General features: G+C 55.0%; 57 protein-coding genes and 1 pseudogene (2 of these 58 cut by a window edge). 26 read left to right on the top strand and 32 right to left on the bottom strand.

Annotated elements, in window-relative coordinates; all coding sequences use genetic code 11:
- From KW829_RS13465 to rppH, 5 genes are all read right to left on the bottom strand, one after another.
- On the bottom strand, positions 1-444 hold the 5' portion of the coding sequence (locus KW829_RS13465; protein ID WP_218308398.1) for a prepilin peptidase-dependent protein. Its footprint begins 21 nt before the window's first position; only the first 444 of its 465 coding nucleotides appear in the window; its start codon is at positions 442-444; its stop codon lies off the left edge, out of view.
- A gap of 183 nt (positions 445-627) precedes the next feature.
- Positions 628-1,422, bottom strand: a complete 795-nt coding sequence (gene thyA, locus KW829_RS13460; RefSeq protein WP_042715869.1) for a thymidylate synthase — start codon at positions 1,420-1,422, stop codon at positions 628-630.
- A gap of 6 nt (positions 1,423-1,428) precedes the next feature.
- Positions 1,429-2,304 (bottom strand): prolipoprotein diacylglyceryl transferase, encoded by an 876-nt coding sequence (lgt, locus tag KW829_RS13455; RefSeq protein WP_010435139.1) that lies wholly within the window; start codon positions 2,302-2,304, stop codon positions 1,429-1,431.
- 206 nt (positions 2,305-2,510) lie between these two features.
- Complete coding sequence (gene ptsP / locus KW829_RS13450; protein ID WP_089601148.1) at positions 2,511-4,757, bottom strand: phosphoenolpyruvate--protein phosphotransferase; 2,247 nt, start codon at positions 4,755-4,757, stop codon at positions 2,511-2,513.
- 12 nt (positions 4,758-4,769) lie between these two features.
- On the bottom strand, positions 4,770-5,300 hold the full coding sequence (gene rppH / locus KW829_RS13445) for an RNA pyrophosphohydrolase (protein WP_218308397.1): 531 nt from the start codon (positions 5,298-5,300) through the stop codon (positions 4,770-4,772).
- Between the two features lie 454 nt (positions 5,301-5,754).
- On the opposite strand from rppH, the pseudogene KW829_RS22945 reads away from it, so the two are divergent.
- From KW829_RS22945 to KW829_RS13430, 4 genes and pseudogenes are all read left to right on the top strand, one after another.
- Positions 5,755-5,829 (top strand): annotated as a pseudogene (locus KW829_RS22945) (hypothetical protein); the annotation flags it as partial.
- Positions 5,830-5,983: 154 nt separating this feature from the next.
- The gene (mutH, locus tag KW829_RS13440; RefSeq protein WP_010435143.1) at positions 5,984-6,676 is read left to right on the top strand and encodes a DNA mismatch repair endonuclease MutH; all 693 of its coding nucleotides are present in this window, start codon (positions 5,984-5,986) and stop codon (positions 6,674-6,676) included.
- Positions 6,677-6,805: 129 nt separating this feature from the next.
- Positions 6,806-7,024, top strand: a complete 219-nt coding sequence (locus tag KW829_RS13435) for a YgdI/YgdR family lipoprotein (protein ID WP_010435144.1) — start codon at positions 6,806-6,808, stop codon at positions 7,022-7,024.
- Between the two features lie 132 nt (positions 7,025-7,156).
- Positions 7,157-8,197 (top strand): NADP(H)-dependent aldo-keto reductase, encoded by a 1,041-nt coding sequence (locus KW829_RS13430; protein WP_010435145.1) that lies wholly within the window; start codon positions 7,157-7,159, stop codon positions 8,195-8,197.
- Positions 8,198-8,290: 93 nt separating this feature from the next.
- On the opposite strand, the gene lplT is transcribed toward KW829_RS13430, so the two are convergent.
- Positions 8,291-9,484: a lysophospholipid transporter LplT gene (lplT, locus tag KW829_RS13425; protein WP_089601145.1), complete on the bottom strand. Its 1,194-nt coding sequence runs from the start codon at positions 9,482-9,484 to the stop codon at positions 8,291-8,293.
- Complete coding sequence (gene aas / locus KW829_RS13420) at positions 9,477-11,636, bottom strand: bifunctional acyl-ACP--phospholipid O-acyltransferase/long-chain-fatty-acid--ACP ligase (protein WP_089601142.1); 2,160 nt, start codon at positions 11,634-11,636, stop codon at positions 9,477-9,479. The genes lplT and aas overlap by 8 nt, the downstream gene beginning before the upstream one ends.
- Positions 11,637-12,259: 623 nt before the next feature.
- Here aas and galR point away from each other — a divergent pair.
- Positions 12,260-13,276: an HTH-type transcriptional regulator GalR gene (galR, locus tag KW829_RS13415; RefSeq protein WP_010435148.1), complete on the top strand. Its 1,017-nt coding sequence runs from the start codon at positions 12,260-12,262 to the stop codon at positions 13,274-13,276.
- On the opposite strand, the gene KW829_RS13410 is transcribed toward galR, so the two are convergent.
- From KW829_RS13410 to KW829_RS13395, 4 genes are all read right to left on the bottom strand, one after another.
- Positions 13,237-13,713, bottom strand: coding sequence for a GNAT family N-acetyltransferase (locus tag KW829_RS13410; protein ID WP_218308396.1), 477 nt, complete (start codon positions 13,711-13,713; stop codon positions 13,237-13,239). The two genes, galR and KW829_RS13410, sit on opposite strands and share 40 nt — an antisense overlap.
- Positions 13,710-14,483 (bottom strand): GntR family transcriptional regulator, encoded by a 774-nt coding sequence (locus KW829_RS13405; RefSeq protein ID WP_010435154.1) that lies wholly within the window; start codon positions 14,481-14,483, stop codon positions 13,710-13,712. The genes KW829_RS13410 and KW829_RS13405 overlap by 4 nt, the downstream gene beginning before the upstream one ends.
- A gap of 68 nt (positions 14,484-14,551) precedes the next feature.
- Positions 14,552-15,988, bottom strand: coding sequence for a glycoside hydrolase family 1 protein (locus KW829_RS13400; RefSeq protein WP_218308395.1), 1,437 nt, complete (start codon positions 15,986-15,988; stop codon positions 14,552-14,554).
- Between the two features lie 7 nt (positions 15,989-15,995).
- Positions 15,996-17,321: a PTS sugar transporter subunit IIC gene (locus tag KW829_RS13395; protein ID WP_010435159.1), complete on the bottom strand. Its 1,326-nt coding sequence runs from the start codon at positions 17,319-17,321 to the stop codon at positions 15,996-15,998.
- Between the two features lie 300 nt (positions 17,322-17,621).
- Between KW829_RS13395 and KW829_RS13390 the strand changes: the two genes are divergently transcribed.
- A complete protein-coding gene (locus tag KW829_RS13390) occupies positions 17,622-18,659 on the top strand; it encodes a LacI family DNA-binding transcriptional regulator (protein ID WP_218308394.1) in 1,038 nt (345 codons plus the stop codon).
- On the opposite strand, the gene lysA is transcribed toward KW829_RS13390, so the two are convergent.
- Positions 18,629-19,891: a diaminopimelate decarboxylase gene (gene lysA, locus KW829_RS13385; RefSeq protein WP_218308393.1), complete on the bottom strand. Its 1,263-nt coding sequence runs from the start codon at positions 19,889-19,891 to the stop codon at positions 18,629-18,631. The two genes, KW829_RS13390 and lysA, sit on opposite strands and share 31 nt — an antisense overlap.
- A gap of 125 nt (positions 19,892-20,016) precedes the next feature.
- Here lysA and KW829_RS13380 point away from each other — a divergent pair, with 125 nt between their 5' ends.
- Positions 20,017-20,943: a LysR family transcriptional regulator gene (locus KW829_RS13380; RefSeq protein ID WP_010435167.1), complete on the top strand. Its 927-nt coding sequence runs from the start codon at positions 20,017-20,019 to the stop codon at positions 20,941-20,943.
- Here KW829_RS13380 and KW829_RS13375 read toward each other — a convergent pair.
- On the bottom strand, positions 20,938-21,630 hold the full coding sequence (locus KW829_RS13375) for an aspartate/glutamate racemase (RefSeq protein ID WP_010435169.1): 693 nt from the start codon (positions 21,628-21,630) through the stop codon (positions 20,938-20,940). The genes KW829_RS13380 and KW829_RS13375 overlap by 6 nt on opposite strands.
- Before the next feature lie 137 nt (positions 21,631-21,767).
- On the opposite strand from KW829_RS13375, the gene KW829_RS13370 reads away from it, so the two are divergent.
- Positions 21,768-22,091: a cupin domain-containing protein gene (locus tag KW829_RS13370; protein ID WP_042715918.1), complete on the top strand. Its 324-nt coding sequence runs from the start codon at positions 21,768-21,770 to the stop codon at positions 22,089-22,091.
- 37 nt (positions 22,092-22,128) lie between these two features.
- Here KW829_RS13370 and wzz(fepE) read toward each other — a convergent pair whose 3' ends face one another.
- Positions 22,129-23,271: an LPS O-antigen length regulator Wzz(fepE) gene (gene wzz(fepE) / locus KW829_RS13365; protein WP_100166335.1), complete on the bottom strand. Its 1,143-nt coding sequence runs from the start codon at positions 23,269-23,271 to the stop codon at positions 22,129-22,131.
- Between the two features lie 539 nt (positions 23,272-23,810).
- Between wzz(fepE) and KW829_RS13360 the strand changes: the two genes are divergently transcribed.
- The 4 genes from KW829_RS13360 to KW829_RS13345 are packed head-to-tail and all read left to right on the top strand — an operon-like array spanning position 23,811 to position 28,036.
- Complete coding sequence (locus KW829_RS13360) at positions 23,811-24,701, top strand: carbohydrate ABC transporter permease (RefSeq protein ID WP_010435175.1); 891 nt, start codon at positions 23,811-23,813, stop codon at positions 24,699-24,701.
- Positions 24,694-25,596: a carbohydrate ABC transporter permease gene (locus KW829_RS13355; RefSeq protein WP_089601124.1), complete on the top strand. Its 903-nt coding sequence runs from the start codon at positions 24,694-24,696 to the stop codon at positions 25,594-25,596. The genes KW829_RS13360 and KW829_RS13355 overlap by 8 nt, the downstream gene beginning before the upstream one ends.
- Before the next feature lie 12 nt (positions 25,597-25,608).
- Positions 25,609-26,736: an ABC transporter ATP-binding protein gene (locus KW829_RS13350; RefSeq protein WP_108416336.1), complete on the top strand. Its 1,128-nt coding sequence runs from the start codon at positions 25,609-25,611 to the stop codon at positions 26,734-26,736.
- A gap of 13 nt (positions 26,737-26,749) precedes the next feature.
- A complete protein-coding gene (locus KW829_RS13345) occupies positions 26,750-28,036 on the top strand; it encodes an ABC transporter substrate-binding protein (protein ID WP_010435180.1) in 1,287 nt (428 codons plus the stop codon).
- A gap of 85 nt (positions 28,037-28,121) precedes the next feature.
- Here KW829_RS13345 and KW829_RS13340 read toward each other — a convergent pair whose 3' ends face one another.
- Both KW829_RS13340 and KW829_RS13335 read right to left on the bottom strand, forming a co-directional pair.
- Entirely contained in the window at positions 28,122-29,555 is a 1,434-nt protein-coding gene (locus KW829_RS13340) for a glycoside hydrolase family 32 protein (RefSeq protein WP_218308392.1), read from the bottom strand.
- Positions 29,556-29,574: 19 nt separating this feature from the next.
- A complete protein-coding gene (locus KW829_RS13335; protein WP_010435183.1) occupies positions 29,575-30,816 on the bottom strand; it encodes an MFS transporter in 1,242 nt (413 codons plus the stop codon).
- Positions 30,817-31,037: 221 nt separating this feature from the next.
- Between KW829_RS13335 and KW829_RS13330 the strand changes: the two genes are divergently transcribed.
- Positions 31,038-32,033: a LacI family DNA-binding transcriptional regulator gene (locus KW829_RS13330; protein WP_010435186.1), complete on the top strand. Its 996-nt coding sequence runs from the start codon at positions 31,038-31,040 to the stop codon at positions 32,031-32,033.
- Here the strand turns inward: KW829_RS13330 and KW829_RS13325 are convergent, their stop codons facing one another.
- From KW829_RS13325 to kduI, 3 genes are all read right to left on the bottom strand, one after another.
- On the bottom strand, positions 32,034-33,449 hold the full coding sequence (locus KW829_RS13325) for a sugar porter family MFS transporter (RefSeq protein WP_010435187.1): 1,416 nt from the start codon (positions 33,447-33,449) through the stop codon (positions 32,034-32,036).
- 313 nt (positions 33,450-33,762) lie between these two features.
- Positions 33,763-34,524 carry a 2-dehydro-3-deoxy-D-gluconate 5-dehydrogenase KduD gene (gene kduD / locus KW829_RS13320; RefSeq protein WP_042717044.1) on the bottom strand — a complete coding sequence of 254 codons (762 nt, stop codon included), beginning with the start codon at positions 34,522-34,524 and terminating at the stop codon, positions 33,763-33,765.
- Between the two features lie 63 nt (positions 34,525-34,587).
- Positions 34,588-35,424, bottom strand: a complete 837-nt coding sequence (gene kduI / locus KW829_RS13315) for a 5-dehydro-4-deoxy-D-glucuronate isomerase (protein ID WP_089600936.1) — start codon at positions 35,422-35,424, stop codon at positions 34,588-34,590.
- A gap of 297 nt (positions 35,425-35,721) precedes the next feature.
- Between kduI and KW829_RS13310 the strand changes: the two genes are divergently transcribed.
- Positions 35,722-36,897, top strand: a complete 1,176-nt coding sequence (locus tag KW829_RS13310) for an oligogalacturonate lyase family protein (RefSeq protein ID WP_218308391.1) — start codon at positions 35,722-35,724, stop codon at positions 36,895-36,897.
- A gap of 141 nt (positions 36,898-37,038) precedes the next feature.
- Here the strand turns inward: KW829_RS13310 and KW829_RS13305 are convergent, their stop codons facing one another.
- From KW829_RS13305 to KW829_RS13295, 3 genes are all read right to left on the bottom strand, one after another.
- Positions 37,039-37,722: an oligogalacturonate-specific porin KdgM family protein gene (locus KW829_RS13305; protein WP_218308390.1), complete on the bottom strand. Its 684-nt coding sequence runs from the start codon at positions 37,720-37,722 to the stop codon at positions 37,039-37,041.
- A gap of 318 nt (positions 37,723-38,040) precedes the next feature.
- Positions 38,041-39,219: an acetyl-CoA C-acetyltransferase gene (locus KW829_RS13300; protein ID WP_100166341.1), complete on the bottom strand. Its 1,179-nt coding sequence runs from the start codon at positions 39,217-39,219 to the stop codon at positions 38,041-38,043.
- Between the two features lie 93 nt (positions 39,220-39,312).
- Positions 39,313-40,179 carry a LysR family transcriptional regulator gene (locus KW829_RS13295; protein ID WP_214598186.1) on the bottom strand — a complete coding sequence of 289 codons (867 nt, stop codon included), beginning with the start codon at positions 40,177-40,179 and terminating at the stop codon, positions 39,313-39,315.
- Between the two features lie 101 nt (positions 40,180-40,280).
- Between KW829_RS13295 and KW829_RS13290 the strand changes: the two genes are divergently transcribed.
- Positions 40,281-40,742 (top strand): multidrug/biocide efflux PACE transporter, encoded by a 462-nt coding sequence (locus KW829_RS13290; protein WP_042718447.1) that lies wholly within the window; start codon positions 40,281-40,283, stop codon positions 40,740-40,742.
- 119 nt (positions 40,743-40,861) lie between these two features.
- Positions 40,862-42,091 carry an amino acid permease gene (locus KW829_RS13285; RefSeq protein WP_100166342.1) on the top strand — a complete coding sequence of 410 codons (1,230 nt, stop codon included), beginning with the start codon at positions 40,862-40,864 and terminating at the stop codon, positions 42,089-42,091.
- Between the two features lie 35 nt (positions 42,092-42,126).
- Here KW829_RS13285 and KW829_RS13280 read toward each other — a convergent pair whose 3' ends face one another.
- The 6 genes from KW829_RS13280 to KW829_RS13255 form a co-directional block, all read right to left on the bottom strand.
- Positions 42,127-42,399 (bottom strand): GNAT family N-acetyltransferase, encoded by a 273-nt coding sequence (locus KW829_RS13280; RefSeq protein WP_010435212.1) that lies wholly within the window; start codon positions 42,397-42,399, stop codon positions 42,127-42,129.
- Positions 42,400-42,409: 10 nt separating this feature from the next.
- Positions 42,410-42,640 carry a 4Fe-4S mono-cluster protein YjdI gene (gene yjdI / locus KW829_RS13275; RefSeq protein ID WP_010435213.1) on the bottom strand — a complete coding sequence of 77 codons (231 nt, stop codon included), beginning with the start codon at positions 42,638-42,640 and terminating at the stop codon, positions 42,410-42,412.
- A gap of 62 nt (positions 42,641-42,702) precedes the next feature.
- Positions 42,703-43,371: a methionine ABC transporter permease gene (locus tag KW829_RS13270; RefSeq protein WP_089600363.1), complete on the bottom strand. Its 669-nt coding sequence runs from the start codon at positions 43,369-43,371 to the stop codon at positions 42,703-42,705.
- Positions 43,359-44,147 carry a methionine ABC transporter ATP-binding protein gene (locus KW829_RS13265; protein WP_218308389.1) on the bottom strand — a complete coding sequence of 263 codons (789 nt, stop codon included), beginning with the start codon at positions 44,145-44,147 and terminating at the stop codon, positions 43,359-43,361. The genes KW829_RS13270 and KW829_RS13265 overlap by 13 nt, the downstream gene beginning before the upstream one ends.
- Positions 44,140-44,943, bottom strand: coding sequence for a MetQ/NlpA family ABC transporter substrate-binding protein (locus KW829_RS13260; RefSeq protein ID WP_371317575.1), 804 nt, complete (start codon positions 44,941-44,943; stop codon positions 44,140-44,142). Before KW829_RS13260 ends, KW829_RS13265 begins: the two co-directional genes overlap by 8 nt.
- A 24-nt stretch (positions 44,944-44,967) precedes the next feature.
- Positions 44,968-45,996 carry an isopenicillin N synthase family oxygenase gene (locus tag KW829_RS13255; RefSeq protein ID WP_218308388.1) on the bottom strand — a complete coding sequence of 343 codons (1,029 nt, stop codon included), beginning with the start codon at positions 45,994-45,996 and terminating at the stop codon, positions 44,968-44,970.
- 559 nt (positions 45,997-46,555) lie between these two features.
- Between KW829_RS13255 and KW829_RS13250 the strand changes: the two genes are divergently transcribed.
- The 8 genes from KW829_RS13250 to KW829_RS13215 all read left to right on the top strand — a co-directional run bounded on the left by KW829_RS13250 (position 46,556) and on the right by KW829_RS13215 (position 53,093).
- Entirely contained in the window at positions 46,556-46,741 is a 186-nt protein-coding gene (locus KW829_RS13250; protein ID WP_004136767.1) for a general stress protein, read from the top strand.
- A gap of 91 nt (positions 46,742-46,832) precedes the next feature.
- Positions 46,833-47,327 (top strand): ferritin-like domain-containing protein, encoded by a 495-nt coding sequence (locus tag KW829_RS13245; protein ID WP_042714546.1) that lies wholly within the window; start codon positions 46,833-46,835, stop codon positions 47,325-47,327.
- 23 nt (positions 47,328-47,350) lie between these two features.
- Positions 47,351-47,554, top strand: coding sequence for a hypothetical protein (locus KW829_RS13240; protein ID WP_042714544.1), 204 nt, complete (start codon positions 47,351-47,353; stop codon positions 47,552-47,554).
- A gap of 25 nt (positions 47,555-47,579) precedes the next feature.
- Positions 47,580-48,086, top strand: a complete 507-nt coding sequence (locus KW829_RS13235) for a ferritin-like domain-containing protein (protein WP_010435238.1) — start codon at positions 47,580-47,582, stop codon at positions 48,084-48,086.
- A gap of 17 nt (positions 48,087-48,103) precedes the next feature.
- Complete coding sequence (locus KW829_RS13230) at positions 48,104-48,976, top strand: manganese catalase family protein (RefSeq protein WP_010435239.1); 873 nt, start codon at positions 48,104-48,106, stop codon at positions 48,974-48,976.
- Positions 48,977-49,045: 69 nt separating this feature from the next.
- On the top strand, positions 49,046-50,449 hold the full coding sequence (locus tag KW829_RS13225) for a cytochrome ubiquinol oxidase subunit I (RefSeq protein WP_042714542.1): 1,404 nt from the start codon (positions 49,046-49,048) through the stop codon (positions 50,447-50,449).
- Positions 50,449-51,459 carry a cytochrome d ubiquinol oxidase subunit II gene (cydB, locus tag KW829_RS13220; RefSeq protein ID WP_218308387.1) on the top strand — a complete coding sequence of 337 codons (1,011 nt, stop codon included), beginning with the start codon at positions 50,449-50,451 and terminating at the stop codon, positions 51,457-51,459. Before KW829_RS13225 ends, cydB begins: the two co-directional genes overlap by 1 nt.
- A gap of 8 nt (positions 51,460-51,467) precedes the next feature.
- Complete coding sequence (locus KW829_RS13215; protein WP_218308386.1) at positions 51,468-53,093, top strand: alpha-amylase family protein; 1,626 nt, start codon at positions 51,468-51,470, stop codon at positions 53,091-53,093.
- Here the strand turns inward: KW829_RS13215 and KW829_RS13210 are convergent, their stop codons facing one another.
- The 4 genes from KW829_RS13210 to KW829_RS13195 are packed head-to-tail and all read right to left on the bottom strand — an operon-like array spanning position 53,094 to position 55,577.
- Positions 53,094-54,080: an SDR family oxidoreductase gene (locus tag KW829_RS13210; RefSeq protein ID WP_218308385.1), complete on the bottom strand. Its 987-nt coding sequence runs from the start codon at positions 54,078-54,080 to the stop codon at positions 53,094-53,096.
- A 13-nt stretch (positions 54,081-54,093) separates the two neighbouring features.
- Positions 54,094-54,606 (bottom strand): 2-oxo-tetronate isomerase, encoded by a 513-nt coding sequence (locus KW829_RS13205; protein ID WP_218308384.1) that lies wholly within the window; start codon positions 54,604-54,606, stop codon positions 54,094-54,096.
- Between the two features lie 11 nt (positions 54,607-54,617).
- Complete coding sequence (locus KW829_RS13200) at positions 54,618-55,064, bottom strand: DUF421 domain-containing protein (RefSeq protein ID WP_010435249.1); 447 nt, start codon at positions 55,062-55,064, stop codon at positions 54,618-54,620.
- Positions 55,065-55,073: 9 nt separating this feature from the next.
- The gene (locus KW829_RS13195; RefSeq protein ID WP_120158704.1) at positions 55,074-55,577 is read right to left on the bottom strand and encodes a hypothetical protein; all 504 of its coding nucleotides are present in this window, start codon (positions 55,575-55,577) and stop codon (positions 55,074-55,076) included.
- Between the two features lie 139 nt (positions 55,578-55,716).
- Between KW829_RS13195 and KW829_RS13190 the strand changes: the two genes are divergently transcribed.
- Positions 55,717-56,106, top strand: a complete 390-nt coding sequence (locus tag KW829_RS13190; protein ID WP_172701766.1) for a YdeI family stress tolerance OB fold protein — start codon at positions 55,717-55,719, stop codon at positions 56,104-56,106.
- 67 nt (positions 56,107-56,173) lie between these two features.
- On the top strand, positions 56,174-56,358 hold the start of the coding sequence (locus tag KW829_RS13185) for an SDR family oxidoreductase (RefSeq protein ID WP_218308383.1). The gene runs 700 nt beyond the window's last position; the window shows 185 of its 885 coding nt (coding positions 1-185); it begins with the start codon at positions 56,174-56,176; its stop codon lies off the right edge, out of view.

The following is a 56,358-nucleotide window of genomic DNA, read 5'->3' as shown; positions in this document are numbered from 1 at the left end:
TGAAGCATTGCACATCCTGATGCGCCCTCCATTTGAGACAATAATCAGCCATTCTCCTGCACGGCTGTTCACACGTATCCGCCCCGCCCACGCTGTATCTCTTAATCCATAGAACCCTAATGAGGGTGTTAACTCACTTATGGTGACGTCAGCCCAAAATGGAATCAGCACAAAGGCACTCTCCTTCACACAGCCTTGTACGACAGAACTCAACAGACAGACGCCAGCCTCATCCCGCTGAAGCGTAATGAGGTGGTCACGATTGTGCCGATTCGCATCGTTGCGAAGAAACACCAGGTAGTCGCGTATCTGTACGGCGGTTTGCCAGAGCCGCTGCTGTCGTTGCCAACTGTCCCAGCCGTATAAACCCGTTGCGCTCAGGATCACGACCAGCGAAATGGCCACCAGGGTTTCGATAAGCGTAAAGCCGTTCTCTTTTTTCATGCCGGGAGTGTGGCGAAATGCGGGAAAAGCAGCGAGGGGCAAATCAGGTTTTTACGAGCCGTCATCCAGTGAATGTCGACTGTTGCAGGACGTTGCAGCGTCTCTGGAAAACGGCTCGTAAGACAAATCGAGAACGAAAAAAACCGGCGCTAAAAAGCACCGGTTGTGTGAGTATCTGCCGTATCAGATAGCGACGGGCGCTTTGATGCCGGGATGCGGGTCGTAACCCTCAATCTCAAAATCATCAAAGCGGTAATCGAAGATCGAGTCTGGTTTACGTTTAATAATCAACTTCGGCAACGCACGCGGTTCGCGAGTCAGCTGGAGATGCGTCTGCTCCATGTGGTTGCTGTAGAGATGGGTATCCCCACCCGTCCAGACGAAATCACCCACGTCGAGATCGCACTGCTGCGCCATCATGTGAACTAACAGCGCATAGCTGGCGATGTTAAACGGCAGACCGAGGAACACGTCGCAAGAACGCTGATAAAGCTGGCAGGAGAGCTTGCCATCCGCCACATAGAACTGGAAGAACGCATGGCAGGGTGCCAGCGCCATTTTGTCCAGTTCACCCACGTTCCAGGCGGAAACGATGATTCGGCGCGAATCCGGGTCATTTTTCAGCTGGTTCATCACGGTGGTGATCTGGTCAATATGGCGACCGTCAGGCGTTGGCCATGCACGCCACTGCTTACCGTAAACCGGGCCCAGGTTGCCGTTTTCATCTGCCCATTCGTCCCAGATAGAGACGTTGTTTTCATGCAGATAGGCAACGTTGGTATCGCCTTGCAGGAACCAGAGCAGTTCATGAATGATCGAGCGCAGATGGCAGCGCTTCGTCGTCACCAGAGGGAAGCCTTCTTGCAGATTAAAGCGCATCTGGTGGCCAAAAATGGAGAGCGTACCGGTACCGGTGCGGTCATTTTTCGGCGTGCCCTCATCGAGCACTTTTTTCATCAATTCAAGATACTGTTTCATGGTTCCTCAGGAAATTTGTTGCTGTGGACGACGACGATACGCCCAAATCATCATAATGGCACCCGCGACAATCATCGGAATGGAGAGGATCTGCCCCATGCTGATGTACTGCACCCACTCGCCGGTGAACTGTGCATCCGGCTGACGGAAGAATTCAACGATGATGCGGAACGCACCGTAGCCGATCAGGAACAGACCGGAGACAGCCCCCATAGGACGCGGCTTGCGGATGAAGAGGTTCAGGATGATAAACAGCACCACACCTTCCAGCGCCAGCTCATAAAGCTGGGACATATGGCGCGGCAGAACACCGTAGGTATCGAAAATGGATTGCCACTCCGGATGCGATGGCAGCAGCGCGATATCCTCTGCACGAGAGCCCGGGAAGAGCATCGTATACGGCACGCTCGGGTCAACACGGCCCCACAGTTCGCCGTTGATAAAGTTACCCAGACGCCCCGCTCCCAGCCCGAATGGGATCAGTGGAGCAATAAAATCAGCCACCTGGAAGAAGTTGCGTTTAGTGCGTTTGGCGAAGATCACCATCACCAGGATCACACCGATCAGGCCACCGTGGAAGGACATTCCCCCATCCCAGACGCGGAACAGATAGAGCGGATCGTTGAGGAATACCGGGAAGTTATAGAACAGGACATAGCCAATACGCCCGCCCAGGAATACCCCGAGGAAGCCAGCATACAGCAGGTTCTCAACTTCGTTCTTCGTCCAGCCACTGCCGGGACGACCTGCGCGACGGCCCGCAAGCCACATCGCAAAAATGAAGCCCACCAGGTACATCAAACCGTACCAGTGCAGCGCGACAGGTCCTACTGAGAAAATAACCGGATCAAATTCCGGAAAATGCAGATAACCACTGTTCATCTGTCACCACAAGATGTTGTTATTCCGCTGAAAGTGGACAGCGGTAGAAATGCGCTTCTGCGTGTCGCAGAGGCTCCAAAGGTGCGAATCATAGCATAAGGCAGGCATGGAGGATGCGCCTGAGATGTAAAAGATGTGTATAGGGTATTGTGCGGCCTGATGCCCTCACCCCGGCCCTCTCCCACGGGGAGAGGGAGAAATGCAAATTAGCGGCCGCCGCGGATTAGGCCACCCATGCCGCGTCGTTCCATAAACGCCGCAACCTGGTGCCGTACTTCGGCTGCCATCTGTGCGTCCAGACTGCGTTCCGCCAACTCGCGGGCATCTTCTATTTCAATATGACGTAACAGATACTTCACGCGCGCGACAGAACGGCCGTTCATGGACAGGTGACGGAAGCCCAGGCCAATCAGGATGGCAACGCACATCGAATCGCCCGCCATTTCACCACACAGACGCAAATCAAGACCGTGCTGCTCCGCTTCACGGGCAATCATGGCGAGAGCCCGGAGCATTGCCGGATGCAGGCTGTCATAGATACTCGCGACGCGCGTGTTATTTCGATCAACGGCCAGTATGTACTGCGTTAAATCGTTGGTCCCGACGGAGATAAAATCAACGCGGTTTGCCAGCTGCGGCAGCATAAAGACCATCGATGGCACTTCGAGCATCACGCCAATACGTGGTTTAGGGATCGCATAGCCGATCATCTCTTCCACTTCACGGCCCGCACGTTCGATCAAGCGTTTTGCTTCGTCGATCTCGTCAATGCTGGTGACCATCGGCAATAAAATGCTGAGGTTGCCCGTTGCGGCATTTGCACGCAGCATGGCACGAACCTGGATCAGGAAGATCTCCGGTTGGTCGAGCGTGATGCGGATCCCGCGCCAACCCAGACATGGGTTTTCTTCACTGATTGGCATGTACGGCAGTTGTTTATCTGCCCCGACGTCCAGCGTGCGCAGCGTGACCGGTTTGTCGTTAAACATCTGCAGCATCCCCTGATACTGCGCCACCTGCTCCTCTTCTGACGGAAAGCCGCTTTGCAGCATGAACGGGATTTCAGTGCGGTATAAGCCGATACCGTCGATGCGGCTGCCGAGCTTCTCTTCGTGCTCGGGGCTTAACCCGGCGTTGAGCATGACTTTGATCCGCTCACCGCTTTTGAGCTGCGCGGGCAGGTTGACGTCATCTTCTGCCAGCTTGCTTAATTCATTCTCTTCACTAATGAGACGCTGGTATTCCTGCAGCAGTACGGGCTCAGGATCGACCAGCAGTTCACCGCGATAGCCATCCACCACCAGCGTGCGGCGGTGGAGCACCGAGGGCTGGATATCGGCCCCCATGACGGTTGGAATACCGAGCGCGCGCACCATGATGGCAGCATGGGAGTTGGCGGCACCATCGCGCACCACTACCCCGGCGAGCCTGTCCTGCGGTAGCTCTGCCAGCGTCGTCGCTGAAAGTTCATCTGCTACCAGCACAAACCGTTTTGGCCAGGCATTCGCGCCCTGAATGGTGTCATCAAGATGGAACAGCAAACGCTGTCCCAGCGCGCGTAAATCCCCGGCACGCTCCTTCAAATAACCATCGGTCAGTGCCGCAAACTGCTCGGCAAATTTTTCAATGACTTTTTTAACGGCCCATTCGGCCACCGAACCTTTATCCACTTCCGCGAAAAGCTCACGGCGCAGACGCGCATCAGAAAGCAGGTGTGAATAGAGGTCAAAGATCGCCGCCGTCTCTTTTTGCGCACCCGCAGCAAAGCGTTTGCTGTAGCGGCGAAATTCGTTGGAAGCCTCTTCCAGTGCAGCGGTAAGACGCTCGCGTTCGAGCGCTTCATCAAGCGTCGAGGCCTCGTAAACCTGCTCCATCAGCGGCAACGTGGCGTCCATCCAGCCTTCGGCGATTGCCACACCCGGTGACGCAGGGAGCGCACGTATGCGCGTGTGACGATACTGGCCAAACAGGGCAGCAAGCTGAGACTGAGAGAGGATGGCGGCCATCTGCGTGGCAAGCGTCACAAGGAATGACTCTTCGCTTTCATCGTACTGGCGCAGTTCCCGCTGCTGAACAACGAGAACGCCAAGCAACTGACGACGCTGGATAATCGGCACGCCCAGGAAGGCGCGGAAGCGTTCTTCTTTTACGGAAGGAATATATTTGAAGCTAGGGTGTTTTTGCGCATCAGCAAGGTTAATGGGTTCGGCCAGACGACCAACCAGCCCAACAATACCTTCATCAAAAGCAAGCGTAACGGTGCGGCCTCGTGGTTTTTTCAAACCACGAGTCGCCATCAGGTAATAGCAACGCCGGTCATGGTCGGCCAGATACACCGAACAAACGTCGGTTTCCATCGCCAGACAGATATCAGTCACCAGAATATTCAGCGCCTCGTTCAGGCGAGGCGCACTGGCGACCTTCTCGACTATTTCGCGCAAGCGGGTGAGCATGATTTGCGTAGCTTAACCTCTTTTACGTCGCCAGGCAGGTGCGCTTTGCGGCTTAGGCGGGATCTCCTGAAGCTGCATGACAACACTTGCGAACTCTTTCATCACCCTACGGTAAACATCGCGCTTAAATGACACGACCTGACGAACAGGATACCAATAGCTCACCCAACGCCAGCCATCAAACTCCGGCGTACTGCTGGTTTGCATATTGATCTCTGAATCGTTGCCCACCAACTGCAGAAGAAACCACTTCTGTTTCTGGCCGATACAAACCGGCTTTGTGTCCCAACGCACCAAACGTTTCGGTAACTTGTAACGCAACCAGTTGCGGGTCGAAGCCAGGATGCGAACATCTTTTCGGCTTAAACCGACCTCTTCAAACAGCTCCCGGTACATCGCTTGTTCTGGGGACTCTCCTGGATTGATCCCGCCTTGCGGGAATTGCCAGGAGTGCTGACCATATCGACGGGCCCACATGACCTGACCCAGACGATTACAAATTACTATTCCTACGTTCGGGCGGTAGCCATCGTCATCAATCACCGGACTACCCCAAACTAAACCTTATATATGAATGATTGTTTCACACTACAGGGAGGCGGTAAACCACTCTCTTACAGGCTTGCAACCTAATAACATTTGAATAACTCACAAATATGTGGGGAGTTATAAACAGATGAAGGACCGCAAGGGCAATTTTATTCACCTTTTCTGTGGATATAGTTGTGAAGAAGTATGGAATTACCGATGAACAACCTGAATCGTCGTTTAAAGCCGCTTACACCGCTCATTATAAAAAATGCTATATTTCATTAGGTTATACCTTTAATTATTGATACCAGAACGGATAACGTGACGATCATCACATCAGCGATCGTTGTACTGATGAAAGATCGAACAGCGTCGGTTTTATCCACAGATTGTGCCAATAAGTTAGGCACAATTTGTCTGAAAATTCGATTTTCGTCGCACGTCAAGGCTGTAAATCGAAACAGTAGTGTGGGTTATTCCCAGTTATCCCACTTTTCTGTGGATAACAGGGTGTAAGATCCTGTTTATTGTCAGTGACCAGATTTGAACAACCTGTTTTTAGCCGCGGACACAATAATTTTGCAGTAGTAAAAAAACCTATAAATCATACACATGGATTATTCGTACAGAAAACGGTAGACTCTATCCACAAGGGATAATTTCTTAGTTTATTTTTTAATCAGAAGGTTACCGTCATGCTTCCGCTTGCTCCCTTGTTTACTCCCCCCTCCAGCGAAACCGAGTTGCTGACTCAGGCGCAGCGCCTGGCAGGCTATTCGCTTGGCGATCTGGCGGCAATGGCGGGTCTACCGATCCCTGACGATCTGAAAAGAGACAAGGGCTGGATCGGCATGCTGCTGGAACTGTGGTTAGGTGCCAGCGCGGGCAGTAAGCCAGAACAAGATTTCGCCGCACTGGGCGTGGAGTTAAAAACGATCCCCATCGACAGGCAGGGAAGACCGCTGGAAACCACGTTTGTCTGCGTGGCGCCGTTAACCGGCAATACCGGCGTAACCTGGGAAACCAGCCACGTACGTCATAAACTGAAACGCGTACTGTGGGTTCCGGTGGAAGGTGAACGGCAGATCCCGCTAGCCGAACGGCGGGTGGGCGCGCCGCTGCTCTGGAGCCCTGATGAAGACGAAGAGCAGCAGTTGCGTCTGGACTGGGAAGAGTTAATGGACATGATCGTCCTTGGGCAGGTTGAGCGCATCACCGCCCGTCATGGTGAGGTGTTGCAGCTGCGTCCAAAGGCGGCCAACAGCAAGGCCCTTACCGAAGCGATCGGCGCTCATGGCGAGCCGATCCTGACGTTGCCTCGCGGCTTTTATCTCAAAAAGAATTTCACTGGCACGCTGCTCGCACGCCATTTCTTACTAAAAACGTAGGTTTTTAACGAATTTTGCGAGCTATCAAACATAATCACCTGGTTTTTAAGATTTTACTACTTCCTGCTTTCGTCATATCAGGTTATTACTACACTATGATTTAATACAAGCCAGGTGAGGACGATAACGATGAAAAAATGGGCAGTGTTAATTTCTGCAGTCGGGTTGGCGTTTGCGGTATCGGGCTGTAGCAGTGATTATGTTATGTCTACAAAAGATGGTCGGATGATCCTGACCGATGGTAAACCCGAAGTCGACGACGATACCGGGCTGGTGAGTTACCGCGACCCGGCAGGGAATAAAATGCAGATTAACCGCGACGAAGTCTCGCAAATTATCGAGCGCTAAACCCGTTAAAGGTCAGTCGCTTGCTGGCCTTTTTGATTTTTCCCTTCCCCTTTTGCTTCCCCTCTGCCATGTTTATATTCCTTTGTCGGGAAGTTCCTGACGCGTCCGTATGTTTAATGAAGGAAGCCGGCTATGCATTATCACCGTATCCCCCATAGCGCTCTGGAGATAAGCCAACTGGGGTTGGGCACGATGACATTTGGTGAACAAAACAGCGAAGCCGATGCCCATGCACAACTCGATTACGCCGTCAGCCAGGGTATTAACCTGATTGACGTCGCAGAGATGTACCCTGTTCCTCCCCGTCCGGAAACGCAGGGGCTGACTGAAACTTATGTGGGAAACTGGCTGGCAAAACGCGGCAATCGCGAAAAGCTCGTTATCGCCTCAAAAGTCAGCGGCCCCTCTCGTAATAACGATGCCGGGATCCGCCCAAACCAGATCCTCGATCGTAAGAATATTCGCGCCGCGCTGGATGCCAGCCTGAAGCGTCTGCAAACCGACTATCTTGATCTCTACCAGGTACACTGGCCGCAGCGTCCGACTAACTGCTTTGGCAAGCTCGGCTACAGCTGGAACGAGAGCGCGCCCGCCGTTACGCTACTGGAAACGCTGGAAGCGCTGACCGAGTGCCAGCGCGCGGGGAAAATCCGCTACATCGGCGTGTCTAACGAAACGGCATTTGGCGTGATGCGTTATCTGCACCTTGCCGATAAACACGATCTCCCGCGCATCGTCACCATCCAGAACCCGTACAGCCTGCTGAACCGCAGCTATGAGGTCGGTCTGGCGGAAGTAACGCAGTATGAAGAGGTGGAGTTGCTGGCCTATTCCTGTCTCGGCTTCGGCACGCTGACGGGCAAATACCTTAACGGCGCGAAGCCTGCCGGGGCGCGTAACACGCTCTTCAGCCGCTTTACCCGCTACAGCGGTGAGCAAACGCAGAAAGCCGTTGCGGCCTATGTGGATATCGCGAAGCGTCACGGTCTTGACCCTGCGCAGATGGCGCTGGCCTTTGTGCGGCGTCAGCCGTTTGTTGCCAGCACCCTGCTGGGCGCGACCACTATGGAACAGTTGAAAACCAATATTGAGAGTTTCAATCTGAACCTGAGTGAGGAGGTGTTAGCGGAGATTGAAGCGGTGCATCAGGTTTATACTTATCCTGCACCGTAATAAAAGCAAAACGGCAACACACGTTGCCGTTTTTAGGGTTTGCCCCCTCTCCCTGTGGGAGAGGGCCGGGGTGAGGGCATCAGGCCGCACTTATCAACGCCTACGCTGCCAGATCCATAATCCCGTAATCGCCAGCGCAAACAGCGCGCCAAACCCGACGCCAATGGCCACCACCGGCACACCCACTTTGACCGCCAGCGAATAAAGGCCCAGCATCAGCAGCATCGCCACGTTTTCGCCAAGGTTTTGCACGGCAACGGCATTTCCGGCCCCCACGGTCTGCTTTCCGCGCTCCTGCAAAAGCGCATTCAACGGCACCACAAAGAAACCACCCAGAATACCAATCAGGATAAGCAGCACGTACGCTGGCAACAACGCATGCTGAAGCGAGAAGAACAGCACGCCGACACCGATTAAAATCCCTGCTGGCATACAGCGCGCAACGGTCTCAAGCGTGACCAGTTTCGCCGCCGCCCCTGCTCCGACGACAATCCCAACGGCGACCATTGCATTCAGGTAGGTTGGCGTTGCGTTGTCGGTGATCCCCAGCGCCATCGGTACCCACAGCACCAGTAGGAAACGTAGCGTGACGCCCGCCCCCCAGAACATGCTGGTTCCCATCAATGAGAAACGCGTTTCACCGTTGCGCCACAGTACGCGGCAGGCGTTAAAGAAGCTGCCGGTCATCGGCCCGAAACGCCAGGACTGACCCGGACGCGCCACCGGCAGTCTGGGAATAAACAGGTTCGCGACAACCGCCCCGCCGTACACCACCGCACAAACGCCCAGAGCCGCCAGCACATGCCAGTCCGCCAGTACACCGCCCGCCACGGACCCGAGCAAAATCGCCGCGATGGTAGAGGACTCCATCAGACCGTTGGCTTTAACCAGCTTATCGCCCGTCGTCAGCTCGCCCAGGATGCCATACTTCGCCGGAGAGTAAGATGCCGCGCCAATGCCTACCAGCGTATAGCCGATAAACGGGTTGATACCAAAGCAGATGCTTGCCGCCCCCAACAGCTTCAGGCCGTTGGCGAACATCATCACCCGACCTTTAGGGAAGCTGTCCGCCACCTGCCCAACAAACGGCGCGAAAATAATGTAAGCGCCCACAAACACCATCTGCAGGATCGGCTGGCTCCAGTCGGGGTAAAACTCGGCCTTGAGCAACGCAAGCGTGGCAAACAACAGCGCGTTATCACCGAACGCAGAGAGAAACTGCGCGGCGATAACCGCCATCATGCCCTTCGACCGGAGTGAGTTGTTAGCCTGTGCTGACTCATGCATTTTGCTGTTCCGCCTCTTCCACCATGCCCTTGAGGGTCACGAAATCGGGCTTACCGCTGCCCAGCACCGGAAGCTGTTTGAGGTAGCGAATATCACGCGGCACGGCCAGTTCAGGGATACCATGCTCGCGCGCATGCTTAAGCAACGCGTCACGCTTAAGCTCACTGTCCGTGGTGAAGAGCACCAGCGCCTCACCTTTATTCGCATCGCTCTTCACAACCGTGGCGTGCAGTTTGTCAGCGGAGACCGCTGTTGCCAGCATCTCCACCATTTCAAGGGAGACCATTTCGCCCGCAATTTTAGCGAAGCGTTTTGCACGTCCCTGGATCTGCACAAAGCCCTGCTCGTCGAAGCGAACAATATCACCCGTGTCGTACCAGCCGGTCTCAACGTCCCCGTTGACGTTTTCCGCCGTTGGCGCTTCGAGCACGCCTGGGTTTTCTACGCGAAGATAGCCGTTCATCACGTTGGGTCCTTTCAGCTGCAGGCGCCCCCCCTCTTCAATTCCCGGTACCGCCAGCAGGCGCGCATCCATCCCCGGAAGAATGCGGCCAACCGTCCCCGGTTTCGCCGCCATCGGCACGTTGATAGAGACCACCGGCGCGCACTCCGTGACGCCGTAGCCTTCCAGAATGCGTAGGCCAAACTTGTCCTGCCAAATCTGCCGCGTGCTGTCCTGCAGTTTTTCCGCACCGGCAACCACGTAGCGCACGCGGAAGAAATCATACGGATTGGCGAAGCGCGCATAGTTGCCAAGGAACGTTGACGTGCCGAACAGCACGGTACAGTTACGGTCATAAACCAGCTCCGGCACAATGCGGTAGTGCAGCGGGCTTGGGTAGAGGAATACTTCGGCACCGGTGAGCAGCGGCGTAAAGAGACCGACGGTCAGGCCGAAAGAGTGGAACAGCGGCAGCGCGGACATAAAGCGATCGTTAGCGGTAAAGTCGGCAATCGTTTTGATCTGCTCAACGTTCGCCAGAATGCTTTTGTGGCTGTGGACGACGCCTTTCGGGTTGCCCTCAGATCCGGAGGTAAAAAGGATAATCGCATCATCTTCCGGCTGCTGTTTGACCTGCGCCAGGCGAGGCGCGAGCAGGTGAGCAAAAATCCACAGCTTGTCGAGCGTCGTGACATCCGCTTTCAGATCTTCCAGGAAGACCCAGCGTACCTGGGTAAGCTGCTCCGGCAGGTGCCAGAGCTTGCCTTTTTCCAGGAACTGACGGGAAGTAAAGACGGTATTAATCTGGGCGGCAGTGATGGCGCTGGTAAGCCCTTTCACACCCGCTGTGTAGTTCATCATCGCCGGAATACGCCCGCGAGAAACGGCACCAAAAATCACCGCCGCGCTGATCCCGGCGTTAGGCAGCATCAGGCCAATTTTCTCGCCCCGCTTGCTGTACTTCTCAAGAATACGGCCCACGAACAGGGTTTTGGTCAGCAGTTTGCGATAGGTGTCCGGGGTGAAGTTGATGTCTTCAATGCAGTTTTTCTTCGCGCCGTAGCGGTACTGCGCCGACAGCAGAGATTCGTACAACGTCTCGCGCGGACGGACGGCCATGCGCGCTTCCATCATTATCTGATGGAGCATTTCACCGGCGATTTTACGACGATCGCGCGCGCGCGGCGCTTCCGGCATAGGGAGCGTTGTGGGCGGCAGAATATGCAGGGTAATTTTGGGGAACAGGCGCTGCTTCACTAACCCCTTCAGGCGGCTGAAATAGGTCAGTTCTGCTCCATCAATGCGCAGCGGCACCACGGTGGCCTGTGACTTCGCCGCGACAAAACCGGCCCCGTCATAAATTTTCATCAGCGAACCGGTCACGGAAATTCTCCCCTCGGGGAAAATGACCACCGGACGCCCCTGCTCAACCAGACGCACCAGATGTTTGATCATCATCGGTTTTGTTGGGTCGAGCGGGACAAAATCAATCAGCGGCGCCAGCCAGCGCATGTACCATTTTTGGCTGATGGAACTGTAGACCGCAAAGACTGGCCGCACGGGTAAAAACAGCGCCAGCAATATGCCATCAAGAAAAGAAACGTGGTTCGGCGTGATAAGAACACGTTCGCCATAAAGTGCCTGCGCATCGCCCGTGACGCGGAGACGGAAGAGAATACGGAACAGTGTGCGGAAGAACCCAAAAAGCATTTCAACTCCCTTTGCCAGCCAGAATGAAGGGTTGATAGTAAATGGTGGCAGATTACACGAGAAGTGGGGAGGGAGCGACAGCAAAAACGGAGGCGAAAAAAAACCTGCGCATCCGCGCAGGTTGGTGCAAGAGATGAGTACGAAACCGTACTAAGAATTCTCACCAATCAATACCTCTGGGATCTTGATTGTGGCCGTTCACCCGGCGCTTCGCCAGTGAGAAAACGCAAGGGAATGAGCCTAAGTGCAACCAGGTGTGTATATTCTCTTTTGCTGTTACAGGTTGAACTTACAGGCAAAAAAAACCTGCGTATAAACGCAGGTTGGTGTAAATCGTGTTAATCAACCGGAGTTGATTCCACCTATCAATACCTCTGGGATCTCGACTCTATCAACCCCGACATTGTCCTCGCTACCGGACAATCGCAACAGCCTGAGGCAAAGTGTAACTAAAGGTTCGGATTAACATTATTTTGACACGTCTGCCCGTGTAACGATTACACGACCAGGGGTGTTCTGCGTCACGTTTGGTGAGGGTGTTACCCCGCTCCCCTTGAATGCGTGCCGCTTTTCCGTAACACTAGTTAGTGTGTAAACGCTTACCCCTAATAAGAAGGTAATAAATGGCGACAATTAAGGATGTGGCTCGTCTGGCTGGTGTTTCCGTCGCGACCGTCTCCCGCGTGATCAATAACTCTCCTAAAGCCAGTGACGCATCACGCCAGGCCGTGCAGGACGCCATGGAAAACCTGAATTATCACCCCAACGCCAATGCGCGCGCCCTTGCGCAGCAATCTACCGAAACCATCGGGCTGGTCGTGGGAGATGTTTCCGATCCGTTTTTTGGGGCGATGGTAAAAGCAGTTGAGCAGGTTTCTTACCAGACGGGTAATTTTCTGCTGATCGGCAACGGCTATCATAATGAACTCAAAGAGCGCCAGGCCATTGAACAGCTGATTCGTCACCGCTGTGCCGCCCTGGTGGTTCACGCGAAAATGATCCCCGATGCCGAACTCATTCATTTGATGAAGCAAATGCCCGGTATGGTGATCATCAACCGCATCATTCCCGGCTTCGAAAAGCGCTGCGTGGCGCTTGATGACCGCTACGGTGCCTGGCTTGCCACGCGACACCTGATTCAGCAAGGTCATACCCGAATTGGCTACCTGTGCTCAAACCACCCTATTTCCGACGCGGAAGATCGTTTGCAGGGCTATTACGACGCGCTACGTGAAAACGGTTTGCCGTGTAACGACCGGCTGGTGGCGTATGGTGAACCCGATGAAAGCGGTGGCGAACAGGCCATGACGGAACTGTTAGGTCGCGGACGAAATTTCACGGCGGTGGCCAGCTATAACGACTCGATGGCCGCAGGGGCAATGGGCGTGTTAAATGACAACGGCATTGAGGTTCCGGCAGAAATTTCGCTGATTGGCTTCGATGACGTGCTGGTCTCACGCTACGTGCGCCCGCGCCTGACGACAGTGCGTTACCCCATTATCACCATGGCGACGCAAGCTGCCGAGCTGGCGTTAGCGCTGGCTGAACAGCGCCAGCCGCCGGATATTACGCATTTGTTCAGCCCGACGCTGGTGCGCCGTCATTCCGTTGCGTCTCTTGCAGAAGCACAGAGCGAATAACGGTAGAGGTGAACCTGCGTATTCGGGTATTCCAGCCCATCGCCAATGTACTGCCAGCCGTAGCGTTCGTAGAAGTCGCGGCAGGCAGACCACAGATGTAGCTCGGTGTACCCGGCCTGCGCGGCATACGCAATAACATGCTCCTGAAGCTTCCCCGCGAGTCCTTTTCCTCGTGCCGCCTCATCCACGTATAGCGCCGCCAGCCAGGGATAAAGATCCTGACGCGTGATGAGATCGCAGCGCCATAATCCGACGGTGCCCAGAAGCCGTTCATCCTCAACGGCAATAAACGTCAGCGGCAGCGCGCCGGGTGTCTGGCTGTGATCGATAACGCTCTGGAAAAATTCACGCGGCAGGCCGTCACCGAAGGCCCGCCAAATCCAGTCGATCGCCTGCCCCGCAAACTGCGGCGCGGCGTACAGCGGCAGGATCGTCATACCAGTTTCCCCTGGAACAGGGGAACAGATTCAAACAGATAGCCGTCGAAATCCGGCGCATCTTCATCCGACAGCTCCAGCAAACTCTTTTTCACATTTTCCAGATGCTGGAACATGGCCTGCCACGCGCCCATGACGTCGCGACGACGCAGGGCTGCAAGGATGGTCTGCCGGTCGCCCAGCCATTTAAGGCGATACGCGCGGCTGGCGATGTGGACGTTAAACTGCTGCCACAGCGGGCTGCTGTCCATGTGATGCCAGATGCTCTCGACGGTCGCCAGCAGCATCTGGTTTTGCGTCGCCCCCGCCAGTACCAGGTGGAACATCTTGTTGTTGTCCTGGCTGCGATCGTCCGCGGCGATGGCCCGCTGCTCCTGCTCGATGATGCGGCGAAGGTTGTCGATATCCGCGCGCGTTGCCATTTTGGCGGCAAAGGCGGCGATGTTGCTTTCGAGGAGCTGGCGCGCCTGTAAGATCTCAAACGGGCCAACGTCGCTATTGAGGAAGCGTTCTTCCTCGTTTTCATGTTCTTCAGGAATACGCATCACGTAGACGCCGGACCCCTGGCGAATATCCACCGTGCCCTGTAGCTCCAGCATCAGTAGCGCCTCACGCACGATAGTACGGCTTACGCCGTAGGTCTCGGCAATGTTGCGCTCCGGCGGCAGGCGCGACCCAACGGGATAATGCCCCTGGATAATTTGCGCCCGTAAATCCTCGCCAATTTCCTGGTACTGTTTTTTTTCCGGCAGGATGACAGCCTTATCCACGTTTTCACCTGTGTTTTTCAGTTAAGCGCAGGCCGGGCGTCCTCCCGGCCAGTTTGTGCGCTATTTTATCAGAATGCCTGGTTCCATTCATCGTCAACGCTGAGCGTCAGCACGCGCTCATCGCGCAGCTGACGAAACCAGGAGGCCGATGTTTTCGCGCGGCGGGCGCGGTTGTTTTCGAGGTCGATTTCAATTAACCCATAGCGATTTTTGAAGGCGTTCATCGGCGAGACGTTATCGGTAAAGGCCCAGAGCATATAGCCGTGGCAGTTTGCCCCTTCTTCATGCGCCAGCAGCGCGTAGTAGAGGTGCTCGCTGATAAAATCGATGCGGTACGTATCGTCGATAACGCCGTCACGATTGCGGAACTGGGCTTCGTTTTCAACCCCCATACCGCTCTCCGCCACGAACCAGTCGATATTGCGGTACTCCTTTTTAATCCGCATCGCCATGTCATAGATAATGCGCGGATAAATCTCCCAGCCGCGGGATCTGTTCATCCGCCGCCCCGGCAGCTCGAACGACTCGTAGTAGTACGCCGGGTGGAACGGCGTCTCCGGATGCCAGGCGCGGGAAGGCGCTTTCACCCGGTGCGGGTAATAGAGGTTGATGCCCAGCTCGTCCACGGTGTTGTCGGCAATCAGCGCCAGCTCTTCCGCCGTGTAGTCCCATTCAACCTGATGCTGCTCAAGCAGGGTAACGAGTTCCTGCGGGTAGCGGCCGTGCACCAGCGGATCGAGGAACACGCGGTTATAAAACAGATCGTAGATCTCCGCCGCCCGCACGTCGTGTGGCGCGCGGGAACGCGGGTAGGTCACTTCCGGGTTGAGAATACAGCCGACGGAGCCGTCATATCCCTTTTCCCGGAATAGCTTCACGACCTTCGCCGTCGCCAGCACCTTGTGGTGATTCCACTGCATCCACGTACCGGTGTTCTGCTCGTACGGCCAGCGCAGCGCGTCCAGGTAAACGCGGGTCTGCACCACGATCGGCTCGTTGAAGCTAAACCAGCGGGTGACTTTGCCGTGGTAGCGGTCAAACACCTTTTCCGCGTAGCGGACAAACAGCTCAACCACATGCTTCGACGCCCAGCCGCCGTATTTTTCAAGCAGCGCGCCAGGGAGCTCGTAATGCTCCAGGCAGATCATCGGTTCGATGCCCTGACGATGCATCTCATCAAACAGCGCGTCGTAGTACGCAGCGTACTCTTCGTCCACCGTCGCGTTTTCATAGTCGGTCAAAAAACGCGACCAGTTGATGGAGGTGCGGTAGTGCGTCAGCCCCGCCTGCTTCATCAGGGCCACGTCCTCGCGAAAGCGGTTGATAAAATCGGTCGCCACCGCTGGGCCGTAGCCGTTATGCCAGATGTGACGATCGTTCTTGTACCAGAGATCGATCCACGAATCCTGACCCGATTTTTTACCGCTCCAGCCCTCGGTTTGCCAGGCTGATGCCGCTGCGCCCAGAATGAAATCCTGCGGTATCGTAATCTTTTTTGTGCTCATCACGTCCTCATACGTTATCGGTGGCTTGCTTCAACGCGGCCTGCTCCGCACGGCGTGAAGCAATTTTCACAAACGGCAGATAGATAATCACCGCCGTCACAATGCAGATAAGCTGGGTGATCACCGCCCCCATCGAGCCTGCGGTAGAGAGCCAGGCGTTAATCAGCGGCGGCGTGGTCCACGGCACCATCACCACGGCCTTGCCGGCAAAACCGGTCACCGTCGCAAAATAACCGATAGAGCCCGTCACCAGCGGGGTAATGATGAACGGAATGGCAAGGATCGGGTTGAGCATGATTGGCATACCGAAAATCACCGGCTCGTTGATGTTAAACAGGCCAGGACCGATGGAGAGCTTGGCGATCTCCTTCATCTCTTTGCGTTTGGTGGCAATCATCACCGCGATCAGCAGACCGATAGTGAGCCCTGAGCCGCCAATGCTCATATACACATCCCAGAACGGCATGGTGATGATGTTTGGCACCTCTTTGCCCTGCTCGAACGCGCTCATGTTGACGGTGATCGCCCCCAGCAGCAGCGGCTCGCGGATCGGCTTGATCATCTGGTTGCCGTGAATGCCGATCACCCAGAACAGCTGGGCGACAAACATCAGCAGCAGAATGCCCGGCAAGCTTTGCACCACGCGCTCAAGCGGCTGCTGCACCACCTGATAAACCGCGTCGTAGAGGTACATGCCGGTAAGCTGGTGGAACACGAAGCCAAAGGTGGCAATGGCGGTGGTGGTGATAATGGCCGGGATCAGCGCGGAGAACGACGCCGCCACGTTAGGCGGCACGGTGTCCGGCATTCTGATTTTCAGCCCCTTGCGGTTCTCCAGCCAGCAGTAAATCTCAACCGACAGAATGGCGATAAACATGCCGAGGAACAGGCTGCGGGTATCGGAGAACTGGCGCAGCAGCACGTCTTTCACCACGTGCATTTCGCCGTCCACCAGCATCTCTACGGTGGTCGGCGTGACGCAGATAAAGCAAATCACCGCCAGCAGGCCGGGGAACAGCGATTTAATACCGTTAATGCGCCCCAGCTCAATACCGATCAGGAACACCGCGCCGATATTGAGGAAGTTCAGCGTGGCGTAATTGAGCGCGCTGGTAATCGGTTTTAGCGCAGCGAGAAATGACAAAGACTCAAAGCTCGCCAGGCCATTTTTCGGATCCAGCACCATGTTGGAAATAAGCACAGAAAATGCCCCAACGATGATGACCGGCATTAAGGTAATAAAGGCAGACTTGATCGCCATGATATAGCGATAGCTGTTGAATTTGGTGGCAAAACTGCCCAGAGCGTCGATCAGTTTTTCCTGCAATGCCATAGGGTAATACCTCAGTAAAAGGGCTTTTATTGAATAAGGTGTACAGCCGGATACTATTGGCATACCAAAAATAGCTTCACGCCCCAATTTGTTCTGTGATTAAGCTCTCAACGCGACGTCCGGTATTCCAGATTATGATTTATGACTGTTTTGGCATACCACTTACAGCCATTTGTCCTGACCTGATGGATCGTTACTGAAAAGCGTGATCCTGGTGGGCGTTTTGCCCTTCCCGCGTCGCTTATGCGCCGGATGGTCTGTGTTAAACTGCATGCCATTACGTGGAAGCAGGAATTTCGAATGGCAACAATGCTGGATGTCTCACTGCGTGCGGGCGTGTCAAAGGCCACCGTCTCGCGCGTACTGAACGGCACGGGTCAGGTTAAAGAGAGTACGCGTCAGCAGGTGTTCGCGGCGATGGAAGAACTGGGCTATCGCCCAAACTTTCTCGCGCGTTCGCTCGCCAACCAGACCAGCAACAGCATTGGTCTGGTGGTCTCCACCTTCGACGGATTTTACTTCGGCCGCCTGCTGCAGCAGGCCTCCCGACAAACAGAAACGCACGGTAAACAGCTGATCGTGACCGACGGTCACGACGCGCCGGAGCAGGAAGAGCAGGCGGTACAGATGCTGGCGGATCGTCAGTGCGATGCCATCGTGCTGTACACCCGCTACATGAGCGAAAAGGCAATCATCAAGCTGATGAACAGGGTGCAGACCCCGCTGGTGGTGATCAACCGGGAGGTCAGCCAGGCGGCGGATCGCTGCGTCTTCTTCGAACAACAGGATGCGGCATTCAAAGCGGTGGATTACCTGATTAGCCAGGGCCACAGGGAGATCGCCTGCATCACCGTTCCTATCCACACCCCAACCGGAAAAGCGCGTCTGATGGGCTACCGCAAGGCGCTGGAAAAGCACGGTATTCGGCTGGACGAGCGGCGAATTAAATACGGCGATGCGGGAATGACGCGGGGATATGAGCTGTGCAAAGCGTTGATTGAGGAAAAGATACCGTTCAGCGCGCTGTTTGCCTGTAACGATGATATGGCGCTGGGCGCGTCCAAAGCATTACACCAGGCCGGGCTGAAGATCCCGCAGGATATTTCGCTGTTTGGGTTTGACGATGCGCCGAGTGCAAAATGGCTGGAGCCTGCGCTCTCATCGGTGTATCTGCCGATTGACAACATGATCGTCACGGCGATCGATCAGGCGATCCGGCTGGCAAAAAACCAGCCGGTCGAAGCGATCCCGCCGTTTACCGGCACGCTGGTGTTGCGCGACTCGGTGACAACGGGGCCGTATTTTACTCAGACGAGTTCTAACGCCAGCAGTTCCTGAATGGTCTGGCGGCGGCGAATCAGTCGCGCCACGCCGTTATCAAACAGCACTTCCGGCAGCAGCGGGCGGCTGTTGTAGTTTGAGGACATCGACGCGCCGTACGCCCCGGTGTCGTGCAGCACCAGATAATCACCCGGCTTGACTTCTGGCAGCGCGCGCGTTTCCACTTTGCCGCCCTCCTGCTGGGTAAACACGTCGCCGGATTCGCACAGCGGTCCCGCCACGACGGTTTCTACGCGCGGCGCGTTAATCAGACCGCTACCGTCCGCAGCGAGCGCCGTTATATGGTGATAGCTGCCGTACATAGACGGACGCATCAGATCGTTAAAGCCTGCATCAATCAGCACAAAGTGACGGCTTCCCATCTCTTTCACGCTACGCACCTGTGCCACCAGCACGCCAGCCTCCGCCACCAGGAAACGCCCCGGTTCGATCTCCAGTTTTACCGGATGGCCCAGATGGGCAGCAATTTTGTCGCGCGCCGCACTCCACAGTCCGTAATAGTGATCGGTATCGATCGCCTCTTCCCCTTCACGGTAAGGAATGGACAACCCGCCGCCTGCGGAGATCGCCTCCAGATCCTGCCCGAAGTCGAGCACCTGGCGCACCATCGCACCGCACACCTGCTCAAGGTGACCATAATCCACGCCTGACCCGATGTGCATATGAATCCCCACCAGCTTCAGGTTATAACGCTGCAATACCTCAAGCGCGGCGGGCATATCGGCAAACCAGATGCCATGCTTGCTGTTTTCGCCGCCGGTATTGGTTTTTTGGCTATGACCGTGGCCAAAACCGGGGTTCACGCGCAGCCAGACGCGGTGGCCGGGAGACACCTGACCCAACTGTTCCAGCATATCCACAGAACCGGCGTTGACCGGGATCTGCAGCTCATGCACGCGCGCAAGCGTAGCGTCGTCGATCACGTCGGCAGTAAAGACGATTGCGTCGCCGTCAGCTTTCGGATCAAACCCGGCCGCCAGCGCGCGCTCAATTTCGCCAAGAGAAACGGAGTCAACCTTTACCCCCTGCTCGCGCATCAGGCGCAAAATATGAATATTCGAGCAGGCTTTCTGGGCAAAACGCACCACGTCGAACTGATGCAGCGCGGCGATCTTCTCGCGAACGATCTGCGCGTCGTAGACCCACACCGGGCAGCCGAATTCGGCAGGCAGGCGCAGCAGGTTATCGGCGTTCAAATCAGTATCAGTCTGGTTCAGCGGGCGTGGCATGGTTATCTCCGGGGCATGAATCATTTTTTATGATTACGCCACAAAAAGAAGGGAATAAAAAATATCGTTTTATCCCAACTCTATGCAAAAATGATATGGAACCCCCACCCGCTTTCAGGTGCCCTATGCCCGCCGTTAACCTACGCCACATCGAGATTTTTCACGCCGTGATGACCGCCGGTAATCTCACGGAAGCCGCACAGATGCTGCATACCTCGCAGCCAACGGTCAGCCGTGAGCTGGCGCGTTTTGAAAAGGTGCTGGGGCTTAAGCTGTTTGAACGCGCGCGCGGCAGGCTTCACCCGACGGTGCAGGGATTACGTCTGTTCGAAGAAGTCCAGCGCTCGTGGTACGGGCTGGACAGGATCGTCAGCGCGGCGGAGAGTTTGCGGGAGTTTCGCCAGGGTGAGCTTTCCATCGTCTGCCTGCCCGTCTTTTCCCAGTCGTTTCTGCCGACGCTGCTGCAGCCGTTTCTGGCCCGCTATCCTGAGGTCAATCTCACCATTGTTCCGCAGGAGTCACCGCTGCTTGAAGAGTGGCTTTCCGCCCAGCGCCATGATTTGGGCCTGACGGAAACGCTCGCCACACCCGCAGGCACCGAGCGCACGGAGTTGCTCTCGCTGGATGAAGTTTGCGTCTTGCCCGCCGGGCATCGGCTCGCCGGTAAGGCCGTGCTGACGCCTGCAGATTTTCACGGGGAAAACTACATCAGCCTGTCCCAGACCGACAGCTACCGTCAGTTGCTGGATTCGCTGTTTGCCGAACATCAGGTGAAACGGCGGATGGTAGTGGAAACGCACAGCGCGGCGTCAATATGCGCCATGGTGCGCGCGGGCGTGGGCGTAGCGGTCGTCAATCCCCTCACGGCGCTGGACTATGCCGGAAGCGGGATCGTCATCCGCAGGTTTAGCGTGTCCGTTCCCTTCACCGTGAGCCTTATTCGCCCCCTGCACCGTCCGGCTTCGGCGCTGGTGGACGCTTTCACCGGGCATTTGACCGAGCACGCGCGTCAGGTGGCGCTTCGCTTACCTGACCTACAAAACGCCCTATGACAGCATAAACTCGACGGCATCGGCGGCGTGAATGGCCGCGGTGTCGAACACCGGAATGGCGCTGCGCTCGGCCGGCACCAGCAAACCGATTTCCGTGCAGCCAAAGATCACCCCTTCCGCTCCCTGCTGCGCGAGCCTCTCGATGACGCTGAGGTAGTACGCGCGGGACGCTTCGCTGAAGGTGCCGAGACATAGCTCGTCGAAGATGATCTGATTGATGCGTGCCCGGTCAGCCTCGTCCGGGATTAAGCTTTCAATGCCGAACTCACTGCTCAGACGGCCGCGATAAAAATCCTGCTCCATCGTATAGCGTGTGCCCAGCAGCGCCACGCGCGACATCCCGGATGCACGAATCGCGCGCCCGGTCGCATCCGCGATATGCAGGAACGGCAGTGAACTGCGGTCTTCAATATGAGACGCCACTTTATGCATGGTGTTGGTACAGAGCAAAATGCCTTCCGCCCCCGCACGCTCCAGCCCCAGCGCCGCCTGCGCCAGGATCTCCCCGGCTTTATCCCACTCGCCGCTCGACTGGCAGGCTTCGATTTCATGGAAATCAACGCTGTGCAGCAGCAGGCTCGCGGAGTGCAGGCCACCCAGACGCTGTTTCACCCCTTCATTAATCAGGCGGTAATAGGGGATGGTCGATTCCCAGCTCATCCCACCCAACAGGCCGATCGTTTTCATGCATCCCTCCTTATGTGTTTCTGCCAGTGAAGCAAACTTGTGATCCTCTTTCCACTTCTTTGTCGCGTCATTTCTTTTTATCGCAGGGTGAGATAAGTTAAATGAAACATTGTTTCATTACATAACGGAGCGGAGAGATGTTTATTTTCCACAAAGAGACCACGCTTGAAGATCTGGGCAATGGCGTGACGCGGCGTATTCTGGCGCACGATGGAAAGATGATGGCGGTGGAGGTCAATTTTGAGCAAGGTGCGATTGGCCCGATGCACAATCACCCGCATGAACAGCTTACCTATGTGCTCTCCGGGGAGTTCGAGTTTACGATAGGTGAAGAAAAGCAGATCGTGACGGCGGGCGATACGCTCTATAAAGCGCCGCACGTGATGCACGGCTGCGTTTGCCTGAAGCCCGGCACCCTTCTGGATACCTTTACGCCGGTGCGCGACGATTTCCTGAAATAAAAAAAGGCGCTGAATCAGCGCCTTTTTAATATCGTCGTTACTCTGTTGCTGGCGTTACGGCCGTTATCGGTTCTGGCAGCGGATTGCGCGAGAGCATTGCCTCACGCAGCAGCACGCTGCCGCAGGCAAACAGGCCGCCCAGAATCCCTGCCAGCAGCACAATCAGGGCTTTGCCCGGACCGTCTTTTTTCACCGGCAGTGACGGTGAAAGCTGATACCTGAAGGGCTCAAGCTTCACGTCTTCCACGGACAGTTTTTGCAGCTGAGCCAGATAGTATTCACGGTTCTGGAAATCCGCATTCAGCTCGGCCACGTCCTTCAGATTCTTTTCAATCTGCAGCTTTTGCGCAATACCGTCAGCACCCAGCGCCACGGAGTAGTCAGGATCGTCTTTTACCGCCTGTCCGTTGCTGTATACCGGTTTCTTAATGCCTGCCGCGTTCGCCACTTCCAGCGAATAGTTGAGGCGCTGCAGGTTGGTGTTGTGGATATTGGTCAGACGCACGCGATCCAGCTCCAGCTGCTGCTGAACGACTTTCGTTTTCAGCGTGATCTGGTTACGGATATTTTCCATCGTCTCCTGCTCAACAATGCGGGAAATATAGTTGATGTAACCTTCCAGAACCGTCTGCGCGTCTCCCGCCGTCGGGGCGGTAAAGCTCAGCGTCCATGAGATATACGGCGCTTTGTCTGCGTCTTTAACCTGCGTGTTATCTATCGCTTTCATTTTTTCAGCAATATTCACCACCGCGCGATGCAGCTCCAGCGGGTCTACCTCGGTGCCTTCCAGCTGAGACATCACGTACGGGGAGGTTTTCATGTACTCTTCGAGCAGCGACTGCGACTGAAACTTTTTGATGAACAGGTTAAACACGTCTCCATGGCTCACCTTCGCGTCGACATCCAGCACCTGCAGCGTCACCATCATCTGGCGCAGCGTGTTCCACTGCGTCTGCTCGGCCGGTGTGATCACGGCTTTACTGGTCCATTTTTGCGGGATTAAAAACGCAATGGCCAACCCTACCACGGCAAACGCCAGGACGATCGCCACAATACGTTTTTTGGCCGCCAGAAGTACGTCTAACAATCCGAGAAGATCTATCTCTTTAGTACTTACCGCCGGAGTGGCATAACGGGGAAAATCGAGGTCCGTGTTTTTCTTGAAATCCATCGCTGACATAACCGTTCTTCTTTTTGGAGTGCAGTAAATTTCTGCCTGATTGGTTGCAGTGGTCGGATGATACAAGAAAGTAAGAATAATCTGAACGCCAGATTGATCTATCTGTAGACCGACTATCAGATTTAGTAGGAAGTTTCTAAGCGGTATTGTTCTTATTAATCATTCGGTTTCTTCCCCCTCCTTTCCTGACTGTCGGGTGCGATTGTGTGAAATAGCGCAAAAATGCCACTCTCATCACCTTATTGAAACAGCGTTTCGACGCCGATCACATTTCCATCATTAAGCGAATGACGCAGAAATAAATAGCAATAATATAAAATAAAACGTTGTTTTAGTATTCAAGAACACCGGTTCGTAAGTTTTGAAACCTGACCATGATGCATTAAGGAAATGCCAATAAAATCCTTATAAAACATAATATAAAAAGCAACGAACAACACACCACATGACATATTTCCTCTCATGCTGAGCAGGGCAAGCGCGAGAAAGTTGTAACAAACCAGATTCCGTTTTAACCATTGATCGCCAGGTAGGTATGTATGAATGAAAACAAGCTGCTGGGGTTAGCGTGGATATCTCCCTACATCATCGGGTTGATACTCTTTACCGCCTTCCCCTTTGTTTCATCGTTTTTCCTCAGTTTTACGGATTACGATTTAATGAGTCCGCCGGTGTTTAACGGCATTGAGAACTATCGCTACATGTTTACCGAAGACACGCTCTTCTGGACATCCATGGGCGTGACCTTTGCTTACGTATTTTTAACCATCCCGTTAAAGCTCGCGTTCGCATTAGGGATTGCGTTTGTTCTGAACTTTAAATTACGCGGCATCGGCTTCTTCCGTACGGCCTACTATATTCCGTCCATCCTCGGCAGCTCCGTGGCTATTGCCGTTCTGTGGCGCGCGCTGTTTGCCATTGATGGCCTGCTGAACAGCTTTATCGGCGTGTTTGGTTTCGACCCGGTGAACTGGCTCGGCGAGCCGTCACTGGCGCTGATGTCCGTTACCCTGCTGCGCGTCTGGCAGTTCGGCTCTGCGATGGTCATCTTCCTGGCCGCGCTGCAAAACGTTCCGCAGTCGCAGTATGAAGCAGCGATGATCGACGGTGCATCCAAATGGCAAATGTTCACAAAAGTGACGGTGCCGCTGATTACGCCGGTGATCTTCTTCAACTTCATCATGCAGACCACCCAGGCGTTCCAGGAATTTACCGGACCGTACGTGATCACCGGCGGCGGGCCAACCTACTCGACCTATCTGTTCTCGCTCTATATCTACGACACCGCGTTCAAATACTTCGATATGGGCTACGGGGCGGCGCTGGCGTGGATCCTGTTCCTGGTGGTGGCCGTCTTTGCCGGTATCGCCTTTAAGTCGTCGAAATACTGGGTGTTCTACTCCGCCGATAAAGGAGGCAAAAATGGCTGATATTCAGGAACTCTCCACGGCAAGAAGCGTTGCAGAGCGCGAAGTCGCCCGTACGCTGCGCAGAGAGAAAATCAACGCCAGCATTCGCTACGCGATCCTGCTGATTGTCGGCCTGCTGATGCTCTACCCGCTGGTGTGGATGTTCTCGGCCTCGTTCAAACCGAACCACGAGATTTTCACCACCCTGAGCCTGTGGCCTGCCCATGCCACCTGGGACGGCTTTGTGAACGGCTGGAAAACCGGGACCGAATACAACTTCGGCCATTACATGCTCAACACCTTTAAGTATGTGATCCCGAAAGTGATCCTGACCATTATCTCGTCCACCATCGTGGCGTACGGTTTTGCCCGCTTCGAGATCCCGTGGAAGAAATTCTGGTTCGCCACGCTCATCACCACCATGCTGCTGCCCAGTACCGTGCTGCTGATCCCGCAGTACCTGATGTTCCGTGAAATGGGCATGCTTAACAGCTATATGCCGCTGTACCTGCCACTGGCCTTCGCCACGCAGGGGTTCTTCGTCTTTATGCTGATCCAGTTCCTGCGCGGCGTGCCGCGTGACATGGAGGAAGCGGCGCAAATTGACGGCTGTAACTCCTTCCAGGTGCTGTGGTACGTGGTGGTGCCAATCCTGAAACCGGCCATTATCTCCGTCGCCCTGTTCCAGTTCATGTGGTCGATGAACGACTTTATTGGGCCGCTGATTTACGTCTACAGCGTGGATAAATACCCGATTGCACTGGCGCTGAAAATGTCCATCGACGTCACCGAAGGTGCGCCGTGGAACGAAATTCTGGCAATGGCGAGCATCTCCATTCTGCCATCCATCATTGTCTTCTTCCTGGCACAGCGCTACTTCGTACAGGGCGTCACCAGCAGCGGAATTAAAGGTTAAGAGGGAAATATCATGGCTGAAGTAATCTTCAACAAACTGGAAAAGGTCTACTCCAACGGCTTCAAAGCGGTACATGCTATCGACCTTTCCATCTCCGAAGGGGAGTTTATGGTGATTGTCGGGCCGTCCGGCTGCGCCAAATCCACTACCCTGCGCATGCTGGCCGGACTGGAAACCATCAGCGGCGGCGAAGTGCGTATTGGCAATAAGATTGTGAACAACCTCGCGCCAAAGGAGCGCGGGATTGCGATGGTGTTCCAGAACTACGCGCTCTATCCGCACATGACGGTGCGCGAGAACCTGGCCTTCGGCCTGAAGCTGAGCAAGCTGCCGAAAGATCAGATTGAGTCTCAGGTGAACGAAGCCGCGAAAATCCTGGAGCTGGAAGAGCTGCTCGACCGCCTGCCGCGCCAGCTTTCCGGCGGCCAGGCACAGCGCGTGGCGGTAGGCCGCGCGATTGTGAAAAAGCCGGACGTGTTCCTGTTTGACGAACCATTGTCCAACCTCGATGCCAAACTGCGCGCCTCGATGCGAATTCGTATTTCTGACCTGCATAAGCAGCTGAAAGCCTCCGGCAAACCGGCCACCACCGTCTACGTCACCCACGACCAGACCGAAGCCATGACCATGGGCGACCGCATCTGCGTGATGAAGCTCGGCCACATCATGCAGGTGGATACGCCGGATAACCTCTACCACAAGCCGAAGAACATGTTCGTGGCGGGCTTTATCGGCGCGCCTGAAATGAACATTCGTAAAAGCCTGCTGGTGGAAAAAGCAGGGAAGCTGCACATCGCCATCGGCAATGAAACCATGCCGCTGAACGCAGAAAAGCAGGAGAAGGTTTCCGCTTACGCCGGTCAGGAGGTCTTCTACGGCGTGCGCCCGGAGTTCGTGTCCCTCTCTGACGAGCCGTTCCAGGACGGCGGCTGCAGCGGCGAGATGGTGCGCGTCGAGAACATGGGCCACGAATTCTTTGTATATCTGAAAGTCGCGGACTACGAACTGACCGCCAGAATTCCTTCCGATGAAGCTAAGCCTATGATTGATAAAGGCCTTAACCGTAAGGTGTATTTCACGTTTGATATGAACAAGTGTCATATTTTTGACGCAAAAACTGAACAGAACCTCTCTCTCTGATGGAGTGATAAAAATGAAAAAAGTGCTTTTAAGCGCAGCAATCTCCGCGACTCTGGGCCTTACCGCTTTGCCATCGATGGCGCAAGATGTTGATTTACGTATGTCCTGGTGGGGCGGCAACGGTCGTCACCAGGTCACCCTGAAAGCCCTGGAGGCGTTCCACAAGCAGAACCCGGACATCAACGTGAAGGCTGAGTACACCGGCTGGGACGGTCACCTCTCCCGTCTGACCACCCAGATTGCGGGCGGTACCGAACCGGACGTGATGCAGACCAACTGGAACTGGCTGCCGATCTTCTCCAAAACCGGCGACGGCTTTTACGATCTGAATAAGATGAAGGACGTCATCGACCTGACGCAGTTCGATCCGAAAGAGCTGCAGTCCACCACCGTTAACGGCAAGCTGAATGGCATTCCGATTTCCGTGACCGCGCGCGTGTTCTACTTCAACGACGAGACCTGGAAAAAAGCAGGCGTTGAATACCCGAAAACCTGGGACGAGCTGATGGCGGCAGGCAAGACGTTCGAGAGCAAGCTCGGCAAGCAGTATTACCCGGTCGTGCTGGAGCATCAAGACACGCTGGCGCTGCTGAACTCGTACATGATCCAGAAATACAACATCCCTGCGGTGGACGAGAAAACCAAAAAATTCAGCTACTCCAAAGAGCAGTGGGTGGAGTTCTTCCAGACCTACAAAAAGCTGGTGGATAGCCACGTGATGCCGGATACCAAATACTACGCGTCGTTTGGTAAGAGCAACATGTATGAGATGAAGCCGTGGATCCAGGGCGAATGGGGCGGCACTTACATGTGGAACTCGACCATCAACAAGTATTCCGACAACCTGAAGCCACCGGCGAAGCTGGAACTGGGCAGCTACCCTATGCTGCCGGGTGCCACCGATGCGGGACTGTTCTTCAAACCGGCGCAGATGCTGTCGATTGGTAAATCCACCAAAAACCCGGAAGCAGCGGCGAAGCTGATTAACTTCCTGCTGAACAGCAAAGAGGGAGTGGATACGCTGGGTCTGGAGCGCGGCGTTCCGCTGAGCAAAGCAGCGGTGCAGTTCCTGACCGAAGACGGCACCATCAAGGAGAACGACCCGTCCGTTGCGGGCCTGCGCCTGGCGCAGTCGCTGCCAGCGAAGCTTACCGTGTCGCCTTACTTTGACGACCCGCAGATTGTGGCTCAGTTCGGGACGTCGCTGCAGTATATCGATTACGGTCAGAAAACCGTAGAAGAGACAGCGGCTGATTTCCAGCGTCAGGCAGAGCGTATTTTGAAACGCGCAATGCGTTAATAGTCTCCTCCCTGCCCGTCCTGCGCTTAGCTGGGCGGCAAACTGTGCCTTTCCGCGATCCGGAAAGGCACAGCGGTATTAGAGATTACTCAAGTTGCCAGGCACCAGCCTCGGTTAAAACGGCCAAACCGCTCCAGGCGAATAACGCTAAATCCCGATGGTCGGCATCCGGATAAATACGGCTGCTCAGGCAAGCCTCACCGTCGTTAACAAAAACCTCCACTGACGAACTATCGAAGAACAGCCGTAGCGTCAGCGCCTTCCCGGCGGTTAATGGCACGCTGCGCACGCCACACAGTCCATACTGCGGATAATGACGCTCCAGCACCAGCCGCTGCATCTGCGCATCAACATACACGCGCAGGCCATTACCGAAACGGAGTCCATACTGTTCTGCACTGCTGTTTGCGCAGTCCCAGTGAAGGATAACCTCCAGCGCCTCGCCGTTTTCCATCATTACGCTTTGCTGGTTTTTAACGGTGGTGATCGGCCACGGGAACCAGGCACCGCGCATCCCCTCGACCTCTTTGGCTGGACGCATTTGCAGGCGGTTGTCCGCACCCAGACTCAGCTCGCGCGGCAGTGAAAGCATGCCCGCCCACCCGTCCCGTTGCTCCGGCAATGGCGATTCCCACATGTCCAGCCAGCCAATGACAATGCGTCGGCCATCTGGCGTCAGGAAACTTTGCGGCGCATAAAAGTCGTGACCGTGATCCATTTCAACAAAGTCGCCCTCGCGGGCAAACGCCTGCCCTGGCTGCCATTCGCCGAGCAGATACCCGCTCTGAAACAGATTGCGGTTCTGGTAGCCATTTGCCTCCAGTCCCTGGGGAGAGAACATCAGAACGCGCTTGTCGTTGAGGGTGAAAAAATCCGGGCACTCCCACATATAGCCCATCTCTTTTTCCGCTTCATCAAGCACACCCGCGTCCTGCCACTGGCGGAGATCGGCCGATCGATATAGCCGCACCTGCCCGGTATCACCGTCGCGAGCGCCAACGATCATGTACCAGTCATCCCCTTCACGCCACACTTTCGGATCGCGGAAATGATGTATCCCTGCCGGTGTGTCCACCACAATACCCTGACGTTCAAAGCGCATACCGTCGCGACTGGTCGCCAGGCACTGGACCTGATAAAGGTTGGCCTCATCACTGGGATCGCCATGAAATTTATGCCCGGTGTAAATCAGCGCCAGCGTATCGCCATCGACCACCGCCGAACCGGAGAAGCAACCGTCTTTGTCCTCTGGGCCTTCCGGGGCCAGCGCCACCGGCAAATGTTCCCAGTGCACCAGATCTTTACTGCGTGCATGCCCCCAGTGCATGGGTCCCCATTCGGTTGAATACGGGTGATGCTGGTAAAACGCGTGGTACCAGCCATCGAACCAAACCAGCCCATTCGGGTCATTCATCCAGCCCGCACGAGCGGCCAGGTGGTAGTGCGGATACCAGCGCAGGTTCAGCGCCTCGCGTTTAGCCTGGAGTTCCTGTTCTGCGTTAGAAATGGTGTACATCATAGTCTTCACTCTTTTTGATTCAGATAGCGGAGGGTTGCGAGACCAGCGGGTCTGAGGACGACCGCGAGGAGCGCAGCAAGAAAATGGAGATAAAGGTGGTACTAAACACCAGCAGCCCCATAATCAGATAGGACTGGGCGAAGCCGTACTTCTCGTAGCTATAGCCTGCCAGCGGCGAAAGTACCGTGGCGATGACCGAACTGGTGCACGCAAAGCCCACCAGATACAGCGTGGATGAAAGTCGTTTATCGAAGTTAAGGCTGTTGTATTTGAAGATGGCCACCAGCAGAACCGGCAACTCTAGCGCGTGCAGCAGCTTGGTGATAGAGATAAGCAGCGGGCCTTCCACCAGCCCGGAGGCGACCATGCGGCTCGCCATCACCATTCCGGCGAAGATGAGGCCGTTTTTCGCGCCGATGCGGTTAACCAGCCATGGCGCGCAAAACATGCCAGCCGCCTCAAGGAAAACCTGGAATGAGTTCAGATAGCCATACATGGCGTTCCCTTCCTGGAGGGTCGGGAACTGAGAAGAGAAGTAAACCGGAAACTGCTGGTCGTAAACGCCGTAAATGCAGGTGCCGATCACGAAGAACACGAGCGCCCAAAAGCGCGGTAGGGTGAGCAGGCGCAGCGCATCTTCCAGCGTCACCTTACCGCCCGCCACCGCTTCTTCCATCGCCTGCGAGGCGGAGAAAACCCGCAGCCGCGCCAGCAAAATGAAAAATACCAGCCCTGAGCAACTGGCCACCGCAAAGTTGAGTTTTGGGTTGATGTTGAAGAGTAAACCGGCAAAGAACGTCGCGACTGCCCAGCCCAGCGAGCCCCACATCCGCGCCTTGCCAAACTCAAACTGGCTCTGTCGTGCCACACGCTCGGTATAGGACTCTAAAACACCGATACCGCCGTTAAAGGTCAAGCCGATGTAAATCCCACCGAAAATGCTGCCAAGCAACACGTTAATCTTCAGTAGATAGCCAAACAGTAAAAAGGCCGGGCCAGAGAGGATCAGCAGTACGGTGATGTACCAGAGTAGATTTTTACGCAGGCCGAGCTTGTCCTGAATAAAACCGTAGCAGACCTGTGCAAACAGCGCGGAGACGGAGAGCACCGCGTAGATAATGCCGGTATCCCCCGGCTTGAGCCCTACCTCCTGGTGCAGCCAGATAGAGAGCAGCGATCCGGAAGAGGACCAGCAGACAAAAAAGAAAAACAGTAACGCACTGAGTAACGGGTAGCTGTGAGAGTGATGTTTCTTCATCATGACATTCTCATCGTGGAGGAATGTCGAAAATGGTAACGTTAACAAATGGGTTAACTCATGTCATTTTGCTGAGATTCATGATGTTAATCACAAAAGTTAACGTTAACATTAGCGGAGTGCGATCGCGATCAACTATTTCTTACCTGCGCGCGCGTCACGCGTAAGATAGAATATCGAACGATCTTTTACATCAGCAGCTTAGCAAGGGCGGAGTAATCAACATGGCATCGCTTAAGGATGTGGCAAAGCTGGCCAATGTGTCACTGATGACGGTATCTCGCGCGCTCAACAGCCCGGAAAGGCTAAAACCGGAGACGCTGGCCCGGGTTCAGGCCGCTATTGAACAGACCCATTACGTGCCTGACCTGTCAGCGAAAAAAATTCGCGGGGCTCACGCCATGCCGAACACCATCGGGGTGCTGGCGCTGGATACGGTGACCACGCCCTTTTCGGTAGACATCACGCTGTCGATTGAAGAAACCGCGCGGGCGCACGGCTGGAACAGCTTTGTGGTTAACATGTTTACCGACGATAGCCCGGAGACCATGGTAGACCTTCTGCTCTCTCATCGCCCGGACGGGATCATCTACACAACCATGGGGCTGCGCAAGGTGCCGCTCCCGTCCAAGCTGCTAACCCTTCCCTGCGTGCTGGCAAACTGCGAAAGTTTGCACGATCCGGTGGCCAGCTACATACCCGATGACGAGCAGGGCCAGTTCTCTGCGGTTCAGGCTCTGCTGGCTGCGGGCTACCGCCGCCCCCTTTGCCTGCATCTGCCAGCTAACCATCTGGCTACCCTTCGCCGTCGCCAGGGACTGGAGCGCGCCTGTCGGGAAGCGGGAATCGACCCAAATACCCTGGTTCACTGCTATATGGAATATGGCGATGAGCACTATCGCGATATTCCGGCACGCGTTCTGGCGCATATTCAGCAGCAAACGCCGCTGTTCGACTCCGTGATTTGCGGCAACGACCGCATTGCGTTTATGGTTTATCAAACGCTGCTGGGACATGGGTTGCGCATTCCGCAGGATGTGGCCGTGGTGGGGTACGATAACATGGTGGGGATTGGCGATTTGTTCTTACCGCCCCTCTCAACGGTGCAGTTACCTCATTATGAAATCGGGCGCCTGAGCGCCCTGCATATTATCAACGGTGACAGCCATCGTGAGACGGTTCGGGTCGCCAGCCCGTGGCTCCCCCGAGAGTCGCTATAATTAGATGCCGATGTTCCGCAATTTCTCCCCCGCCATCAGCTTGCGTTCAATATGCTCCAGCGTCACGCCTTTGGTTTCAGGGATCAGCCAGAAGGTGACACCGATAAACGCCACGTTCAGCACCGTATAGAGCCAGAAGGTTCCCGCTGCGCCAATCGCATCCAGCAGCGTCAGGAAGGTCGCGCCGATGATCATGTTCGACACCCAGTTGGTGGTGGTGGAACAGGTGATACCAAAGTCACGGCACTTCAGCGGCTGAATTTCAGAGCACAGGATCCACACCACCGGTGCGGCGCTCATCGCATAACCGGCGATGCACATCATGGTCATGCCGACGGAGAGCCAGGACAGCCCGCTTGAGGCCGTGCCGTTATCAAACTGCATCAGGCAGTAGCCGAGGATCAGCGTACCGAGGGCCATCACGCTAAAGCCAATCTTCAGCGCCGGTTTACGTCCGGCTTTATCCACGGTGAATACCGCAATAAAAGTCGCGAACATAAAGGTCAGCCCCACCACCAGCGTGGCAATCATCTGCTGTTCAGTGGTCGTGAACCCGGCCATTTTGAAAATGCGCGGCGCGTAATACATGATGATGTTCATCCCGGTGAACTGCTGCATCGCCTGGAGCAGCATGCCGAGGAACACCGCACGACGCACGTTGCGATTGACCTTAAACAGCGCCCAGCCGCCCTGCTTCAGCTTCAGGCTTTCGCGGATTTCATTCAGCTCTTCACGCGCTTTTTCCGAGGTGTCGCGCAGCATACGCAGCACCTCTTCCGCCTCCACGTGACGCCCTTTTTGCGCCAGCCAGCGCGGGCTGTTCGGCAGGAAAATCACCAGCACGATCAGCAGCAGCGCAGGCAGCGCCAGTACGCCCAGCATCGCGCGCCAGTTGCCGCTGTAGCTGAAGTACGTATCGGACAGGAACGCCAGCACGATGCCGAGCGTCACCATCAGCTGGTACATGCTGATCATCTTCCCGCGCACGTTCTCGCTCGCCATTTCGGAGAGGTACAGCGGCGCGGTATAAGACGCTATCCCCACCGCCACGCCCAGCAGCACGCGGGAGAGCAGCAGCACCTCCACGTTCGTGGCAAACGCCGAGCCAATCGACCCCGCGACGAACAGGATCGCCCCGACCATCAGGCTGTATTTGCGCCCGAGGCGGAACGAGAGCCAGCCGTTAAACAGCGCCCCGATAGCCGCGCCGAGCATCATGCTGCTCACCACCCACTCCTGCAGGCGGTTACTCAGCGTAAAGTGATCGGTAATAAACGGTAGGGCCCCGGCAATGACGCCGATATCCAGACCAAACAGCAAACCGGCCACGGCTGCCGCAATAGAGACGAACTGATTCATGCGTCGGGTATCGCGCAACGCGGCGGGCATCAGGGTAGAGTCATTTATAGATGTCATATTTTTCCTGCCTCAACAGCAAAATTCGTTAAGTGAAATTACGAGATAGTGAAGAAAAGTGTCAGGCGGGAATTCGTGAAGATATGGATTATTTCGCTATGGCATAGCGTTCTGTGATGGACATTACAATTTCAACTAATGCTGAAATAGCACCGTTTTTTATTAATCACCTAATATTTAAGCAATAAAACTGTGATGCGCATCATTTATGAATTTTCAGTATGGATTTTTCATCTTATGCCATATGGATAATGGCAATTTTTAACCAAAAAAAACCTCCACCCGGCGGCAGAGGTTCGTCATGCAGGCGGAATTAACGCGCCAGCCAGCCGCCGTCGACGGCCACGGTGTAGCCGTTGATATAGTCAGAAGCCGGGGATGCCAGGAACACAATCGGCCCCATCAGATCGCTCGGCAGACCCCAACGTCCCGCTGGGATACGCTCCAGGATTGCCGCGCTGCGCTCTTCATCCGCACGCAGCTGCTGGGTGTTATTGGTGGCCATATAGCCTGGCGCAATCGCGTTAACGTTGATGTTGTGCTGCGCCCACTCGTTGGCCAGCAGACGGGTAACGCCCATCACCGCACTTTTCGACGCGGTATAAGACGGCACGCGGATACCGCCCTGGAAGGAGAGCATGGAGGCGATGTTGATGATCTTGCCGCCTTTGCCCTGGGCGATAAAGTGCTTCGCCGCTGCCTGAGACATAAAGAACACGCTCTTAATGTTCAGGTTCATGACGTCGTCCCAGTCGCGCTCGCTGAAGTTGATCGCGTCTTCACGGCGGATCAGACCCGCGTTGTTCACCAGGATATCGATATGACCGAATTCCGCCACCGCGCGATCCAGCAGTTCAGGGATCGCGTCGATTTTTCGCAGGTCGGCGGTCAGGCTCAGGAATCGGCGGCCCAGCGCGGTGACGCGCTCGATGGTTTCGGTAGGCTCAACAATGTTGATACCGACAATGTCGCAGCCCGCTTCCGCCAGACCCAGCGCCATACCCTGACCCAGCCCGGTGTCACAACCGGAAACCACAGCCACTTTACCCTGCAGAGAAAATGCATCCAGAATCATGTTTGTTCCTTAATCGTTCAGCGCCTGTCACCAACAGGCAGGTTTATGCTTCACTGCCTGCGACTAGCGCAGATCCTTAACAGCGACATGGTCCATGTCATCAAAGACCTGGTTTTCACCGACCATTCCCCAGATGAAGGTATAGGCTTTCGTCCCCACGCCTGAGTGAATGGACCAGCTTGGCGAAATTACCGCCTGCTCGTTGTGCATCACGATATGGCGGGTTTCCTGAGGCTGTCCCATCATGTGGAATACGCAGGCGTCTTCATCCATGTTGAAGTAGAAATAGACTTCCATGCGGCGCTCGTGGGTATGGCACGGCATGGTGTTCCACAGGTTGCCCGGCGCGAGCTCGGTCAGCCCCATGCTGAGCTGGCAGGTTTCCAGCACGTCCGGAACGAAGTATTTGTTGATGGTGCGGCGGTTGCTGGTGAGGTTATCGCCCAGCGTGACCGGCGCGACGTCCGCTGGCGTCACTTTTTTGGTTGGGTAGGTGGTATGCGCCGGGGCGCAGTTGTAGTAGAACTTCGCTGGCTTACCGCCGTCAATGCTGGCAAAGACCACCTCTTTCGCCCCTTTTCCGACGTACAGCGCGTCGCGATGGCCAATCTCATAGCACTGGCCGTCGACGGTAACGGTGCCCGGCCCGCCGATGTTGATCACGCCCAGTTCACGACGCTCAAGGAAATAGCTCACGCCCAGCTGTTTACCCACTTCTCCACCCACGGAGACGGTTTTCGCCACGGGCATAATCCCGCCCACAATGATGCGGTCGATGTGGCTGTAGACCATGGTGTACTTGTCGGCTTCAAATACCTGTTCCACCAAAAACTCATTACGCAATCCCTGCGTATCCAGCGCCTTAGCATGCGCACTGTGGATGCTTTGTCTGATGTCCACGTTGACCTCCAGAAATGATCGTGCCCAAGGGCAAAGATGATTAACGAAACGACGTTCCGTTTTCTTGATGAACACATAGTATCCGCTGAGATTTGGCTTTTCAATTGCATTTAAAACAACGTTTCACTTTTTCTGCATCTTAATACCGAAAATGATGTTTCGATCACGATAATGTCAGAACATCCCTATCAATCCCGATAACTCTTACGAATTGCGCCACCAGTCACACATAATGAAACATTGTTTTGATAATTTAACACCCAGTTTTTAACTCAACCTCATTCAAAGGAGTGCATTATGGCTAAAGGTATGCGGGTCAAGCTGAACTACGAGGTCAGCCGCGATCCGGATACAGGCGTGGAAGTCACCCGCCTGACCCCCCCGGAAGTCACCTGTCATCGCAACTACTTTTACCAGAAGTGCTTCTTCAACGACGGCAGCCATCTGCTGTTTGCAGGGGCGTTCGACGGTCACTGGAACTACTATCTGCTGGATCTGAAAAAGGCTGAAGCGGTGCAACTGACAGAAGGCGCGGGGGATAACACGTTTGGTGGGTTCCTTTCGCCGGATGACAGCGCCTTCTACTATGTGAAGAACGATCGCACCCTGCTGGAAGTGGATTTGCAGACGCTGGAAGAACGCGAAGTGTATCGCGTCTCTGACGACTGGGTCGGTTACGGCACCTGGGTTGCCAACAGCGACTGCACCAAACTGGTGGGTATTGAGATCGCTAAAAGCGACTGGACGCCGCTGAACGACTGGAAGATCTTCCACGATTTCTTCCACAAGGGGCCGCACTGCCGCCTGCTGCGCGTGGATCTGAAAACGGGCGCAAGCGCCACTATCCATGAAGAGAAGAACTGGCTGGGCCATCCTATTTACCGTCCGTCCGACGACAACACGGTGGCCTTCTGCCACGAAGGCCCGCACGACCTGGTCGACGCGCGTATGTGGCTGGTTAACGAAGACGGCAGCAACGTGCGTAAGGTGAAAACGCATGCAGAAGGCGAAAGCTGCACGCATGAATTCTGGGTGCCGAACGGATCTGCCCTGGTGTACGTCTCGTATCTGAAGGGTCAGCAGGGTCGCACCATCTCCCGTTTTGACCCGGAAACCGGCGTTAACGAGGCAGTGATGCAGATGCCCGCCTGCTCGCATCTGATGAGTAATTTTGACGGCACGCTGCTGGTGGGCGACGGTTCAGGCACGCCGGTCGACGTCAAGGACACCGGGGGCTACACCATCGATAACGACCCGTACCTGTATGCCTTCGACGTCGCGAAAAAAGCTTATTTCCGCATCGCGCGTCACGACACCTCCTGGGCGACGGTGGCAAACAGCCGCCAGGTCACCCACCCGCATCCATCCTTTACTCCGGATGATAAAGCGGTGCTGTACAGTTCCGATAAAGACGGCAAACCAGCGCTCTATATCGCGAAACTCCCCGAGCAACCTGAAATGTTGCATGCCTGATTTGAGTTAGTGTTTCTGTAACTGGCCTTGCCCTCCGTTTCGGAGGGCTTTTTTTTGGTAGGTGGCTGCCTGACTGGAGGGAATGACCAGGCCGGGTAAGCGCTAGCGCCACCCGGCAGTTTTTAGAGAATAAGTTGGACTTTAGAAGGAATACGCCACGCCTAAACGGAAACGGGTCTGGCGCTCGTCGGTGTCTTTTACGCCCACGTTGCCCACCTCAACATACGGCGCCCAGTTTTGATCCCATTTATAGGCCAGCTTGGCGTTATATTCGTTAGAATAATCTTTATTATTATTACGAATAATACCCTCGGTACTTTTCGCATAAACGTAATTCAGCTCGGTACGCCAGTCCCCCATGACCCAACCCACCCAGGCATCGCCACGGTTAACTTTGTCATCGTCTTTATTTGAGCTGGACGGATAACGGGTATATTCGTAACGGTAACGTGCCGCCACGTAAAAACCATTATCGAAGCTGTATTGCAGGTGCAGGTTCGGTTTATAAATGGTACGGCTGTCATTACTCTCAATGGTAAATGCAGGCGTCAGCGCAATATTGTCGGTCGCTTTCCAGCGCCAGCTAATTTGGTCTTCATGACCGTTACCCACAACATCGGCAAACGGCTGGTCGGCCTTGTCGCCACCGGATTTCCATTTCGCTTCAACAGAGAAGCCAAAGCCGTTAGCAAAGCGATGCGAGACCGCAACGCGGTCTGCGTTCGCGCCGTTATCAATATATTCATGGCGCAGATCGACGGTAACCGCCTGAGCCGCAAAAGACGCACCAATAAGAGAGGCAAGGACCAGAGATTTATTAAACATGAAAAAACCCTCAAATAAAATAGCGTTTCGTTTTTATGGAACTGCAGTTTATTTTTTAATAAACGTTATTTTAGTGATCGAGATCGTAATTATTTGTTTCATTTTTTTTGGCAAAGATGCACGTGATGTCAGTCAACAAAAGAGGATTATTAACCTTAAATTTCAGGGGAGAGATCACAGTAAGATGTTAGCGGGGATAATAATACAGCGCGTAATTATTCCACTCTGCATTGAGATTGAACTAATAATCGTAAAAAACGTCACGCTATGCGCAAAAAAAAACCTCCCGAGGGAGGTTTGCTTTTTGAAAGGAAAGGATCACCGCTCAATCGCCAGCGCCACCCCTTGCCCACCGCCAATACAGAGCGTGGCAATGCCTTTACGGGCGTTACGCTTTTTCATTTCATGCACCAGGGAGACCAGTATACGGCAGCCTGACGCGCCGATAGGGTGCCCCAGCGCAATAGCGCCACCGTTGACGTTGACCCGCAGCGGATCCCACTCCAGCATTTTGCCTACCGAGATCGCCTGCGCGGCAAAGGCTTCGTTGACTTCAATCAGATCCACGTCGCTAAGCTGCCAGCCTGCGCGCTCCAGACAGCGGCGCGTCGCATAGACGGGGGCGATCCCCATTAACGCCGGATCCACCCCCACGCTGGCAAATGCTTTAATACGTGCGAGCACGGGAAGATCCAGCTCCTGCGCTTTGCTTTCGCTCATCATCATCACGGCCGCAGCGCCATCGTTAATGGAAGAGGCATTCCCTGCGGTCACCGACCCCAGCGTTTCAAAGGCCGGGTTAAGCTTCGCCAGCCCTTCTGCGCTGGCATCGGTGCGCGGCTGCTCGTCGGTCTCCACCATCACGGCTTCACCGTTCTGACGCTGGGTCCTGACCGGGACGATCTCATCGCGAAACCGTCCGGAATCAATTGCGGCGCGGGCTTTTTGCTGCGAGCTCAGCGCGTAGGCGTCCTGAAGCTCGCGGCTGATGCCATATTCACGCGCCAGGTTTTCCGCCGTCACGCCCATATGATAATCGTTGAACGCATCCCACAGGCCGTCATGCACCAGGCTGTCGAGCAACTGGCTGTTTCCAAGCTGCGCGCCGGTACGGCTATCGGTCAAAACGTGTGGCGCGCGACTCATGTTCTCCTGCCCACCGGCAATCACCACATCCGCCTCGCCGCACTGAATGGCCTGGGTGGCAAGATGCAGCGCTTTTAAACCGGAACCACAGACGTCGTTGATGGTAATGGCGGAAACCGTGTTGGGCAGCCCCCCTTTCAGCGCCGCCTGTCGGGCAGGGTTTTGCCCGGCTCCGGCGGTCAGCACCTGGCCGAGGATCACCTCATCGACTTCATGGGCGGCAATACCGCTGCGTTCCACCAGCGCTTTCACCACCACGCTACCCAGATCGACAGCCGAGTGGCGCGCTAATGCCCCCTGAAAACAGCCGATAGCTGTACGCAACGCACCCACTATAACGACATCTTTCATCACGACCTCAGTGTTAAATGACCTGACGATAGTAGAGTATTGTTATCAACAATTATCGCGATTGTTTAAAATTAGTGAGTTAAATCACAAGGATCAGCGCGCGTCCTGCAAATACTGTCGCAGCCAGCTTCCGGCGACGCCAGGGGGAGAGCGTTTGTTCCAGAGCAGATCGACACCAATCGCGCGTGGCCAGCCGGGTACATTGAGTTGCACCAGCGATTTCGCCGCCGCAAATTCATCGACCAGCGCACAGGGCAGTACACACCAGCCAAATCCCTGGACCGCCATACTCAAGAGTAACAGGTAATTCGGTGCTGACCAGACCGGCCCCCGGGCAAGGGTGGCTTCGCGTTCGAGATAGGTGCTCAGGCGCAGTTCTCGCCAGCCCTGTAGCTCATCAGCCCTGGTTTCGTGTTGCCCGGCAAGCGGGTGTTCCGCGCTGACGTAAATCGCCATCCGGGTCTGCAGGGGAAGCCGGGTCACACCAATATCGGTAGGATAACTGCCGCGCGCTTCCGTCAGGCCAATTTGCGCCCTCTCCTTCTGCAGCAGATCGATGACATCCTCTTCTTCGCCAATCAGACATTCGAATTCCGTATGCGGAAAGCGCTGGTCGAACTGTTTCAGCAGGTTTTCAAGCACGTCCGGGTTGAGCGTATCGGAGAGCACAAACGTCAGCCGCGCCTCGGTCTGCGCGGTTAACGACACCGCCAGTTCGTCCAGCCGCGCGCTGGCGGCCAGGATCGACTGCACATAGCCCAGCACCTGCTCGCCCTGGACGGTTAACACCGGCTGGCGTGCCGAGCGGTCAAACAGATCAAACCCGAGATCGGCTTCCAGGTTGGCTATGGACGTGCTGATTGTGGACTGGCTTTTACGCAGGCGGCGGGCGGCGGCGGAAAAGGAACCTGCGGCAACGGTCTCGACAAACGCGGTGAGGGCTTCAGGGGAATAGCGCATGAACTATCTACTTTATCGATGGATACCATCTTTAATATATCAGCTTTAGCGATAAAAATAGGCCACATCGACGCCCATCCTGGCGAATGAATGAGGTCACTATGCAACATCAAGATGCACTCCACCGTAAACTGCCGGAGCGGATCTTCCATGCCGTCTGCTTTGAAGGGATTGCCACGGCGATCCTCGCCCCAACCGCAGCCTGGCTTATGCAGCGCTCCGTGGTGGAAATGGGTGGGTTAACCATTATCCTGGCGACCACGGCGATGCTGTGGAACATTATTTATAACTTTGGCTTCGACCGCTTCTGGCCCGTTCAGCGGGTCAAACGCACGGCAAAAGTGCGCGCGCTACATGCACTGGGGTTCGAATGCGGGTTTATTGTGATTGGCGTGTCCATTGTCGCCGCCGTTCTCGGCGTGACGTTGCTTCAGGCATTCACGCTGGAAATAGGTTTCTTCCTGTTCTTCCTGCCGTACACCATGTTCTATAACTGGGCGTACGATACCCTGCGCGAAAAATTCCTTAAGCGTCGCCAGCAACGACGCGCCCTGGCTGGCTAAACGCCCTCTGGCCGGACGCCCGTTCCGGCCAAACTCCTTCGAAGCAACTGCGCTCTCCACGCATAATTATGGTAAATTGCACGCCATTCTGATGGTTTGATAGTTGAAACGTTGCTCTAATGTCGAAAATTTGGTCAAAAGATGAGACTCTCTGGAGTTTCGCTCTCTATGGCACGGCCGTGGGCGCAGGAACGCTGTTCTTGCCCATTCAGCTGGGCTCCGCAGGCGCCATTGTCCTGTTTATAACCGCCCTCGTGGCCTACCCATTAACCTACTGGCCGCACAGAGCGCTGGCGCAGTTTATTCTGTCGTCGAAGACAAAAGGTAATGAGGGGATCACCGGTGCCGTTTCCCACTACTACGGCAGAAAGGTGGGGAATCTGATCACCACGCTCTATTTCATCGCCTTTTTTGTGGTGGTGCAGATTTATGCCGTGGCTATCACCAACTCGTTAACCGAGCAGCTGGCAAAACAGATGACCGTGGATACCGCCGTTCGCGTGCTGGTCAGTTTGGGCGTGGTGCTGGTACTGAATCTGATCTTCCTGATGGGACGGCACATCACCATCAAAGTGATGGGATTCCTGGTGTTTCCGCTGATTGCCTATTTTCTGTTTGTCTCGCTGTACCTGACGGGAAGCTGGCAGCCCTCGCTGCTCACCAGCCAGATGGCGTTCGATCGGCATACGTTGCATCAGGTGTGGATCTCGATCCCGGTGATGGTTTTCGCCTTTAGCCATACCCCGATTATCTCGACGTTCGCGGTTGACCGTCGTGAGAAGTTCGGTGATGAGGCCATGGGTAAATGCAAGAAAATCATGAAGGTGGCGTATCTGATTATCTGCCTGAGCGTGCTGTTCTTCGTGTTTAGTTGCCTGCTCTCTATCCCGCCGTCGTACATTGTGTCGGCGAAAGAGCAAGGGGTCACGATCCTCTCAGCGCTGTCGATGATGCCCTCTTCACCTGCATGGTTGGGCATTTCCGGGATTATTGTGGCCATTATCGCGATGTCGAAATCGTTCCTCGGCACCTATTTCGGGGTGATTGAAGGGGCGACGGAAATTGTCAAATCGTCGCTGAATCAGGTGGGGGTCAAAAAGAGCCGCGCCTTTAACCGCGCGATTTCAATTCTTGGCGTGTCGTTGATCACCTTCGCGGTCTGCTGCATCAATCCGAACGCCATTTCGATGATTTATGCCATTAGCGGCCCGCTTATTGCCATGATCCTGTTTATTATGCCGACGCTGTCGACGTACCTGATCCCGTCGTTGAAACAGTATCGCTCCATCGGCAACCTGCTGACGCTGATCGTCGGCGTGCTGTGCGTGTCGGTGATGTTTGTAGGATAAGCCCGCGGTGCCCGGCGCAATGCCGGGCACCTCTCTCACGCCCGAATATCGTCATATTCCCGCGTATTATCAAATTCATGTTTGGCAAACGGGCACAGCGGGATAATTTTACGGTTTTCACCGCGCATCTTCTCCACCACTTTCGCCACCAGCTGCTTACCCACGCCCTGCCCTTTCAGGCTCTCGTCCACGTCGGTATGTTCAATAATGCTGAGGTGTTCACCGGTCGGAACAAAGACAATCTCCGCCACCTGGTTCCCGTCTGCATCATTCACATAAAATTTGTTATGGCCTTCCAGAATATCCATGGTTCCTCGCTTATTTTTGGCGATACTTCAGCGCGCCGCTCGGGCAGGTATCAATCACGCGTATGACGGTCTCAACATCGACTTCATCCGGTACGATCCACGGTTTACGTTTCAGGTTGAACAGCTTCGCGCTGCCGCGTACGCAGTTTCCTGAATGTTTGCAGATCCCGGTATTGAAGTAGACGTCGATCTTCTCACCGGTGTAGGCCCGGTATCCCGCTTCCAGTAGCTCTTTATCCACGACATAGCCTCTGTTGTTATTATGTTGGTGAATGGGTTATAGCACAGGAAAGCGGGAGGCGGTTAGCGTCGGTAAGCGAGCGATCGTACCAGTCTGTCGCCGAGTTTCTGGATAGTCTGCACCAGCAGCAGTAATACGATGACCGTGCCGGCAATCAGGGTGTTATCGAAGCGTTGATAGCCATAGCGAATGGCCAGATCTCCCAGCCCGCCGCCGCCGACGACGCCCGCCATGGCGGAAAAACCGATCAACATCACAATGGTCAGCGTAATTCCCGCCACCAGCGCGGGCAGCGCTTCGGGCAAGAGCACCCGGCTGACAATATGCCAGTGGCTGCCCCCCATCGACTCCACCGCTTCAATGCGGCCCCGATCCACCTCGTCCAGCGCGCTTTCAACAATGCGTGCGAAAAAGGGAAAGGCACCAAGCGTAATGGGTACCACGGCGGCGGTGCTGCCAAGCGTGGTGCCGACAATCCACCGGGTGACCGGGATAAGGGCAATGAGCAAAATAACAAAGGGCAAGGCTCGACCAATATTCACGAGGCTATTGAGCACGACAGCCACCGCCCGGTTGGGTAACACACCGTCTTTACGCGTGATAAACAGCAGCACGCCAACGGGTAATCCAATGGCTACCGTAAAGAGCGTCGCCAGCGCCACCATGTAGAGGGTTTCCAGGGTGGCGTTAATCATTAAGTCCTGAAAGCGATCCCAGTTCACGCTACGCATCTCGCCCCCGTCTCTGACTCATATTTTGCCAGGAAAGCACGATCGGTTTCGCCATCCTGCAGCAGCATTTGACGCAGCCGCCCTTCCCGACGCGACATAATTTGCGAAAGCGACCCGCTCTCAATGAGCGCCCCCTGCTCCAGCAGGGCCGCGGCATGGCAGATCTGCTTCACGACCGTCATTTCGTGGGTGATCAGCACAATGGTGATATTGAGCTGCTGTTGAATATCAGCCAGCAGATCGAGAATTGCGCGAGTCGTTTCCGGATCGAGCGCGCTGGTCGCTTCATCGCACAGCAGGTAGCGAGGCTGCACCGCCAGCGCACGGGCAATGCCCACCCGCTGCTTCTGACCACCTGAGAGCTGCGAGGGCCACGCGTGACCAAAATTCCCCAGACCCACCAGTTCGAGCAGGGCGGCAACCCGCTGCTGGTGCAACGGGCGCGGGACACCGGCAATCTCCAGCGGCAGATCGATATTGTCGTTTACGGTACGCGAGTGCAGCAGATTGAAGTGCTGGAAGATCATGCCCATCTGCTGACGCTGCTGGCGAAGCTGCGCCACGCCCAGCGTGGCGATATCCTGGCCGTCGATGAGTACGCGACCCGACGTCGGCTGTTCAAGGCGATTCAGACAGCGCAGCAGGGTGCTTTTTCCCGCCCCGCTGCGCCCGAGAATGCCAAAGATTGTTCCTTCTTCTATCGACAGCGAAATGTCCGTCAAGGCCGGCGCGATTGCGCCGGGATACTGTTTACTGATGTGCTCGAGTTTAATCATGCTGTGGCGCCGTAACGGGGATCACCGAGCCGTTGTATTTCTCGCGGATAAAGGCTGCAACCTTCGGGGAGGTTAAGTCTTTCGCGAGTTCGGCAATACGCGGGTCTTTCAGCAATTCAGGCGTGGTGACCAGCAGGTTGGCATAAGGGTTGTTGCTGGCGGATTCCAGCCCTAAAGCGTCTTTCGCCGGAACCAGACCCGCCTCAAGGGCATAGTTGCCGTTGATCACCGCAGCGTCCACATCGTCTAACGCACGCGGGATTTGCGGCGATTCAATCTCCACGATCTTGATTTTCTTCGGGTTGTCGCTGATGTCAGCAGGCGTCACCAGCGTAGAGGCCGCGTCGCCGCTGGCCTTCAGTTTCAGCACGCCTTTGCTCTGCAACAGCCACAATGAACGGCTGAGGTTAGTGGCGTTATTCGGCACGGCAATGCTTGCCCCTTCCGGTAATTCATCCAGTGATTTCACCTTACGGGAATAGATACCCAAGGGTTCAATATGAACTTCAGCAGCCACGCTGAAGGTTTTTCCCAGCGCCTTCTCCTGATCTTTCAGGTACGGCAGATGCTGGAAATAGTTGGCATCCACCTCTCCGGAAGCCAGTAACTCATTCGGGTTAATCCCGCCGCTGCTCATCTCGATAATTTTCAGATCGAGTTTAGGATCGATTTTTTTCACATACTCCAGGATTTCCGCATGGGGAATAGGATCGGCGGCGATACGTAACGGTGCGGCGTGCAGCGTTTGTGAAACCAGTAAAGCGAGCCCAGCCAGCGTAAAGAATGCAGATTTCATCATCGTCTTATCTCATATTGTTTATTAAAACTGTGGTTCGCTGCTGAGGTGATCCGCGTAAAAACGGTTTGCCACATCAGGATGAGAACGCAGTCGGCCTTTTAAATAATTCCAGCCCACTTCGCGTAACAGGGGGTTGAGCGGATCGCTGGTTGGTCCGTGTGCCAACCGCGCGAGGGAGTCGGGCAGTTGAAAGACCGGCACGACTGCATTCAGCTGTGCGCCGAGGAAGAAAGCGTATGACAGGCGCTCCCGGCCAGCCTGCGGGGAGACGACGCGGTGTACGGTAGCGCGCAGATAGCCATTGGTTGCCAGTTCGAGCAGTTCGCCGATATTAACCACGAATGCGCCAGGCAGCGGCACCGCGTCCACCCATTCATTCGGCGAGACCTCAACCTGCAAACCGCCCTGCTCGTCCTGCAATAACAACGTCAGGAAACCCGAATCCTTATGCGCGCCAACGCCCTGGCGGGATTCATTTTCACTGCGCCCCGGATAGCGGATCAGCTTGATGTGCTCGTTGGGATATTCGCCGTAAAGGTCATCGAAGGAGTTTCTCGGCAGGGACAGCGCTTCGGCAAAAGCCCGCAGAAGTTCAAGCGCCACGTCGGTCATTTTTTGCTGCCAGAGAGTGATCACACCACGCATTTCCGGCAGCGCTTCGGGCCACTGATTGGGTCCCTGCATACGTTGCCATACCGGGCCAGTGCTGCTTTCGATGGCAGAGCGTTCAGCGCCAATATCAAATTGCTCGCGGTAGTCCGGTTGGCTGCGGGTAATTTCCGAACCCGCGCGGTTATAGCCGCGAAAATGCGGTGAATTGGCCATCCTGACCTTCAGCTTCTCCTGCTCCGGGAGGGCAAAAAACTCACGCGAGACGCGCTGTACGTCGTCCAGCAACGCCTGAGAAATACCGTGCCCGGTAAGATAAAAGAAACCCACATCGCGGGCCGCTTTCCCCAGGTCTTCAAGAAAGGCTTTACGCTGTTGAGGATCGCCCTGCAACCGGGAGAGTTCAATAACAGGTAAGGAGAGATTTTGCGCTGTGCTCATCGTTTTTTTCCAGCTTATGACAATGCGCTCACCTTGCCATTTCGCCACATAGTGCACTACGAAGTTTTCTGTCTATCGATATCAAAAAGCCAGCAATGGGCTTGCAAGAATAAGGGTTAAAATTTATTTCAGCGGAGATTTCGCCAATAACACTTTTATTTATAAATAACGCCTACACCTACCCCCAAATAATTACCACCTTATATTTTTCACCTTGAGAACATTCTCATTGCACACTTTGCCGCTTCATTCTCTTTCGCGCAATTTGTAAACTCATGTAATTCATTTTCGCGACGGGCTTAGGGTAAAAAAACCTTGCACCAGGCGGCAATTCTGATGAATCGAACCAGTAAGCAACGGATATCGCAACCATTTATAGGCACAGACCTGTAAAATAACGAAGCGGTATATTTCGCAGCGGCAACCACCTCGTCCCAAAATAAAGCGAAACTGTAATTTGACTCTTCCAGCATAACGACTAATGTTAATTCCTGAACGACAAATGATACGAATTAAAAAATCGTATCTCCTGACATAAACGCAACAAGAGGGTTGATATATGGCAGAACATCGTGGTGGTTCCGGTAATTTCGCTGAAGACCGTGATAAAGCATCAGAAGCTGGACGTAAAGGCGGCCAGCACAGCGGTGGTAATTTCAAAAACGATCCGCAACGCGCGTCTGAAGCAGGTAAGAAAGGGGGACAGAACAGTCACGGCGGAGGCCGTAAATCTGATAACTCCTGATCTTATTTAAGTCTCTTATAAATAAACCAGAGAGCATGCTGCGGGCCTGCAGGCTCGCAGTACCCTTTACTTATTTAACCGGAGCGTAAATATGAACATGAAAAGTATCGAAGACGTTTTTATTCATCTTCTGTCCGATACCTACAGCGCAGAGAAACAGCTCACCCGGGCACTCAGTAAGCTTGCACGTGCTGCTTCCAGTGAGAAACTGAGCGCCGCGTTTACGGCTCACCTCGAGGAAACGCAGGGACAGATTGAGCGTATTGACCAGATTGTCGAGCAGGAATCTGGCATTAAGCTGAAGCGAATGAAGTGCGTTGCGATGGAAGGTCTCATCGAAGAGGCCAATGAAGTCATTGAGAGCACAGAGAAAGACAACGTACGTGATGCTGCATTGATTGCCGCAGCGCAAAAAGTCGAACACTACGAAATTGCCAGTTACGGTACCCTTGCCACATTAGCTGAGCAACTTGGCTATAAAAAAGCCGTTAAACTTCTTGCCGAAACGCTTGAAGAAGAGAAAGAAACCGATCTCAAACTCACCGATCTGGCCGTAGGGAATATTAACCAAAAAGCGCAAAAATAACGCTTTAACACAGGTTAAATAAAATGAGCATCAGTCCCAGGACAATTAAACGGTGCCATTTAGCGGCAGCTATAATATGGCTCATTCTCGCCATACCCTCCATTATCTGGTGGAAGAATAGCGTGCTCTGGGTCATTATCATCAGTATTTACGCAAATATAGTCGGCCACTTATCTGGCTATACTGCCGCGCGTGCCGACCAGGCTGCTGAAAGTGAGACCAAATAACCAGGCCAATGCAGAGGAAATAATGATGAATCACGTAGAACACTATCATGACTGGCTACGCGATGCCCATGCGATGGAAAAGCAAGCCGAATCGATGCTGGAATCCATGGCCAGCCGTATTGAAAATTATCCCGATTTACGTGCTCGTATCGAACAACATATTAATGAGACAAAACGCCAAATTACATTGCTGGAAGAAATACTCGACCGCAATGATATTTCACGTTCGGTTTTAAAAGATTCAATGAGCAAAATGGCGGCCCTGGGACAGTCCATTGGCGGCATGTTCCCCTCCGATGAGATCGTAAAAGGCTCAATCAGCGGCTACGTTTTCGAGCAGTTTGAAATTGCCTGTTATACCTCCCTGCTGGCAGCCGCCAAAAAAGCGGGTGATACCGCCTCGATACCCGCCATTGAGACCATCCTGGCGGAAGAGCGCGAAATGGCCGACTGGCTGATTCGCCATATTCCGCAAACGACGGAACAGTTCCTGCTGCGCTCGGACGCGGACGGCGTTGAAGCGAAAAAATAACTGGAGAGGGAGAGTCTATGTTCCGACACGTAAAACAGCTGCAGTATACGGTTCGCGTGGCCGAACCCAATCCGGGCCTGGCCAATCTGTTACTGGAACAGTTTGGCGGGCCGCAGGGCGAACTTGCCGCCGCCTGTCGTTACTTCACTCAGGGACTGAGCGATGACGATCCTGGCCGCAAAGATATGCTGATGGATATCGCGACCGAGGAGCTGAGCCACCTCGAAATTATCGGCACCCTGGTCGGTATGCTTAACAAAGGGGCCAAAGGTGAACTGGCGGAAGGTGTTGAAAGTGAAGCGGAACTGTATCGGTCAATGACCGAAAACGGCAACGACAGCCACATCACGTCGCTGCTATACGGCGGTGGTACGCCGCTGACCAACTCGGCGGGCGTGCCGTGGACTGCAGCCTACATTGACACCATCGGCGAACCTACCGCCGACCTGCGCTCAAACGTGGCGGCGGAAGCCAGAGCCAAGATCATTTATGAACGACTGATCAACGTGACGGACGATCCGGGGGTTAAGGATGCGCTGGCGTTTCTGATGACGCGTGAGGCGGCGCACCAGCTCTCCTTTGAAAAGGCGCTGCAGTCTATCCGCAATAATTTTCCTCCCGGAAAATTGCCGCCAATCGAGGAGTACACCAACAAGTACTACAATATGTCTGAAGGTGGAGAAGTTCGCGGAAGCTGGAACAGCGATAAGCATTTCGACTACGTGGAATCTCCCCAGCCAGCGGTTGACGGAGGAGACGGCAGTGCAAGCGTAACGCTTACGACCGAGCAGGCCACGCTGGTCAAAGCTATGTCTGCACGCACAAAGTCCGATCCAAACGCCGACCCGCTAACCGGCGCCGAGCTTGGCGCAGGGAAGAAAAAACCGTAATCGGTTTTGCCAGGTAGCCTGACGCTGCCTGGCAATTCTCGTTAGCCCTCCGTTCCAGAGGTACGGCCCATGTTCGAACTCGATGCGTTTCATCTGGCCAGAATACAATTCGCCTTTACCGTCTCGTTTCACATCCTTTTTCCCGCCATCACCATCGGGCTTGCCAGCTATCTGGTAGTACTTGAAGGCATGTGGCTGCGCACCAAAAACGACGTCTGGCGTTCGCTGTACCATTTTTGGCTAAAGATTTTTGCCGTCAACTTTGGCATGGGCGTGGTGTCCGGGCTGGTGATGGCTTACCAGTTCGGTACTAACTGGAGCGGTTTTTCCCAGTTCGCAGGCAGTATCACCGGCCCGCTACTCACCTATGAGGTGCTCACCGCCTTCTTCCTTGAAGCCGGTTTTTTGGGCGTGATGCTGTTCGGCTGGAACAAGGTCGGCCCTGGCCTGCACTTCTTCGCGACCTGCATGGTGGCGCTGGGTACCCTGATGTCCACCTTCTGGATCCTGGCCTCCAACAGCTGGATGCACACTCCGCAGGGCTTCAGTATTCAGAACGGCCAGGTGATCCCTGAGGACTGGCTGGCAATTATCTTTAACCCCTCCTTCCCGTATCGGCTGATCCACATGTCTATCGCCGCCTTTCTGAGCAGCGCGCTGTTTGTGGGCGCATCGGGCGCGTGGCACCTGCTGCGCGGCAACGACACGCCCGCCGTGCGCAAAATGTTCTCAATGGCGATGTGGATGGCGCTGCTGGTCGCCCCCATCCAGGCGGTGGTCGGCGATATGCACGGCCTGAACACGCTGGAGCACCAGCCCGCCAAGATTGCCGCCATCGAAGGACACTGGGAGAACCCGCCGGGCGAAGCCACGCCGCTGCTGCTGTTTGGCGTGCCGGACATGGAGGAAGAGCGCACCAAATACGGGCTGGAGATCCCCGCGCTCGGCAGCCTGATCCTGACCCACAGCCTGGATAAACAGGTCCCCGCCCTGAAGGACTTCCCGAAAGAAGATCGCCCGAACTCCCTGATTGTCTTCTGGTCGTTCCGCGTTATGGTCGGGATGGGGCTGCTGATGATTGCGCTCGGCGCGCTCAGCGTCTGGCTGCGCTACCGGCACCGGCTATACCACTCGCGTCCGTTCCACTGGTTTGCCCTCTGCATGGGGCCCGCCGGGCTCCTCGCACTGCTGGCCGGCTGGGTGACCACCGAAGTGGGCCGCCAGCCGTGGGTAGTCTACGGCTACCTGCGCACCATCGACGCCGTATCGCTGCACAGCACGCTGCAGATGAGCATCAGCCTGCTGGCCTTTATCGTGGTCTACTGTTCGGTCTTTGGCGTGGGCTATGTCTATCTCGTTCGGCTAATTAAGAAAGGGCCGCAGCCTGTTGGCACCCTAACCTCTAACACCTCGGGCACCCCTGCCCGTCCGCTGTCTGCCGCTGAATCGGTTCCCGAAGAGGAGAGAAGCTGATGGGCGTTGATATCTCGGTTATCTGGTTTGCAATCATCGTCTTCGCCACGCTGATGTACATCATCATGGACGGCTTCGATCTCGGAATTGGGATGCTCTTCACCTTTGTAGGTGATGCCAAAGAGCGCGACGTGATGGTAAACAGCGTGGCCCCGGTCTGGGACGGAAATGAAACCTGGCTGGTGCTGGGCGGTGCGGGGCTGTTTGGTGCGTTTCCGCTGGCCTATGCGGTGATCATTGATGCGCTGACCATTCCGCTTACCGCCATGCTGATTGGCCTGATCTTTCGCGGCGTGGCGTTCGAATTTCGCTTCAAGGCGACGCCGTCGCACCGCAAATTCTGGGACTACTCCTTTGCGGGCGGATCCTTGCTCGCCACATTCAGTCAGGGGATCGTCGTCGGGGCAATGATCAACGGTTTCGATGTGGAAGGACGACGCTTTGTCGGCTCATCGCTGGACTGGCTGACGCCGTTCAACCTGTTCTGCGGGCTGGGGCTGATCGTCGCTTATACCCTGCTGGCGACGACCTGGCTCATCATGAAAAGCGAGGGCGCACTGCAAACCCGCATGCGCGAGTTGACCCGCCACGTGCTGCTGGCGCTGATGGTGGTTATCGCGGTGGTCAGCATCTGGACGCCACTTGGCTGGCAGTACGTGGCCGACCGCTGGTTCACCCTGCCGAATTTCTTCTGGTTCCTGCCGGTTCCCCTTCTGGTGGCGGTGTTTAGCCTGCTGATCTGGCGGCTGACCCGCAATCCAGGCAGCCATGCCCGCCCGTTCCTGCTCACCCTGGGACTCATCTTCCTCGGGTTTAGCGGGCTGGGCATCAGCCTGTGGCCGCATATCATTCCGCCGCGTATTACCCTGTGGGAGGCCGCCGCGCCGCCGGCCAGCCAGCTGTTTATGCTGGTCGGGACGCTGCTGATTATTCCGGTGATTCTGGTGTACACCGCCTGGAGCTACTACGTCTTCCGGGGCAAAGTGTCTGATACGGAAGGCTATCACTGAGGTGCGCTATGGCAGGCTGGCATACACGAGCCATTATTTATCAGATTGATACCGCCCTGTTTTACGACCTGAACGGCGATGGCTGCGGGGACATCGCCGGAATTGGGGCCAAGCTGCGCTACATCCGTCGGATGGGGGCAACTGTTATCTGGATCACCCCGTTTTATCTGACGCCGTTTCTGGATGAAGGCTACGACGTAAGCGACCACCTGCAGGTCGACCCACGCTTTGGAAAACTGAAGGATATCATCGCGTTTATCGAGCAGGCCCGCGAGCTGGGCATGCAGGTGATTATCGAGTTGCTGATCCAGCACACCTCGGACGCGCATCCCTGGTTTCAACAGGCGCGCCGCAACCCGCAGTCCCCCTTTCGCGATTATTACCTGTGGTCCGATAACGACGATGACGACACGCCGCCCATGTTTCCCGGCGTGGAGAAAAGCATCTGGTCATGGGACGAGGAAGCCGGACAATACTACCGGCATATGTTCTATCGCCATGAGCCGGATCTGAATCTGGCCTCGCCTGCGGTGCTCAAAGAGATCGACAACATCATCCTCTTCTGGCTCAAGCTCGGCGTGTCGGGCTTTCGCCTGGATGCGGCGTCTCATCTGACAAAACAGGCCGGGCGTGGGGATGAGAAAAAGGGGCTGTGGATCCTCGAACATATGCGTCAGCTGATTGAGCAACACAACCCGGATGCGATCCTGCTCGGGGAAGTAGACGTCGAGGTCGAGGAATATAAAGACTACTTTGGTGATAACGATCGCCTGAATCTGGTGCTGAACTTCTGGCTCAACAAGTATTTTTACGTCAGCCTGGCCGAGAAAAGCGCCCGCCCGCTGCGCAAGGCGGTGAAGAAAATGATCGTGCCGCCGGACTCCTGCTGTTTCGCCAACTGGCTGCGCAATCATGACGAGCTGGATCTGGAGGGGATCGGCAAAAAAGAGAAGCAGACCGTTCTTGATACCTTTGCCCCAGATGACGACATGAACGTGTATCAGCGCGGCATTCGCCGCCGCCTGGCGCCGATGCTGAATGGCGATCAAAAACGGCTGGCGTTCTGTCACGCGGTGCTGTTCTCTCTGCCGGGCGTACCAGTGATGCGCTACGGGGATGAAATCGGCATGGGTGACGATCTGGAGCTGGAAGAGCGTTACGCCGTCCGCACCCCCATGCAGTGGGCGGGCTCGCAGGGCGGTGGTTTTTCGGATGCCGACCCCGACACCTTTATCGCCCCTGTCATCGATCGCGGTCCTTTCCGCTATCAAAAAATCAACGTGGCGGATTCCCTTCTGCACCGCAACTCGCTTCTACATCGCATCATTGATATTGCCAATACGCGTTCAGAGTTCCCGGAAATTGGCATGGCGCCGTTTCGACTCATCAACATCGACAGCGATGCAGTCCTGGGGCTCTATTATGAAACCGACGAGCGCAGCATTCTGACCTTCGTGAACTTCAGCGACAAGGCGGTTCAGTTCACCGCGAAAGGGATCCGGCACGCCACCTGGACCGCCTGTCTGGCCGACAAACGGTACGAGGATGCGCTACTGCCCGGTAAAACGGTGGAGCTCAATATCGGCGGATACGGCTACCGCTGGTTCTGGACCAACCGCACCGCGCTGCGCTGACTATTTTTTCCGGGTCGACAGCAGGCGAGCCATGACCAGCCCCGCGACCGCGAGCGAACCGAGCAACACTTTCCCCGGCATGCCGGAGGAGACGGTCGTGGCACGATCCTTCGCTTCGGCAGAAAAGCGTCCATGGATTTTGTGCAGATCGTTGACCGGCTGATCCAGATAGTCCCGGCGGTTTTCGGCGTTCAGCTTATCGGTCATCTGCCCTTCCCACGCCTTTTTTACCATCAGCCTGTCAAGAAAACCGGGGAAGAGAAACTGCCCGACAATCGACTGAACGGTACTGCTGCCCACCCAGAGTTCACGCACTGGTTTCTGCACGACCTTAAAAATGGCGCTGGCCGCCACTTCGGGCTGGAAGACGGGCGGAACGGGGCGCATCGCCCAGGCAAATTTGTTTCTCGCCCAGTCAAACTGCGGCGTATTAAGACCCGGCATTTGCACCATTGAAAGCTGAACCCGGCTATTTTCGTGCATCAGTTCGGTACGCACGGCGTCGGTGAATCCGCGTATCGCGGCCTTTGCGCCACAGTAGGCAGACTGAAGGGGGATAGAACGGTAGGCCAGCGCAGACCCGACCTGAATAATTACCCCGCGATCGCGAGGGACCATCAGTTCCAGCGCGGCGCGGGTGCCGTTCACGTAGCCCAGATAGGTGACCTCCGTAACGCGGCGAAATTCATCGGGCGTCATCGTGCGAAACGGTGCCAGCACGGCCCCCATCGCGTTATTCACCCACACATCGATTGCCCCCAGGCGGTACTCAATATCGTTGGCGGCATCGACGACGGCCTGGCTGTCCGCCACGTCGGCCTGCACGGCATACGCATTGACGCCAAAACGGCGTAGCTCCTCTTGCGTGGAGTGCAGGCTCTCTTCCTCGCGGGCAATAATACCCACATCGTAACCCGCTTTCGCAAAGTGCAGCGCCGTCGCTTTCCCCACGCCCGCTGTCCCGCCGGTAATGACAATTACAGTCATACAACCTCCGCCTTTATTTCAAGCCTGATAGCTTCTCGATCAGTTCAGATAAGGCATAACGGACCGCTTTTTCCACCACATCCTGACATTCACCGGAAAAGTGCACAGTGCTCGTTTCCGTACGCTCGCCTAAATTCCAGGCGAAGCAGACGGTTCCGGCTGCCGTACCGTCATTCCCGCCTTCTGGCCCCGCATAACCGCTGATAGCGATACTGATATCGGCCTGCGCAATATCGCGAATTTTCGCTGCCATTTCGGTGACCGTTTGTTCACTGACGGCGGTGAAGCGCGTGAGGGTTTCATGACGAACGCCCAGGATCCTCTCTTTTGCCTCATCGCTGAACACCACCATCCCGACATCATAGAATTCTGCCGTGTTCTCCTCGGCACAGAGCGCAACCGCCAGATTGCCGCCCGTGCAGGATTCCGCCGTGGTCAAACGCAGCCCTAAATCCGTGAGTTTTGTCGCCAGCTTTTTCGTTAACTCCCCGACGGTTTCATTTTTATCATGCTCCAGATTATGCATAGCGGTGCCTCTTAATTTTCAAAAGGAATGATGGAAATATGACCATTCCTTTCCAGAATAGCGTATTTGATTTCTTTCAACTCCGTCACGCCATTATTTTGACGCGCTGAAACCAGAATATCATCGCAAGAAACATCCACTTTTTTAAGCTTATCCATGAGTGGAATACCGTTTTCCACTAATATAACCGGTGTGCCATCCAGAATATTTTCAACGGGAGAAAAATACTTTTTCATTAAGCCAAAAATAATGTCTACCACCACCAGCGTGGTGATCGTAATCATCGCACCGGTGACCGAAAAATCTTGTCCCAACAGCGCCTGTTGCGTTGCTTCACTGATGATGAGCAGCAGGATCAGGTCGAAACTGGTCATTTGCAGCAGCGCGCGCCGTCCAGCCACTTTGAATACCACGACCAGAAAAAGATAAATGGCCAGGGCTCGAAAGACCATATCCATATTCGCCTCCTAAGGGTAAATGAACTGCCAGAAGCGAATTTCTGGCTCGTTGTTTACACGAATTGCATTTGCCCACTTCCCCGCCTTCGACGGCGTCAGAAATAGCCTGACGGTGAATTTTTCATTATATTTTAGGTTGTTATAGACGAAAAAAAGCGTATCTCCCCGGCTGTACATGCTGTCAGGCTGCGGCCAGATGCTGCCCGGCTCATAGACATCACCGCTCTCGCTCGCCATGCTGATGACGTATTCCCCCTGGGTTTTTACCGGGAAGGCAATCTGCAGCGGAAACTCTGTTTCCCGGCGACCAAAACGCTCATAGTTGAGAGTGAGCGTTTTTGCCGAATTCATTTTTTCAGTATCACTGACCGCCCCGCTCGAAAACAGACCGGCAATCGCCGCGATAATAATAGCCAGCAACAGGATAAAACCGACCTGCCGAAATGCATACTCGAACGTCAGCAAACGATAACTTTCATTTATCCCGGGCAGCTTTTCATTTTTACGATTCATCGTTGCCATCACCGCTTCGCTTATTTGTCGAAATTTATGATTTCTATAAGCAAATGCTTTTAGGACTTATCACATTTGCCACATAAAGGAATAGCAACAATACTTAATAAGTCAAGACAGCCAAAATGAAGGATATCGGATGAAATTATCAGTCATTTCAGCCTTATTAATATTACTGGTTCCCGCCGCCTGGGCAGATAATAACGGCGGGTTACAAAAAGGCGAAGCGCCACCCCCGCCTCATGCGCTGGACGACGGTTATCGAGGCACTGATGACGCGCGGATTATGACCATTACTCAGGCAAAAGGAATGCATGATGGCGCAACCATCTCACTGCGCGGAAACCTGATTGACGGAAGCGGCGACAAATATGTTTTCCAGGATAAAACGGGAAAAATAGACGTCATTATCCCTAAAGCGGTGTTTGACGACAGAACCGTCAAACCCGATCAGATGATCAGTATTAACGGCTCACTGGATAAGAAATCATCACCTCCTGTCGTACGCGTCGATCATCTGCAGAAATAAATTCAGCGAAGCGTTAACGCTGTCACTATCCATCAAATCTCACCCCTTGGCCTGTAAGGAGTCAGCAATGAGTGATACCACACAACGTACCAACGCTTTCCCAAAACCGCCGTTCCCTGAGCAGCCGCAAACGCCGCCGGGTCTGGCGTCCGAGATGCAACCCGTGCCCGATCACGGGGAAAAGAGCTATAAAGGGCATGGCCGACTGGCCGGTAAGAAGGCCCTGATCACCGGCGGTGATTCGGGTATTGG

Source organism: Enterobacter sp. ENT02 (assembly GCF_019219165.1).
GTDB lineage: Bacteria > Pseudomonadota > Gammaproteobacteria > Enterobacterales > Enterobacteriaceae > Enterobacter > Enterobacter mori.
This window is presented reverse-complemented; position numbering and strand designations above follow the sequence as displayed.

Bases quoted from the DNA above. Each gene is read 5' to 3' on its own strand.
- aas (WP_089601142.1), bottom strand. From the start codon at position 11,636: ATGCTTTTTGGGTTCTTCCGCACACTGTTCCGTATTCTCTTCCGTCTC.
- KW829_RS13330 (WP_010435186.1), top strand. From the start codon at position 31,038: ATGGCATCGCTTAAGGATGTGGCAAAGCTGGCCAATGTGTCACTGATG.
- KW829_RS13290 (WP_042718447.1), top strand. From the start codon at position 40,281: ATGCAACATCAAGATGCACTCCACCGTAAACTGCCGGAGCGGATCTTC.
- KW829_RS13195 (WP_120158704.1), bottom strand. From the start codon at position 55,577: ATGAATCGTAAAAATGAAAAGCTGCCCGGGATAAATGAAAGTTATCGT.
- KW829_RS13270 (WP_089600363.1), bottom strand. From the start codon at position 43,371: ATGCGTAGCGTGAACTGGGATCGCTTTCAGGACTTAATGATTAACGCC.
- lgt (WP_010435139.1), bottom strand. From the start codon at position 2,304: ATGAACAGTGGTTATCTGCATTTTCCGGAATTTGATCCGGTTATTTTC.
- KW829_RS13210 (WP_218308385.1), bottom strand. From the start codon at position 54,080: ATGACTGTAATTGTCATTACCGGCGGGACAGCGGGCGTGGGGAAAGCG.
- lplT (WP_089601145.1), bottom strand. From the start codon at position 9,484: ATGCATGAGTCAGCACAGGCTAACAACTCACTCCGGTCGAAGGGCATG.
- KW829_RS13300 (WP_100166341.1), bottom strand. From the start codon at position 39,219: ATGAAAGATGTCGTTATAGTGGGTGCGTTGCGTACAGCTATCGGCTGT.
- mutH (WP_010435143.1), top strand. From the start codon at position 5,984: ATGCTTCCGCTTGCTCCCTTGTTTACTCCCCCCTCCAGCGAAACCGAG.
- KW829_RS13355 (WP_089601124.1), top strand. From the start codon at position 24,694: ATGGCTGATATTCAGGAACTCTCCACGGCAAGAAGCGTTGCAGAGCGC.
- KW829_RS13255 (WP_218308388.1), bottom strand. From the start codon at position 45,996: ATGAGCACAGCGCAAAATCTCTCCTTACCTGTTATTGAACTCTCCCGG.
- KW829_RS13430 (WP_010435145.1), top strand. From the start codon at position 7,157: ATGCATTATCACCGTATCCCCCATAGCGCTCTGGAGATAAGCCAACTG.
- KW829_RS13335 (WP_010435183.1), bottom strand. From the start codon at position 30,816: ATGATGAAGAAACATCACTCTCACAGCTACCCGTTACTCAGTGCGTTA.
- KW829_RS13340 (WP_218308392.1), bottom strand. From the start codon at position 29,555: ATGATGTACACCATTTCTAACGCAGAACAGGAACTCCAGGCTAAACGC.
- KW829_RS13310 (WP_218308391.1), top strand. From the start codon at position 35,722: ATGGCTAAAGGTATGCGGGTCAAGCTGAACTACGAGGTCAGCCGCGAT.
- KW829_RS13225 (WP_042714542.1), top strand. From the start codon at position 49,046: ATGTTCGAACTCGATGCGTTTCATCTGGCCAGAATACAATTCGCCTTT.
- KW829_RS13215 (WP_218308386.1), top strand. From the start codon at position 51,468: ATGGCAGGCTGGCATACACGAGCCATTATTTATCAGATTGATACCGCC.
- KW829_RS13410 (WP_218308396.1), bottom strand. From the start codon at position 13,713: ATGACGATCCTGCCGCTGTACGCCGCGCCGCAGTTTGCGGGGCAGGCG.
- KW829_RS13285 (WP_100166342.1), top strand. From the start codon at position 40,862: ATGTCGAAAATTTGGTCAAAAGATGAGACTCTCTGGAGTTTCGCTCTC.
- KW829_RS13240 (WP_042714544.1), top strand. From the start codon at position 47,351: ATGAGCATCAGTCCCAGGACAATTAAACGGTGCCATTTAGCGGCAGCT.
- KW829_RS13400 (WP_218308395.1), bottom strand. From the start codon at position 15,988: ATGAGCACAAAAAAGATTACGATACCGCAGGATTTCATTCTGGGCGCA.
- KW829_RS13395 (WP_010435159.1), bottom strand. From the start codon at position 17,321: ATGGCATTGCAGGAAAAACTGATCGACGCTCTGGGCAGTTTTGCCACC.
- KW829_RS13360 (WP_010435175.1), top strand. From the start codon at position 23,811: ATGAATGAAAACAAGCTGCTGGGGTTAGCGTGGATATCTCCCTACATC.
- KW829_RS13435 (WP_010435144.1), top strand. From the start codon at position 6,806: ATGAAAAAATGGGCAGTGTTAATTTCTGCAGTCGGGTTGGCGTTTGCG.
- KW829_RS13245 (WP_042714546.1), top strand. From the start codon at position 46,833: ATGAACATGAAAAGTATCGAAGACGTTTTTATTCATCTTCTGTCCGAT.
- kduD (WP_042717044.1), bottom strand. From the start codon at position 34,524: ATGATTCTGGATGCATTTTCTCTGCAGGGTAAAGTGGCTGTGGTTTCC.
- lysA (WP_218308393.1), bottom strand. From the start codon at position 19,891: ATGCCACGCCCGCTGAACCAGACTGATACTGATTTGAACGCCGATAAC.
- KW829_RS13265 (WP_218308389.1), bottom strand. From the start codon at position 44,147: ATGATTAAACTCGAGCACATCAGTAAACAGTATCCCGGCGCAATCGCG.
- KW829_RS13325 (WP_010435187.1), bottom strand. From the start codon at position 33,449: ATGACATCTATAAATGACTCTACCCTGATGCCCGCCGCGTTGCGCGAT.
- ptsP (WP_089601148.1), bottom strand. From the start codon at position 4,757: ATGCTCACCCGCTTGCGCGAAATAGTCGAGAAGGTCGCCAGTGCGCCT.
- KW829_RS13280 (WP_010435212.1), bottom strand. From the start codon at position 42,399: ATGGATATTCTGGAAGGCCATAACAAATTTTATGTGAATGATGCAGAC.
- KW829_RS13295 (WP_214598186.1), bottom strand. From the start codon at position 40,179: ATGCGCTATTCCCCTGAAGCCCTCACCGCGTTTGTCGAGACCGTTGCC.
- KW829_RS13390 (WP_218308394.1), top strand. From the start codon at position 17,622: ATGGCAACAATGCTGGATGTCTCACTGCGTGCGGGCGTGTCAAAGGCC.
- KW829_RS13235 (WP_010435238.1), top strand. From the start codon at position 47,580: ATGAATCACGTAGAACACTATCATGACTGGCTACGCGATGCCCATGCG.
- KW829_RS13375 (WP_010435169.1), bottom strand. From the start codon at position 21,630: ATGAAAACGATCGGCCTGTTGGGTGGGATGAGCTGGGAATCGACCATC.
- KW829_RS13350 (WP_108416336.1), top strand. From the start codon at position 25,609: ATGGCTGAAGTAATCTTCAACAAACTGGAAAAGGTCTACTCCAACGGC.
- KW829_RS13190 (WP_172701766.1), top strand. From the start codon at position 55,717: ATGAAATTATCAGTCATTTCAGCCTTATTAATATTACTGGTTCCCGCC.
- KW829_RS13230 (WP_010435239.1), top strand. From the start codon at position 48,104: ATGTTCCGACACGTAAAACAGCTGCAGTATACGGTTCGCGTGGCCGAA.
- KW829_RS13345 (WP_010435180.1), top strand. From the start codon at position 26,750: ATGAAAAAAGTGCTTTTAAGCGCAGCAATCTCCGCGACTCTGGGCCTT.
- KW829_RS13260 (WP_371317575.1), bottom strand. From the start codon at position 44,943: ATGAAATCTGCATTCTTTACGCTGGCTGGGCTCGCTTTACTGGTTTCA.
- thyA (WP_042715869.1), bottom strand. From the start codon at position 1,422: ATGAAACAGTATCTTGAATTGATGAAAAAAGTGCTCGATGAGGGCACG.
- KW829_RS13305 (WP_218308390.1), bottom strand. From the start codon at position 37,722: ATGTTTAATAAATCTCTGGTCCTTGCCTCTCTTATTGGTGCGTCTTTT.
- cydB (WP_218308387.1), top strand. From the start codon at position 50,449: ATGGGCGTTGATATCTCGGTTATCTGGTTTGCAATCATCGTCTTCGCC.
- KW829_RS13370 (WP_042715918.1), top strand. From the start codon at position 21,768: ATGTTTATTTTCCACAAAGAGACCACGCTTGAAGATCTGGGCAATGGC.
- KW829_RS13205 (WP_218308384.1), bottom strand. From the start codon at position 54,606: ATGCATAATCTGGAGCATGATAAAAATGAAACCGTCGGGGAGTTAACG.
- KW829_RS13200 (WP_010435249.1), bottom strand. From the start codon at position 55,064: ATGGATATGGTCTTTCGAGCCCTGGCCATTTATCTTTTTCTGGTCGTG.
- galR (WP_010435148.1), top strand. From the start codon at position 12,260: ATGGCGACAATTAAGGATGTGGCTCGTCTGGCTGGTGTTTCCGTCGCG.
- KW829_RS13250 (WP_004136767.1), top strand. From the start codon at position 46,556: ATGGCAGAACATCGTGGTGGTTCCGGTAATTTCGCTGAAGACCGTGAT.
- KW829_RS13380 (WP_010435167.1), top strand. From the start codon at position 20,017: ATGCCCGCCGTTAACCTACGCCACATCGAGATTTTTCACGCCGTGATG.